This window comes from Streptomyces sp. NPDC001401, from assembly GCF_042895385.1.
GTDB lineage: Bacteria > Actinomycetota > Actinomycetes > Streptomycetales > Streptomycetaceae > Streptomyces.
The window spans coordinates 1-55,963 of the sequence record NZ_JBIAWI010000016.1 but is presented as its reverse complement, the minus strand read 5'-3'; the positions used below and the strand labels follow the sequence as shown (position 1 = coordinate 55,963).

The window sequence follows — 55,963 nt, the reverse complement described above, 5'->3', positions numbered from 1 at the left end:
CCGCTTCGTGAGATCCGCCTGTCGCTTCATGGGCTCGATCGTAGGGACGGACAGCCTGACGTGTCACCGGCGTGTCGTATCTTGAGACGCGATCGTCCGGGATGTGGGAAACGATCAGTGCCCGTGCCGTGCTCGCACGGCTTCCGGGCACTTGCATCCGTCGTCACAGCTGCGGTGCGGACGATGTCGTCTCACCTTTCGGACTCCGTCGTTCCATCGAACGCCGAACGCCGTACTACCCCGCGAGCTTGACGTTCGAACCCTTCACCGTGATCTCAACACCGTTCTGCGCAGCCTGCACACTGTCCAGCTTCACGCCGCCCGGGAGCTGGTCGATGGTCTGCTGGAAATCGGTGATCGACCGGATGCGGGAGTCGGCGAGATCGACGACCAGCTTGGGCAGGTTGTCCGCGTGCACCTTCACGGTGTCGCCGTCGACGGTGACGGTGCTGAGCACCGGGTACGTCTGTGAGGCGCCGGCGGCCGTGACCTTGATGTCGACCTTGATCTTGCCGTTGCCGCCGTCGGAGAGGCCGACGACCTGGGCCTTGACGCCGGGGAACAGGTCCGTCGGCTGGGACTTGGCCGCCTTGAGCAGCTCGTCGTAGGCGATGGTGGCGCTGCCCGTCGCGGTGGCCGCGGTGGCGGAGCTGTAGTCGCCGGAGAACTCGACGCCCTTCATGTCGGCCTTCAGGTCGTCGATACGGATCGTCTTCGGGCCGCCCTTGCCGCTGGTACCGGTGCCGGTACCCGTGTCGGCCTCGTAGTCCTTGATGCCGATCTGGACGTCGTCCAGCTCGCCGGAGGCGACTTGGGTGAGGAAGGGGAAGCCCTTGATGGACACGTCCGGGGTGGCGGCCAGGTTCTCGGTGGTCTTCACCTTGTCCGCCGCCTCGTTCTCGGCGAAGTAGACCGCGACGCGGTCCGCGATCACGAAGAGGCCGCCCAGGATCACGACGACAATCAGAAGTATTCGCAGGGCGCGCATACGGTGTTTCCCCCACCTGGCCGGTCGACGACGGTTACGACGACCGGGTGGCCGCCCAGCGCGAGCGTAACCCTGCGGTGGCTTTGACCGGGGAATTGTCGATCACCTGTGACAGGGGTTGCCGGAGGTGGTGCGGCCGTGCCCTGGGGGCTGCCGCCCCCAGACCCCCGCTTCGGCCTGAACGGCCTCGTCCTCAAACGCCGGACGGGCTGAAAATCACGCCAGCGCCCGCCCCAGCACGAACACCACCGGTGCCGCCGCCGTCAGAGGCAGGGCGACGCCCGCCGTGAAGTGCACGAACCTCGACGGGTAGTCGTAGCTCGCCACCCGGTGGCCGATCAGGGCGCAGGCCGCCGCGCCCGCGCCGAGCAGTGCACCCTTTGCGCCGAAGCCGGTCATTCCGCCGACCGCGATGCCCGCTCCCGCCGCGGCGAGCAGCGAGACCACGATCGACGCCGGGGTGGGCAGGGGCAGGGCGCGGGCAAGAACGGTCACCGCCACCGCGGCCGCGCCGACGGTCACCGCGTCCGGCTCGGCCGCCAGGTATCCGGCCGCGACGATGGCCAGCGCCGCCGAGGCGACGCTCGCCATCAGGCCGTACATCCGCTCGTCCGGGTCCGCGTGCGAGCGCAGCTGGAGAACCAGGGAGAGCAGGACCCAGACGCCGAGGGTGCCCAGGATCGCCGCAGGGGCGTTCTCCCGGCCCGCTACGAGCAGCGCAACGTCCGCGGCCAGCGCGCCCAGGAACGCCAGCGCGATGCCCTGCCGGGCGGGCCACATGCCGTTCAGCCGGAACCAGCCCGCCGCGGTGACCGCCTGCAGGGCGACCAGCGGGACGACGAGCGCGTACGAGCCGATCGCCGCCGCGCCGGACAGGAGCAGGCCCAGCAGCGCCGTGAGCCCGGCCGGCTGCATGCCCGGCTCGATGATCGGGGAACGACCCTCCAGGCGGGCCCGCTGGGCGTCCGTGATGCGGGGGTTGCCGGCGACGGTGGCGGGGCCGTAGTCGGCCTCGGTCTCAGGGCCCGCACCGCCTTGGGCAGTCGTCCCTCCCCCAGTGCCTGAAGGGCCTGGGGGGACCCCCAGGCGGGACGGGTGGGCAAGGCCTGCAGCGCCGGGTGCGTCGTACCCGGGCTCAGCTGCAGGAGCTGCAGCGCCGGGTTCGGCGTACCCCTGCTGCGACAGGTACGCCGTCTCCGCGGCCGACATCGGCACCTGCGCCTGTGCCTCCCAGGTCTGCCCCTGCCACTGCTGCGTGTACTGCTGATGCTGCTGGTACTGCTGAGCCTGGGCTGCTTGCGGGTCGTCGTACCCCTGATAGCCCTGATAGCCCTGCTGCCCCTGCTCGCCGGGCCACGCCTGCTGCTGGTGCTGCTGCTGATACGGGTCGTACCCGTCGTACGAGCCCTCGTACGGCTGGTTGGTCATCGTCACCCTCCTGCGAACGGCGGGAGCACCTCGACCGTGCCGCCGTCGGCCAGCCGTACCGTCTCATGCCCGCGGGTGCCCACGGGGTCACCGTCGATGAGGAACGAGCATCGCTGCAGGACGCGCGTGAGTTCTCCGGGGTGTCGCGCGCGCACGGCGTCGAGCGCCTCGGCGAGGGTGGCCGCGTCGTACGGCTCCTCGGCGATCCCGGCCGCGGCCTTCGCGGCCGCCCAGTAGCGCACCGTGACCTTTGACATCCGGTTCCTCGAATAGTGGGAGTAGTGGGGGCAGTGGGAGTGGTGGATCGGCGGTGTACACCGTCAGGCTAGCCCGCCTGCGCGGCGCCCCAGTCTCCGATACGGGCCAGCAGGTCGTCGGTGGCCGCGTGTTCCGCGTGGCCCATGCCGGGCTCCAGCCAGAGTTCGCCTTGGTCACCGGCGGCATCGGCCAGCATGCGCGGGTGGTCGAGCGGGAAGTAGCCGTCCCGGTCGCCGTGCACGATCAGCAGCGGCGTGGGGGCGATCCGCGGTACGGCCTCCACGGGAGACAGCGGCACCGGGTCCCACTCCCGGTGGTGGATCCGGGTACGGAATCCGTAGCGGCCCACCAGCCGGCCCTCGGGCCGCGTTACCAGCCAGTGGAGCTTCCGCATAGGGGCGGTGCCCCGGTAGTACCAGCGGGCGGGTGCACTCACCGAAACGACGGCGTCCGTCGCCGCTTCCGTGCGCCCCTCGCGCCCCTGTCCGTACAGCGCCGCGTGGCGCAGCACCACGGAACCGCCCATCGAGAAGCCGACGGTCACCACGCGCGCGTGCCCGAGCCCCCGCGCCCACTCCACCGCGGCCGCCAGGTCGAGGACCTCCCGGTCGCCGACGGTCGAGTAGCCACCGGAGGCGCCATGGCCGCGGAAGGAGAACGTGACCACGGCCCCGTACTGCGCGAACGCCTCCGCCACCCGCCGAACATGCGGCCGGTCCACATCGCCCGTGAACCCGTGGGCGACGACGAATACGGGGACAACGGAAGGTGGCGTCGAGGTGTCGTATACGACCGCACCCGGCTCGTATACGGAATCGATCGCAACCCCGTCGTCCGTGCGCAGAAACGTACGGAAAGGCCCCCGTCTGCCCGTCTCAAGATTCGGACGAACGGTGGATCGCGCCACATGACCTGCCGGACCAGTGCTCATGTGGGCTATTCTGCTGGGCAGAGGACTCGGGCAGCGTAGCCCCCGGGTCCTTTTGTGCTTTCGGAAGCGTTGTATACGAAGCGGGAAACTCAAGGTGACCGCAGGTATACGGGGCCCCGGGAACGCAGAGCAGTGCCGCACCGCACCACGTCCTCGCAGGGACCGAGGAGGAACCAGACATATGAGTTCTCTGCTGCTCCTGACCAACGCCCTCCAGCCGTCGACGGAGGTGCTCCCCGCCCTCGGCCTGCTCCTGCACAACGTGCGAGTGGCTCCGGCGGAGGGCCCCGCCCTCGTCGACACCCCCGGTGCCGACGTCATCCTCGTCGACGGGCGCCGTGACCTGCCCCAGGTCCGCAGCCTCTGCCAGCTGCTGCGCTCCACGGGCCCCGGCTGTCCACTCGTCCTCGTCGTCACCGAGGGCGGCCTCGCGGCCGTCACCGCCGACTGGGGCATCGACGACGTGCTCCTCGACACCGCCGGTCCGGCGGAGGTCGAGGCGCGACTGCGGCTGGCCATGGGCCGGCAGCAGATCGTCAACGACGACTCCCCCATGGAGATCCGCAACGGCGACCTGTCGGTCGACGAGGCGACGTACTCCGCGAAGCTCAAGGGGCGGGTCCTCGACCTCACCTTCAAGGAATTCGAGCTCCTCAAGTACCTCGCACAGCACCCGGGCCGCGTCTTCACGCGTGCGCAGCTGCTGCAGGAGGTCTGGGGCTACGACTACTTCGGCGGCACCCGCACGGTCGACGTCCACGTACGACGCCTGCGCGCCAAGCTCGGCCCCGAGCACGAGTCCTTGATCGGGACCGTCCGGAACGTCGGTTATCGATTCGTTACCCCCGAGAAGGCCGATCGGGTCACCGACGAAGCCAAGGCCAAGGCAGACCGGGCAAAGCCGGAGGATGCGGACGAGACCGCCGCCCTGGATGCCGCCGAGGTGACGGCGGAGGCATAGCGGGCCCCGTGGCAGGGCATTGCTTCCGCACAGGGGGCGGGGAGGCAAGCTCCTTCTCGCCCTGCCCAGGGCCGGTATATCCGCGTAGACTCCGCGCGTGGCCAAGGTGACTCGGGATGATGTGGCGCGGCTGGCGGGGACTTCGACCGCCGTCGTCAGTTACGTCATCAACAACGGACCCCGGCCGGTCGCCCCGGCCACGCGCGAGCGTGTCCTCGCCGCCATCAAGGAGCTGGGGTATCGACCGGACCGGGTCGCCCAGGCGATGGCGTCCCGCCGTACGGACCTCATAGGCCTGATCATCCCGGACGCGCGCCAGCCCTTCTTCGGGGAGATGGCGCACGCGGTCGAGCAGGCCGCCTCCGAGCGCGGAAAAATGGTGCTCGTCGGCAACACCGACTACGTCAGCGAGCGCGAGGTCCACTACCTGCGCGCCTTCCTCGGGATGCGGGTCTCGGGGCTCATCCTCGTCAGCCACGCGCTCAACGACCAGGCCGCCGCGGAGATCGAGGCCTGGGACGCCCGGGTGGTCCTGCTGCACGAGCGGCCCGAGGCCATCGACGACGTCGCCGTCGTCACCGACGACCTGGGCGGCGCCGAGCTCGCCGTACGCCACCTGATCGAGCACGGCTACGAGTACGTCGCCTGTATGGGCGGCACCGCCGAGACCCCGGCGGTCGGCGACCCGGTCTCCGACCACGTCGAGGGCTGGCGGCGCGCGATGGACGAGGCCGGGATCTCCACGGAGGGGCGGCTCTTCGAGGCGCCGTACAACCGCTACGACGCGTACCGCATAGCTCTGGAGCTCCTCTCCGGGCCGCAGCGTCCGCCCGCGATCTTCTGCTCCACCGACGACCAGGCGATCGGCCTGCTGCGGGCTGCGCGCGAGCTGCGGATCGATGTGCCGGGGGAGCTGGCGGTGGCCGGGTTCGACGACATCAAGGAAGCGGCCCTGACCGACCCGCCGCTGACCACGATCGCCTCGGACCGGTCCGCGATGGCCCGGGCGGCCGTGGACCTCGTACTCGACGACGGGCTGCGGGTCGCCGGCGCTCGGCGGGAGCGGTTGAAGACGTTTCCGTCGCGGCTGGTCGCACGGACGTCGTGCGGTTGCGTATGAAGGTTGCCTGAGCGACCCCGCCGAGCTGCGAGAAGCCTCTTTATATCGGGCAAACGAGGTTCTGCCGGGCTTCTCAGCCAGCACTCAGGAAGCTCTCATGGTCGCGGTTCAAGCTCAGTGTCATGACCGAGAGCTTCCGCCGCAGCGGCGAGTACGAGAGCTTTGACAGCTATGCGAACCCGTACCAGGGCGCCCAGCAGCACGCCTCCTCCCCTGTGAACCCCGAGTGGCCGCCCCCGCCGGTGCAGCCGCCCGTGCCGCCGGTCACGGTCGAGCCCGCGGCTGCCGCTCCGGCGCCGAAGAAGCGGGCCCGGGGTCCCTTCGCCCTGCTGGCCGCCGTGGCGATCGTCGCCGCGGCCATCGGCGGCGGCACCGCGTACGCCTTCCAGGAGCTGACCGGCAACGACACCGCCGCCACCAGCAGCACCAGCACCAATGTGGTGCCGTCCAGCAAGAAGGGCGACGTCGCCACCATCGCCGCAGCCGTCAGCCCGAGCGTGGTCGAGATCAGCGCCACCCTGAGCAACGGTTCGTCGACCGGCTCCGGCGTGATCATCACCAGCAATGGCGAGATCGTCACCAACAACCACGTCATCTCCGGCGCCTCGTCGATCAAGGTGACGACCAGCAGCGGGAAGTCGTACACCGCGAAGGTGGTCGGCACCGACAGCAAGAAGGACCTCGCCCTGATCAAGCTGGAGGGCGCGTCCGGGCTGAAGGCGGCGACCCTCGGCAACTCCTCCGGCGTGCAGGTCGGCGACACGGTCGTGGCGATCGGCTCCCCCGAGGGCCTGAGCGGCACCGTCACCAGCGGCATCGTCTCCGCCCTCAACCGTGACGTGACCGTCTCGACGGACGAGAGCCAGGACCAGGGTCAGCAGGGCGGCCAGGGCGGCGGCAACGGCCAGTGGCCGTTCTCCTTCGGCGGGCAGCAGTTCAACGGCGACACCGGTTCGTCGACGACGACGTACAAGGCGATCCAGACCGACGCGTCCCTCAACCCGGGCAACTCCGGCGGCGCGCTGATCGATGCCGCCGGCAACATCATCGGCATCAACTCCGCGATGTACTCGGCCAGTTCGTCCTCGTCCTCGGGCTCGTCGGACGCCGGCAGTGTCGGCCTCGGCTTCGCCATCCCGATCAACACCGTCAAGTCCGACCTGGCCAGCCTCCGGTCCGGCGGCTCCGACAGCTGAATCCCCCCTTCACGAGCAGGGAGTACGTCATGATCAAGCAGGTTTCCCACACCGGCGCCGGCACCGACCCGGCCGGCCTCGCCCTGGCCCTCGATGTGGCGTACGAACTGCACGCGCCGACGACGCGGGCCCCTGAGGTGGCCCCGCAGCTGATGGGCCTGCACACCACTGCCGCCCGCCCGCACCGCCGCAAGGTGCCGCTGAAGCGGCTCACGGCGATGCGCGGCTGATCGCACCGGCCCTTCACTCTTTACCCGCCCGCAGGGAAACATGCGAGGCTGAAGGCGTTCAGCACCTTCTGCACATTCCGCAGGTTCAGCCCCTTGCCCGTCCCACCGCACCGAGGAACCCGAAGCCCATGAGTCCCGCCGATGGCGACCGTGACCCGCAGCGCATCCTGATCGTCGACGACGAGCCGGCCGTGCGCGAAGCACTCCAGCGCAGCCTCGCCTTCGAGGGCTACGACACGGAGGTCGCGTTCGACGGTGCCGACGCCCTGGAGAAGGCGACGGCCTACCAGCCCGACCTGGTCGTCCTCGACATCCAGATGCCGCGCATGGACGGCCTGACCGCGGCCCGTCGTATGCGGGGTGCGGGCACGACGACGCCGATCCTGATGCTGACGGCACGGGACACGGTCGGCGACCGCGTGACGGGCCTCGACGCGGGCGCCGACGACTACCTGGTCAAGCCCTTCGAGCTGGACGAACTCTTCGCCCGCGTCCGCGCCCTGCTGCGGCGCAGCTCGTACGCGGCGGCCGCCATCGCCGGTACGGCCCAGGACGACGAGGCGCTGACCTTCGCGGACCTGCGGATGGATCTGGCGACGCGGGAGGTGACGCGGGGCGGGCGCCCGGTGGAGCTGACCCGTACGGAGTTCACCCTCCTGGAGATGTTCATGGCACACCCGCGCCAGGTGCTCACGCGTGAGCAGATCCTGAAGGCGGTGTGGGGCTTCGACTTCGAGCCGAGCTCCAACTCCCTGGACGTGTACGTCATGTACCTGCGCCGGAAGACGGAGGCGGGTGGGGAGCCGCGGCTTGTGCACACGGTGCGGGGTGTGGGGTATGTGCTGCGGCAGGGTGGCGCGGAGTGAAGAGGTTTCTGCGCCGCTTCCGCACGCTGCCGATTCGCTCACGGCTGGCGATGTTGGTGGCTGCGGCGGTGGCGTTCGGGGTGGCGGCGGTTTCGGTCACGTGTTGGTTCATTGTGCAGGGGAAGCTGTACGAGCAGGTCAACGACGACCTGGACCAAATGGCGCGGAGGCCCGGCACGGTCAACGCGCTCCTGCAGAGGTGCACGCAGACCCCGCAGGAGAACCCCCAGAACTGGCCCGGCCGGAACGACTATGTCCAGGCGATCAAGGAGAAGGGCGCGCCTTGCGTCGACCCGAACTCCCCGGGAACGGTCAACGTCACCAGCTCCGACAAGAACGTGATCAAGGCCGCGAAGAGCGGCGGCATCTACCGTAACGGCACCGACGAAGACGGCAACGCTGTACGTGTGCTGACCCTGTACCTGGGCGTGGACCAGAGCGACTCTCAGGGGGTCGCCCTGCAACTCGCGGTCCCCCTCAAGGGCACGCAGTCCACACTCAACGAACTGGCCCTGATCCTCCTCCTCGTCTCAGGCGTCGGAGTCATCGGCGCCGGAGCCGCGGGCCTCGCAGTCGCCCGCGCGGGCCTCCGCCCCGTCGACAAGCTCACAGAAGCCGTCGAACACGTCGCCCGCACCGAGGACTTGAGCATCCGCATCCCGGTGGAGGAGGACGCCGAAGACGAGGTGGCCCGGCTCTCCCGGTCCTTCAACTCGATGACGTCGTCCCTGGCCAGCTCCCGGGAGCTGCAGCAGCAGCTCATCGCGGACGCCGGGCACGAACTCCGCACCCCCCTCACCTCCCTCCGCACGAACATCGAACTCCTCACCCGCAGCGAGGAAACCGGCCGCCCGATCCCGCCGGAGGACCGCAAGGCGCTCCTCGCCTCCGTGAAAGCGCAGATGACCGAACTGGCCGCGCTGATCGGCGACTTGCAGGAGCTGTCGCGGTCGGAGGGGCAGCGGGGCGAGCGCGTCCAGGTGATCTCGTTGGAGGACACGGTGGAAGCGGCGCTGCGCCGGGCACGGCTGCGCGGACCGGAGCTGACGATCACGGCGGACCTGCAGCCCTGGTACGTACGGGCGGAGCCGTCCGCGCTGGAGCGTGCTTTCGTCAACATCCTGGACAACGCGGTGAAGTTCAGCCCCGAGGGCGGCACGATCGAGGTGGAGCTCGGCAGCGGCATCCTGACCGTCCGCGACCACGGCCCCGGCATCCCCGCCGAGGAACTCCCCCACGTCTTCGACCGCTTCTGGCGCTCGCCGAGCGCACGGGCGCTGCCGGGCTCGGGCCTGGGTCTGTCGATAGTCGCGCGGACCGTGGAGCAGGCGGGCGGCGACGTCACCCTGACCCGCGCGGACGGCGGCGGCACGGTGGCGACGGTACGGCTGCCGGGGGCGCCGATGCCGCCGCCGGAGGGGCCGTAGTCCTTACCGTCGGCCGCGCCTGTCCGTGCTCCGGTCGCGGGCGTCCTCAATGGTGGTGCGGCGCAGCTGGGAGATGAGGGGCTTGATGTCATCGACGTGGGCGCCGGCCTTCAGCTCCTGGTAGATCCGGTCCGCGATCTCCTTCTGCCGCCAGGTCTGCCCTGCCACCAACTCCTCGCCGAGCTCGTCGAGTTGGGCTGCGCGTCGCTGTGCGGCGGGGTCGTCCTCGCCGCGCCCAGGACCGTGGGCGTCGTAAGAAGGCATGGTCATTCTCCGGTTCCTTCCGCTCAGTTCTGCCCGGTCTGCCTGCGCTTCTTGGCCCGGCGTGCTGCACCCAAGTCGCGGAACGGGTTGGTGGTCAGGTCGACCGCGGTCTTGCGCGGATCCACGGCGTAGTGCTCGTTGAAGTGCACGACCCAGGCCAGGATCAGCAACCGGTCCACTCGAGGGGTACGGACCGTGACTTCGTATTCCGCCCTGATGCCCGCGCGCCGGGCGAAGTCGAAGCCCTCGGACTGGGGTCCGGAGAACTGCACTTTTGCGGAGAGGAGGGCGTCGAGGCTCTCGTGGCCCAGGAAGTTCTCGATGACCGGGGCGCGGCGCAACCGGGTGTTCAGGCCCTTCCACTTCCCGGTCAGTTCGCCGAGGTCGTGCTGTACCAGGGCCCATCCATGGTCCAGCCGGTCCCACGGCCGGGTGCGCACCTCACCGATCCGGCTGCGGTCGGCCGCGAACGCCATCCCCGTCGAGAGGACGAAGCCCAGGACCTCGTCGGGGCGTTCCGCGGCGTACACCCGGTATTCGGGCAGGGAGTGATGCGGGGAATCCTTGTGCATCAGGACCACCGGCGTGCGCTGCCCGGCTGCCCGCACCTCCCAGGTGGTGTGCGTGCGGCCGTAGTCGGCCGAGACCGTGAACTCCTGGAGGGACTGGAGCTGCTGGTTCATTGGATTCCTTACGGGCGTCGGCACGGGTGCTTCTGGTCGTTCAGGCCGCGGGGAGCAGGGCGATGCGGGACGCACCCATGGTCGGGGACCAGCCGCCGCCCTTCTCGAACTCGAAGCCGCGCTGCTCCACGTCGTCGATGAGACTGCCGATGGTCGGGGGCGGCGAATCCAGGAACTCCATGGCCGCATGAACGGCCTTCTTGATGCCGTCCACCGCGTCGGAGATCTTCTCGAAGATCGTCTGGATGATGCCGATCACGTTGATGATGAGCCTGACGGTCTTGTACATCTCGTAGATCCTGTCGGCGGTCCAGATGCCCGCGACGACGTCCGCGACCGGGTCTTCGGGCCCGAGGCCGACCACTTCGATGGCGGCGTCGCCGGCCATCATCTCCGCGAACTGCTCGGCCAGTTTCCTGATCCCGTCCTCCATCAGCTTCCCGATCTCGCTGAGCGCCTCCCAGACGAGTCCGACGACGACGTGGTAGCCGTCCTTGAACGCCTTCGCCGCGAGCTTGGCCGCGTCACCGACGCCGCCGATGCCCATGGTCCAGCGGAACAGGTACGAGTCGAAGTTGGTGGCGGCCTCCCCGGACCATTCGCCGCCGAGCTTCCAGGACCCCTTGCGCAGCGTTCCGGCCACCGTGTACGCCGCGTCGCCCAACTCGTCGTAGGCGTCGCCCAGATAACTCAGCCGGCCGTACTCGCCGAAGAGGGGCTTCAGCATCAACTCGACCAGGCTCTGGCCGGTGCACCACTGGAAGGCGTGCTCCGCGGCCTTGAGGTCGGTGCTGTTCCGGGCCACCAGGAGCGCGGTGTGGATGCTCTTCGACGTGGTGTCGTCGGCGCTGTCCAGTTTCTTGAGGTCGACGTCCTCGTCGGTGAAGTTGCCGAGGCTGGAGGCGCCGGGGAGTGTCGAAATGTCCGGGAAGGAGAAGGAGGACTGCGGGTATATGTTGCGCAGTTCCGTCGCGGTGTTCTGGTCGACGTGGGTGTAGGCGGCGCTCGTGCGCTGGATCTTGTCGTCGATGACGCCCATGCCCCGCTGGCACTGGGCGAGCTTGTCGCTGAAGAAGGTCGAGATGTCCGGGACGAACTCGCGCGCCAGAACAAGCAGCCCGTCCAGGCCGTCGACCTGCGCACACTCGTGGCCGCTCCACTGCGCGAGCCTGACCAGATGGTCGCCCTGCTTCTTCGTGAGGTCTGCGTATGCGTGAAAGTCGCTCTGCGCGGGCGTGCGGAAGCCTGTCACGGCCACTCCCCTGTTGACGTCATGTCAGTGTCCGGCGCTGCGGGGGGACCCTACATGCGGTAGGGGCGGATTTGGCGGGCCGTTGGCATGTTCATTAGCAAAGATTGGGCGCGGCGGCGTCTGTACGGGCTCACGCGGCAACCTTCCCGCCCGGGGTGACGACCCATCACCGGTCCCTGTCCCCCCGCACGGAACGGATTCCCCCATGGCTCAGCACCGCCGACGCCGAACCGCCCTCGCCATCGCCGTCCCGCTCGTCCTCGCGGCCACCGGAGCCGTCGGCTACGGCCTGCTCCCCGGCGCCCAGCCCAAGGCCTCCGCCGCCACCCTCCCCTCCTGGGCCACCACCACCGCCGACGGCTTCGCCTCGGTCAACGCCCTTGGCCAGAACGGCACTTACGGAGGGAGGGACGGACAGCTGGTCACCGTGAGGACCGCCGCCGACCTCGAGAAGTACGCCACGTCCACCGACCCGTACGTCATCGTCGTCGCCGCGGCCATCAACATCGATCCCGTCGGAAAAGAGATCAAGGTCCAGAGCAACAAGACCATCGTCGGGTCGGGAACGGCCGGGCAGATCGTCGGCGGTGGTTTCTTCCTCGGCCAGGGCGTCCACAACGTGATCATCCGGAACCTCACCATCCGGGACACGTACCAGGGCACCTGGAACGACAAGGACCACGACTTCGACGGCATCCAGATGGACGGGGCCCATCATGTCTGGATCGACCACAACGACATCCGGCACATGGCCGACGGGCTCATCGACAGCCGCAAGGACACCAGCTACCTGACCATCTCCTGGAACAGACTCAGCCAGGACAACAAGGCCTTCGGCATCGGCTGGACCACCAACGTCACCGCGGACATCACGGTCCACCACAACTGGATCCGCGAGACCGAGCAGCGCAACCCGTCGACCGACAACGTCGCCCACGCGCACCTCTACAACAACTTCCTGGAGGACGTGGCCGGGACGGACATCAAGTCCTTCTACGGCAACTACTCGCGCGGCAAAACCAACATGCTGCTGGAGAACTCCTACTTCCAGGGCATCAACAACCCCGTGATCAGGGACAGTACGGCCACTCTCGTCCAGCGCGGCAATGCCTTCTCCGGCACCAGCGGCCGTAACGAGAGCGGTGGTTCGGGCGCTTCCTGGGACCCGAAGAGTTACTACGACTACACGCTCGACAAGGCCGCCGACGTGCCCGCACTCCTCAAGTCCGGTGCCGGGCCACGCAGTTCCATCGGTACGACCGCCACGACCACGGACACGAACGCTGCCGCCACCACCCTCACCGTCGCGCAGGACGGCAGCGGCCAGTACAGGACGGTCCAGGCCGCCGTGAACGCCGTACCCGCGAACAACGCCTCCCGGGTGGTGATCGCGGTCAAGCCGGGGACGTATCGCGAGCTGGTCAAGGTCCCGGCCAACAAGCCGCACGTCACCATCCAGGGCACGGGCGGCAGCCGTAAGGACACGGTGATCGTCTACAACAACGCCGCGGGGACGCAGAAGCCGGACGGGTCGGGGACGTACGGCACCGGCGGCAGCGCCACCGTCGCCGTCGACGCCGACGACTTCCAGGCCCGCAACCTGACCATCTCCAACGACTTCGACGAGGCCGCCCACACGGACATCGCCCAGCAGGCCGTCGCCCTGCGCACCGGCTCCGACAAGGTGTTCCTCGACGGGGTCATCGTGAGCGGCGATCAGGACACGTTGCTGGTCGACACGGCCGCCAAGGACAAGCTCGGCCGCGTCTACATGTCCAACTCGTACGTCATCGGCAACGTCGACTTCGTCTTCGGGCGGGCCACGGCCGTGATCGACAAGTCGGTCATCACACTGAAGAAGCGGTACGACGGGACGTCGGCCGGTTTTGTCACAGCCCCGTCCACCGCCGCCAACCGCAAGGGCATCCTGATCGCCAACTCCACGGTGAGCGGGGATGTTTCGAACCGGTCCTTCTATCTCGGGCGGCCCTGGCACGCCGGTGGTGACGCCACCCTCGATCCGCAGACCACCGTCCGGAACACCTCCCTCAGCGCCGCGATCAAGACCACACCCTGGACCGACATGAGCGGCTTCTCCTGGAAGGACGACCGGTTCGCCGAGTACAAGAACACCGGAGCGGGGTCGGGCGCGGCGAGCAGCGACCGGCCGCAGCTGACCGACGCCCAGGCCGCGAACCAGGAGGTCGCGGACTGGCTGGGCGGCTGGACGCCTTCCGCCTCCTGATGCCTTCCTGACGCCGACCCCGTCCTGACGCGCACAGCTCCCCGCCCTACGATCACCTCGGACACGGATGCCGGGGAGGGCATATGGGCGGGGACACGGGCGGGATCGACCGGGTGTACCGAAGACGGCGCAAGCCGCCGTTGCAGCAACTCGGTCTGTTGGGGCTGCTCGGCGCGAACGCCTTCTTCCAGGCCGGCCGCTTCAGCGATCCGTACACCCATGGCGACGGACCGCCCGGCTGGCCGCCGTTGGCGTTCGGGCTGCTCGTGGCGACGACCTTCGTCCGGGTCGCCCTGGAACAACTGCGGGCGCACACCCGCGTCACGACCGCGGGCATCACCGTCCAGGGGCGCCTGCGGTCGCGCTCCTGGACCTGGGGCGAGGTGTACGACATCCGGGTCGAGCGCGCCCCGCGCGGTTGGGGCCCGCAGGGTGGCCCCCAGTGGCTCACCTATCTCTACGACTTCGAGGGCCGCCGGCGCCTGCTCTGGCATCTCGACGACTGGCAGCTGGCCGACCCGTACGCCGAGGTCTCGGAGCTGTGCCTGTCGGCAGCCCCTTACCGCAGTCTGGCCTGGGAGCCGCGTCTCCAGGTCGAGGCGCTGATCCTGCGGGGGGCGGCTCGGCGCAAGGCGTGGAGGTGGGCCGTCTACGGTGCGATCGCGGTGCTTGTCGCCATGTTCGTGGTCGACTTCTGGGAGATCGTCAACGGCGGGCCGGACCACCCGTTCCTGCTGCTCGTCTGCGTGCCGCTGGCCTCCTTCGCCGTCCTGGGCGCCGTACTCGACCGGTACTGGACCAGCCGCCCTCCGGGCTCCCTCGCACAGCAGCCGTAGCAGGGTGCCCAGGCTGCCGGTCCGGCCGTTCGCCTTCCGATCGCCGGATCGAGTGATCCCACGACAACGCCCAAGGTCATCCCCATCGCCGTAGTTACGGTGATCGCGTTGCTTGTGCCGCAGGCACACCCAGCCCAGCCTTGAGGAGGAGGCGCCACCTTGACCGCTCTCGCACATGAGAGGCCCGAGACCATGTCCCACGCTCCCGCTGAATCCTTGAACGGACCCGACCTGGACGAGGTCCTGTGGCAGGCCTGGAAGGCCATGGAACTCCCTGAGGGCTACCGCGCTGAGATCATCGAGGGAGCCATCGAGGTGTCGCCCACCGGGCGCCGTTCGCACATGCTGATCGCCAATAGCGTGCGAAGGGCACTGGACAAGTTCCTGGACGAAGGGGAGTACGCCTGCTACCAGGACGGGAACGTGATCCACAAACGCAAGGCGTGGATCCCGGACGCCTTCGTCGCCCCGGAGGACACGGAACCGTGCAGCGACGAGGACGACATGGGGGTCAGGGCCGACTCCGTGCAGCTCATCGTCGAAGTCGTCTCCCCGGGCAAGCGCAACCAGGACCGCGACCGTATCCGCAAGCGCCGTGAGTACGCACGCGCCGGCATCCCCGTGTACGTGATCATCGACGACTACGACGGTGCGGGCGCCGTCACGGTCTTCACGGGTCCTCGCCCTGACAAGGCCGACTGGGAAGACATCCACCGCGTCCCCTACGGCACCGAGGTCACCATCCCCGAAGGCCCCGCCAAGGGCTTCGTGATCGGCGAGGCGATCACCGGCCCCAAGCGGGGGTGAACCGGGCGGCGGCCAGGCCTACCACCTGAGGATCATCGTCTCGTCGTGCGCCGGCGGTACGTCGGCCACCGCGTCCGGGAGCGGCTCGGCGAGCCGCGCGTAGGCGCCCGAGCGGGCGAGGAGTTCCTCGTGGGTGCCCGTTTCCACCAGCCGGCCCCGGTCGACGACCAGGATCCTGTCCGCGTCCGGCGCGAGGCTCAGATCGTGCGTGATCATGATCGTCGTACGGCCCGCCATCAGCTTGCGCAGCGGTGCCACGACCTGCCGGGCGGCCACCGCGTCCAGGCCGGCCGTCGGCTCGTCCAGGACGAGGACCGGCGCGGAGCGCAGCATCGCTCGGGCGATCGCGACGCGCTGCAGCTGGCCGCCGGAGAGGGCGGCCGTGCCGGGCGCGATGTGGGTGTCGTATCCCTCGGGCAGGGCGGTGATGAAGTTGTGGGCCGCCGCTTCCCTGGCCGCCTGCTCGATCTCCTCGACGCTCGCGCCCGGCCGCCCGCACGCGATGTTCTCGCGGATGGTGCCGTTCAGGATCAGGGTTTCCTGGGGCAGCAGCGCCACGTTCTCGCGCAGGAACTCCAGCCGTACGTCGGTGAGCGGGACGCCGTCCAGGGTGATCGTGCCCTGGGCCGGGTCGTAGAAGCGGGTCAGGAGTTTCGACAGGGTCGACTTGCCGGCGCCGCTCGGGCCGGTGACGATCACGAGTTCGCCGGGGCCCGCGATGAAGGACACGTCGCGCAGGGAGGCGCGGCGGGACTCCGGGTAGCGGAAGGACACGTTGTGCAGGCCGAGCCAGCCGCGCACGGGCCACTCGGCGACCGGTGAGGCGGGGTCGGTGACCGCGGGCCGGGTGTCCAGGATCTCGTTCAGGCGCTGGGCTCCCGCCGTGGCGGCGGTGAGGGTGAGCCCGAGCTGGCCGAGGTTGCGGACCGGCGGGTAGAGGTAGCCGATGAAGGCGGCGAAGGCGAGGAGTTGGCCCAGGGTCATGCGGTCGGCCGAGATCTCCCAGACGCCCAGGCCGATGACCGCCAGCACACACAGCGTCTCGACGACCTCGACGAACTGCTCGTACATCTCGCTGAGCCGGGCACCGCGCACGCTCGCCCGCATCCAGGCACGCGCCTCGACATCGAGCCGCTTCTCCTCGTCGGCGCGGCGGTTGTACGCCTGGGTCAGCACCACGTTGCCCAGCGACTCCTCGACCACCGAGGTGATCGCGCCGTCGGCGACCCGCTCGTCCTGCGAGGCGGTCCTGATACGGCCGGAGAAGCGGCGGGCGGCGAGCAGGAACAGGGGCGCGAGGACGAAGGTGGCCAGGGCCAGGTCCCAGCGCAGGTAGAGGGCGGCACAGGAGTAGAAGACCGCCGAGAAGGCGGCCGACACCGTGCCGACGACACCCGACACCACCATCTGCTCGATGGCCTCGACGTCACCGGTGAGGCGTTCGACCAGGTCACCCTGGCGGTGCTTCTGGAAGAAGTGCGGCGGCAGGTCCTGGACGTGCCGGAAGACCTTCGCCCGCAGTCTGAGTACGAATCTCTCGGCAGTCCAGGTGGCCAGCGAGTTGCCGAGGTAGCCGACCAGCGCGCCGAGCGCGGCGACGGCCAGCCAGGCGGCGGCCGGGCCCCAGAAGGCGGAGAGCGAGCCGGCCTTCAGGGCGTTGTCGGTCAACTGCGCAAACAGCAGGATCGAGGCGGTCTCCGCGAGCGCGGACACCACCACGCACGCGACGATCGCCGCGAGCCACCTGCGGTCGCCGCGGGTCAGCGGCCAGAAACGGCGGAAGGCCTCGCGGACCTCTCTCATGGTCGACAACTCCCTTCAGGTTGCGCTGGACATGGCCGAGGCGGGGCCACCGGCGCGAGCGCGCACGCTCGCACTGACCGGTGACCCCGCCTCGCGGGATGCCTCAGCCCTGGTGGCCGACGGGGCGGCGCTTCGGGGCGGGCTTCTTCGGGGCCTTCTTCTTGGGGGCCGGTGCGCCCTTCTTGCAGTCGTTCTTCCTGACCGGGGCAATCTTGTGGAAGCTCATGTCTGTGTCCCTCTCCGCTGCAGTTCTGCAACAGTCCTTCTACCGATCTGCTGCAATTGCCTGTGATTTAGGTGAGTGAATTCTTCGTCAGTGCTTGTGAGCAATGGGCTTGCGCCGCGGAGCAGGCTTCTTCGGGGCCTTCTTCTTGGGGGCCGGGGCCGGCTTGTGGTGCTTCTTGACCGGGGCGATCTTGTGGAAGCTCATCGTGTTCTCCTCAGCTTTCGCTTTATTGGCTGCCGTTCGCGTCGTTCGCTTTCGACATGGAAAACACTACGGCCTTTCCGCAGCCAAAAAAGCCTTTTCGCCTTAGACCTCAATAAGAAGCGATGTGAGTTGCCTCTGAAAATAAATTCTCAGACAGACCCCGGAACCGAACCCGTACTTACACAGGTTTTAACGACCGACGGCCAGCCCCGCCCCCTCGATCCGCACCCTGATCCCGTCCTTCTCCACCCGCACGTCCCGCAGCCGAAGCTCACCGCGGTGCGGCGTGGGCAGGCGGAAACCCAGGGACAGGCGGTCGGCCAGGACCGGGCGGGTGAGCCGGGGCAGGGCGTCCAGGAGGGCCGGGTCGAAGCCGAGGCGCTTGAGCAGCTCGGGGTGGTCCAGGGCCAGGTCGATCAGGTTGAGGCGCATGGCCTGGTGAATGAAGCGCGGTGTGCCGGTCACGCGCGCCAGTTCGGAGTCGGAACGCAGGGCCGCGCGTACGGCCCAGTCGGGTACGCCGAGCCGCCGTACCACCGCCGGAACCGCGAACATCGCCTTCACCTTGTTCGTCTCGTGCGTGAGGCGTGCAGCGGAGTCGCGGGTGAGGTGCAGGCCCTCGGAGGCGCGGGTGCCGGGCCGGTAGGTCGCCAGGTCCCCGAGGTCCAGCCGCATTCCGCCGATCTGTGTGGCGATGCCGTGGTCGCCGTCCCGGCCGATGCGCGCGTCGGCTCGCAGCCGGAGGTCGTGTCCGGCCACCGGGAGCGTGCCGCGCGCCAGCACCCGGTCGTGGCCGCGTCCCGTGAACGTCACCTGGGACGCGCCGAGTTCGCGGTTCAGGTCGTCGAAGGAGAGCAGTACGTCGCCGTCGAGCCGGGGAATCCCCGCACCTCGTACGGAAGTCGGTCCGTCGGGGGCGTTCAGCCGTACGTCGTGCGCGGTCGCCGTCACCCTGGCCAGCGTGACCCGGGAGGCCGCGACGTCCGGCACGGTCACCTTCACCGACTTCAGCCGTCCGTCGGCGAGTTGGGTGAGGAAAGGGAAGCCGTCGATGTCCACTTCGGGCGCCGCGCTCAGGTGCATCCGGTCCTTGAGCGTGTCGGCCGCCCGGCGCTCGGCGTACAGCAGCGCCCAGCGGTCGGCGAGGGTCAGGAAGGAGGTGAGGACGACGACGCCCGCCACCATCTTCAGCGCGAGCGGGAGGCCGGCGAAGCGGCTTCTCCTACGGCGGCGGCCGCCGCGGCGGTGGTTGGGCGGGGCCCAGGGCTCGTCTTCCTCCTCGTCCTCGCTTGCGACAAAGACACTCGCAACAAAGTCGTTTATGTTTGTACCAGAATGCGTCGTAATGTGGTGGGGGGCACGCATCGAGCCATCCGACCATGCGAACGCCCCCCACCCGCAACCTCTTCTTCGGGTATGCGATCTAGCTCACGATCGTGATCCGGCCAGCTGCCGGCGGTGAAATCGGGCCGGTCACCAGGCGGACGCGGCCGAAGCGGCGATACGGTCACTTTGCCCCGTTCCTCACCCCTCACATTGCAGCCCCCTCCGCTTACCCTCGTACGCATGACCAGCGACGACACCGCCCGGCCCGGCCGGACCCGCTCCATCGAGACCTACTCCGTGCTCTCCCCGGAGCAGACCGAGGCCGTGCTCTCGCTGCTCGCCGAGGCCGCCGAGGACGACGGCCAGCAGGCGGTCTCCGAGCAGGGGCGTCTGCAACTGCGCGGCGGGGCGCGCGAGGGCGTGTCCCATCTGCTGCTCAGCGTCGACGACGAACTCGTGGGTTACGCGCAGTTGGAGGACACCGACCCGGTGGAGGCGCCGGCCGCCGAGCTGGTCGTCCACCCGGCGCACCGCGGGCACGGGCACGGGCGGGCGCTCGGCTCGGCGCTGCTCGCCGCCTCCGGCAAGCGGCTGCGGGTGTGGGCGCACGGCGGGCACTCCGCGGCGCGGCATCTCGCCCAGGTGCTGGGGCTCACGCTCTTCCGCGAACTGCGGCAGATGCGGCGGCCGTTGACGGGCCTGAACCTTCCGGAGCCGGTGCTGCCGCTGGACGTGACCGTCCGTACCTTCGTCTCCGGCCAGGACGATGCGGCCTGGCTCGCGGTGAACGCCGCCGCCTTCGCCCACCACCCCGAGCAGGGCTCCCTAACCCAGCGCGACCTCGACGACCGCAAGGCCGAGCCGTGGTTCGACCCCGCGGGCTTCTTCCTCGCCTTCCGCGGGGACGAACTCATCGGCTTCCACTGGACGAAGGTGCACGCGGCGGAGCGGCTGGGCGAGGTGTACGTCCTCGGCGTACGGCCGGGTGCGCAGGGCGGGGGGCTGGGCAAGGCCCTCACGACGATCGGGCTGCGCCATCTGGAGGCGCAGGGGCTGCCGACCGCGATGCTGTACGTGGACGGGGACAACAAGGCGGCGGTGTCGGTGTACGAGCGCCTTGGCTTCACCACGTACGAGACGGATCTTATGTACCGCACGGAAACGTGACCCCCTGGGGGCAGCGCCCCCGGACCCCCGTCGGCCTGAACGGCCTCGTCCTCAGACGCCGGACGGGCTGAAAGTGCCTGACCGGCGTCCGAAGCGCAGCGCCCGCCGTCGTACCGGCTCCGGCAGGCAGACTCCCCAAGCCACCACCCCGACCGCCAGCAGCACCCCCCACCGCTCGTGCGCGGCCTCCCAGCGGGGATCGCCGAGCGCGGCGGTCAGGGTCCAGCGGGCGGGGATCAGCAGGACACCCAGGGTCGCCGTGGTCAGGACGGCAGCGGCCACGGACGGGCCCGGCTCGGGCTCGTCGGTGAGGCGTACGGCCGTCGCCGCGGCGGCCAGGGCCAGGGCGGCGATCGCGCCGGCCTCCAGGGTGACGGCGCCGACCGGGGGACGTACGCCGTGCGGGACGAGGGCCAGTGCGGCCGTCCACCACAGCACGGCCACCGGCGCGACCAGCAGCACCCGCAGACCGGCGCGCACCCAGCGCCGGGTGGTGACGGGTGTGGTGATGTGCCGGGCCGGGTCGTCCAGCACGAACGTCAGCCCCAGTGCGAAGGTGAGGGCGGCGGCCCGCAGCAGGGTGAGCGCCAGCCAGGCACTCGGCGGGCCGTCGGACAGCCGCGGCAGGGCGACCAGCAGCAGTCCCATGCCCGCGCCCGCCCCGAGCGCCCGCCACGGCACCGTACGCGCCACCGCCGACACCAAAGCCCCGCTCACCGGCACGACGACGCTCCGCTCACTTCCCACACTCGTCCGCCCCCTTCGGCACCTCGGTCCCCAGCACCCGCGCCACCTCGGCCGTCGTCACGCCGGGAGCCGTCAGCTGCGCCCAGTGGGACTTGACGGCGGACGTGACCTCGGCGCGCGGCTTGGAGAGCAACTCCCGTACGACGTCGGTCTGTCCGGCCGACATCGACAGCGGGTTCGTCGGCGCCAGCGCGATCGCCGGGCCGCTCAGGCTGTCGTCGAGGCGGACGTTCCTGAGATCGGCGACCGGGTCGGGATCGCGGCCCAGCGCCAGCCACATCACCGTCACCACGCGGCCGTCGCACAGTTCGCCGCCCTTCTTCTCGTCGCCCCCGACCAGCACGGAGGCGACGCCGACCGCGAACTCCGGAACCCGGTTGCCGCCCCAGCGCGTGCCGACGGTCACCTGGCCGGCTGTGGTGGACGGCTCGATCGCCGCGTCGCCGTCGAGCCCGTAGCGGGCCTCGATCCGCTGCCGTACGAGCAGGGGCCGGCCGGCGGCCGTACCGCCCGCGAGGGCCTGAACCCGGTCGACGACCCCGGCCCAGGTACCCGCACGGCCGGTCCACTCGTCAAAGGCGCAGTACTGCGAGGCACCGTGCCGAACGCACGACTGCTCCTTCTCCGGGCTGACCGAGGCCCGCTCCCGAGCCGCCGCCAGTTCCGGCGAAACCCCACCGGACTGCCCGACCGCACCGGTCACTGCCAGGACCAGGGCACCCCCGAGCCCCACCAGCGCCCCAAAGGGGCGCGGGGCTCTATCGATATGCGGCTCCGCCGCGGGGCGCGACCAGCCACGATGCTCCTGCAGACGACCGACGGCATCTCGCGGAGCGACAAGTACCGCGGCCAAGGCCGCCACCAGCACCAGCCCGCCCAGATACAGCGCATGCCAGCCCGCAGGCCGACCGATCAAGTCGGACGGCAAGGTCGACGTGCTGTTCTCGCTCACCACCGGCGACAGCCAGCGGCTCCACTCCGCACCTCCCGTGCCCGTGGAGACGAAGAGCAGGGAGGTGAAGAGCCCGATCACCGCGAGCGGGGCGGCGAACGCGGACGGGATCAGCCGCGCGATCAGCAGGCCGAGGGCTCCGAACAGCAGCACATACAGGGGAGCCACGGCCAGCTCGGACACCGACCCGTGGCCCACCGCACCCGGCCGCAGCGCCTGCCAGGTGAACTGGGCCAGCACGACCAGCGCGGTGAGCACGCCGAACGGCACCACGGACAGGGCGTGCCCGGCCGTCCGCCGCCACGGCTCCATGACCAGCACGTCGAATTGGCGGTCGGTACCGCGCCGCCGGGAGCGCAGCGCGGCCCGGTTGACGCAGACGAACAGGGCGATGCCGAGCAGCAGGGGCGCTGTCTGGGTCGCGCGGTCGGTGTCCTGGAGCGCCGGGTAGACGTCCATGCCGTCCCGGGGGGACAGCAGCCTCCAGCCGGTGTAGGCGACGTAGAACAGCAGGGTCGCCGCCACCGGGATCTGCAGCAGCAGTTCGCGCGCCTCGAAGCGGGCGAGGGCGAACACGGCCGCCCAGGTGCGGCGCGGTTCGCCGCGTACGACGGGCGGGACCGTCGCCTCCATGACCGTGCTCATGCCGCCGCCACCTCCGCGCCCGCGTCGTCCAGGGTGAGCAAGTAGCCGTCCTCCAGGGTGGGTTCGAGCAGGTCGGCGCCAGCGGGCGGGCTGCCGACGTTGCGGAAGGAGCCGGTGCCGGTGCGCCAGCCCGCCTTCGCGCCGGGGTCGCGTTCCGTGCTGCTCCACACCCGTCCGGCCGCCCGTGCGGTCAGCTCGGCCGGGGTGCCGTCGAAGCGGATACGGCCGCCCGCCATCACCAGCACGCGGTGGCAGAGCATCGCCACGTCCTCGGTCTGGTGGGTGGAGAGGAGGACCGTGCGGCTCTCTCCCGCGTGGGCGATCAACTCCCTGAAGCGCATGCGCTGTTCGGGGTCGACTCCGACGGTCGGCTCGTCCAGGACGAGGAACCCCGGGTCGCCGACCAGCGCGGCGGCCAGCGCGACCCGCTGGCGCATACCGCCGGACAGCTTCTTGATGCGCTTGCTGCGCACATCGGCGAGGTCGACCTCGTCCAGGACGCGCCGCACCTCCCGGTGCCGGGTGCCCCGGTCCGTCAGCTCCTTGAGGATCGCCACGTAGTCGACGAACTCGAAGGCCGTGAAGTCCGGGTGGAGGCCGGGCGTCTGCGGCAGATAGCCGAGCCTGCGCCGCACCTCCTGCCGGCCGGCCACCGTCGCCGGGTCTTGCCCGAGCACGGTGAAGGCACCCCGGTCCGCGGGCACGGCGGTGGCCAGCACCCTGAGCAGGGTGGTCTTCCCGGCCCCGTTGGGCCCGAGCAGCCCCGTGACGCCCGAGGTCAGCCGCAGCGACACGTCGTCGAGGGCACGGGTCCCGCCGAAGCGGAGGCTGAGCCCGGAGGCGGAAACGGTCGGTGTCATACGGCATCCCCCTGGAAGCGGTCGAAACGGTCACGTACGAGGAAGAGCAGCCAACCGGCGAGCGCGGCGACCGCCGCCGCCACCCCCTGGCCGGCCGCGGTGAACGGCACGGGCGTGTCGGCTGCGTCGTACGCGTGGGCCGCCAGCAGCAGCGCCACCCAGGCCCCGCCGACCAGCGACGGCGCGAGCACCGGGCCGAGCCGGGCGGAAAGGACCAGGCCGGTCGAGGTCAGGGCCAGCGCGGGCAGCAGCCAGGCGAGGGCGCCCAGCCCGTACCCGGGCAGCGCGAGGGTCGCAAGGCCGCTGAGGCCGAGCACGGCGGCGAGCACCGCGACCGTCCGCACCATCAGCAGCTTGAACCCGTGCATCGGCGCGACCACCGCCATCTCGTACGTCGGGTCCAGCGCGGGCCCGAACGACAGCGCGACCCCGGCGAGCGGCAGCAGCGGCGCGAGGGCGAGGAAGAGGGTGGGCGAGGCGGCCGCCGCGGTCGCGTGCGCCGCCGCGACGCTCATCAGCAGCACGGCGACGACCGCACCCAGCCAGGAACGGCGCAGCACGGGCGTGGCCGCGAGCAGCCGCGCGGTGTGGTCGGCGACCCCCAGCCGCATCAGCAGCCCCTCGAACAGCCCGGGCCGGGGCGCGTCGAGCTCCGCGTCCAGCCGCTCCCAGCCGGCGTCGACCCCGGCCGGGTCACCGACCTCGGCGAGGACGCCCCGGCACCGCGCGCACGCGACGAGGTGCGTGTCGGCGGACCAGAGCGCGGGCGGCGCCAGCTCGCCCTGGGCGTACGCCCGTAGATCCTCCGCATCCACATGCCAGGTCATTCCGCCACCTCCCGCACCTGCTCGTGGCCCCGCAGACCCCGATCACACATGTGCCTGCTCATGCCAGCGCCTCCCGCAGTTGCTTACGGGCCCGCATCGCCCGTGTCTTGACCGTCCCCGGCGGTATCCCGAGCAGGACGGCCGCCTCGCGGGTGGTCAGGCCGTCGATGACCGTGGCCTGGAGCACCGCGCGCAGTTCGGGCGAGAGCCGGACGAGGGCGCCCGCGAGGTCCCCGTGCTCGACCCCCGCGAGCACGCGCTCCTCCGCGGACGCCTCGTCCCGGTGCCGCAGACGGGCCAGCGCCTGCCGCAGCCGCCCCCGTGCCCCGTCGCCCCGCAGCGCGTCGATCAGCCGCCGCGAGCCGATCCGCCACAGCCACCCGGCGACATCGCCGTCCTCGCGATAGCGGGCCTTGCCCCGCCAGATCGCGAGGAACGTCTCCTGTACGACGTCGTCGACCACGCCGGCGTCGGCGCAGCGGCCGCGCAGGCGCGCGGTCAGCCACGGCGCGTACCTCCGGTACAGCTCCTCGAAGGCGCGCCGGTCCCCGTCCGCGGCGGCCCGCAGCAGCTCACCGTCGCTTCTCGTTTCGCTCACGTCTCCTCATCGGACCGGCACCACGGATCGGTTCACACGACCCCGCTCGACTTTTCTTCAGACCATTCGACCTTCCCAGACCCACCGCACGCGAGGTGGTCGAGGCCACCGCGATCAACCCCACCTGGCCGCGCTCGCCGTCGCCGCCGCCTTCCTCGTCCTGCGCCGCCGCACCGTGTGACGCAACCGATCCACGTACGTCCTTCCGCCGGGGAGAGGGCGTACGTATTCTCGGGGCGGCTCCCAGCAGGCTGTTACGTCGGCCCCGCCCACGTAGACGCCCGGGAGCCGCCCCCAGATATCCCGCACGCCATGTCGCCGTAACCAACGGTTCAGACAGGCTTGCGACGCTCAGCCAATGACGCCCTCCGTGCCACATCCTTCGCCGCCCCACGAGGGGCCCGCGGAGAACGGGGACGCCCTCCGCTCCGTAAGCGCATTCCCGGATCCACTCCCACCCGCGCTTTCCGACGCGCCCGTTTCGCTCGGAACGCGGAAGAATGGGTTCATGAGTCAGCCAGACACCGCCCAGGCACAGGTCCAGCACGCGCAGCCCTCCGTGGGCTCCATAGCCGCGCACCGCCCGCACACGGTGGCCGCCGCGGTTTCCGACCTGGAACCCGACATCGATGCCGATCTCGATGCCTACGAGGAGTCGCCGTACGACGGCCCTCAGTTGCCGCAGGGCCGTTTCCTCGACCGGGAGCGCAGCTGGCTGGCGTTCAACGAGCGGGTTCTCGAACTCGCCGAGGACCCGAACACACCCCTGCTGGAGCGCGCCAACTTCCTCGCGATCTTCGCCAGCAACCTGGACGAGTTCTTCATGGTCCGGGTGGCCGGTCTGAAGCGCCGTATCGCGACGGGTGTCGCCACCCGCTCCGCCTCCGGCCTCCAGCCCCGCGAGGTGCTGGAGATGATCTGGGCCCGCTCCCGCGAGCTCATGGCCCGGCACGCCGCCTGCTACCACGAGGACGTCGCCCCCGCCCTCGCGGAGGAGGGCATCCATCTGGTCCGCTGGAGCGAGCTGACGGAGAAGGAGCAGGCCCGCCTGTTCACCCTGTTCCGCCACCAGATCTTCCCGGTGCTCACCCCCCTCGCGGTCGACCCGGCGCACCCCTTCCCCTATATCTCGGGCCTCTCCCTGAACCTGGCCGTGGTCGTACGCAACCCGGTCACCGGCCACAAGCACTTCGCCCGCGTCAAGGTCCCGCCGCTGCTGTCCCGCTTCCTGGAGAGCTCCCCCGGCCGCTACGTCCCCATAGAGGACGTCATCGCCGCCCACCTGGAGGAGCTGTTCCCGGGCATGGAGGTCCTGGAGCACCACGCCTTCCGGCTCACCCGCAACGAGGACCTCGAGGTCGAGGAGGACGACGCCGAGAACCTCCTGCAGGCCCTGGAGAAGGAGCTCATGCGGCGCCGCTTCGGGCCGCCGGTGCGCCTGGAGGTCGAGGAGTCCATCGACCGCGAGGTCCTGGACCTGCTGGTGCGCGAGCTGAAGATCTCCGAGGCCGAGGTGTATCCCCTCCCCGGCCCCCTGGACCTCACGGGCCTCTTCCGTGTCGCCGGCCTCGACCGTCCCGAGCTGAAGTACCGCAAGTTCGTCGCCGGCGTCCACCGCGACCTCGCGGAGGTCGAGTCGGCCTCCGCGCCCGACATCTTCGCCGCCCTGCGCAGCCGGGACGTGCTGCTGCACCACCCGTACGACTCGTTCTCCACGTCGGTGCAGGCATTCCTGGAGCAGGCGGCCGAGGACGACGACGTCCTCGCGATCAAGCAGACCCTGTACCGCACCTCCGGCGACTCCCCCATAGTCAACGCGCTCATCGACGCGGCCGAGGCCGGCAAGCAGGTCCTCGTCCTGGTCGAGATCAAGGCCCGCTTCGACGAGCACGCCAACATCAAGTGGGCGCGCAAGCTGGAGGAGGCCGGCTGCCATGTCGTCTACGGCCTGGTCGGCCTGAAGACCCACTGCAAGCTGTCCCTGGTGGTCCGTCAGGAAGGCGACACCCTACGGCGTTACAGCCACGTGGGCACGGGCAACTACCACCCCAAGACGGCCCGTCTCTACGAGGACCTCGGCCTGCTCACCGCCGACCCGCAGGTGGGCGCAGACCTCTCGGACCTCTTCAACCGCCTGTCCGGCTACTCGCGCCGCGAGACGTACCGCCGTCTCCTCGTCGCCCCCAAGTCCCTGCGCGACGGCCTGATCGCGCGGATCAACAAGGAGGCCCAGCACCACCGTGCGGGCCGTCCGGCCTTCATCCGCATCAAGGTCAACTCGATGGTGGACGAGGCCCTCATCGACGCGCTGTACCGCGCGTCCCAGGCCGGCGTGCCGGTCGACGTCTGGGTGCGCGGCATCTGCGCGATCCGCCCGGGCGTCACGGGCCTGTCGGAGAACATCCGTGTCCGCTCGATCCTCGGCCGCTTCCTCGAACACTCCCGGGTCTTCGCCTTCGGCAACGGCGGCGAACCCGAAGTGTGGCTCGGCAGCGCCGACATGATGCACCGCAACCTCGACCGCCGTATCGAGGCCCTGGTCAGGGTCACCGACCCGGCCCACCGCGCAGCCCTGAACCGGCTGTTGGAGACCGGCATGTCCGACACCACCTCCTCCTGGCACCTCGGCCCGGACGGCGAGTGGATCCGGCACGCCACCGACGCGGACGGCCAACCCCTGCGAAACATCCAGGAGATGCTCATAGACGCCCGGAGGCGCCGGCGTGGCACAGCAACACCTTGACCCGACGGACCCCACGGCCGGGCCCGTGGCAGGCGAAGCCCTCGCGGGCTACCTGCGGGCCCAGGCCACGGAGTTCCTCCGCGCCCTGCGGCTGCACCGCGAGTCCGGCGGTGCGACCGCGAACGGCACGGAGGATTCCGTCGACGCGGCCCGCGCCCTGCGTCGCTCGGTCCGCCGCATCAGCGGCAGCCTGCACACCTTCCGCCCCCTCCTGGAAACGGAGTGGTCGGAGGGCCTGCAGCCCGAACTGGCCTGGCTGTCAGGCACATTGACAATGGAGCACGCGTACGCGGCACGGCTGGAACGACTGGTACTGGCACTGCAGAGGCTGTCGGGGGCGACGATCTTCCCTGCCCAGGCCGCTACTGCCTCTACATCACCGGCCGCCGTTGTGGGCAGTCGTTCCGCTGGGGCGGAACGGGTGGGCACAACGGCACAAGGCACCCCCGGGCCCCCTGCCTCGCCCCCAACAGACCGCGGAAACCTGACAGTTGGCGCCGCCAAAGCAGGCGCCCTGCTCGAACGGCAGCTGACCCTGGCCCGCACCCGAGCCCACAGCACCGCCCTCCAGGCACTGGGTTCCTCCCGCTTCCACGCCGTAGCAGACAAAGTCGCCGTACTGGCCAGCGAAGTCCCCCTCACCCCCACCGCCCCCACCACCGACCTCCGCCCCCTCGCCGCCGCAGCCGAGGGGCGCCTGACCGACGCCGTATCGGCGCTCCCCCTCGTCACCGCGGGCAGCCCGTACAACGCGGAGGCCCTGATCCACGGGCTCTCCCCGGACCCGGCCCCGCACCCCCAGGACGCCCCCTGGCACCAGGTCCGCCTGCTGCTCCGCCTGCACCGCTACGCCCGCGAGGCGCTGTACGGCACGGGCGGCCCGATCGACGTCCGCCTGCTGACCGCGGGCCAGGCCCTCGACCGCCACCGCGACGCCTCGGAGGCGGCGGCGGCCGCGGCCTCGGCGGCTCGTACCCCCCGGATCGCCCCGGCGACGGCGTACGCGCTCGGAGTGCTCCACGCGGACCAGCGGCACGAGGTGGAGGCGGCCCGCTTCGCCTTCCAGCAGTGCTGGCAGAAGCAGGCGGTGAGCACGTCCTGAGCCAGTGACCCTGGCGCCCCCAACCCCTGTCGAAGGAGGCGGTGACCCACCCGTGACCCACACCAACGACACCCTCATCCAGGCAGCCGGCTGCGTCCTGTGGCGACGCTCCCCGGTCGACGGCGAGCTGGAGATCTGCCTCGTCCATCGACCGAAATATGATGACTGGTCCCATCCCAAGGGCAAGCTGAAGCGGGGCGAGGACCACATGACCGGCGCCCTGCGCGAGGTCGCCGAGGAGTCGGGCTACACGGCGGAACCGGGCGCCGAGCTGTCCACCCTGCACTATTTCGCCAACGGCCGCCCCAAACAGGTCCGTTACTGGGCGGCCGAGGCGGGCTCGGGCAGCTTCACCCCCACCACCGAGGTGGACCGCATCCTTTGGCTCTCCCCCGCCGCGGCCCGCAGCCGGCTGACCCAGTACCGGGACCGCGCCCTGGTCGACGAACTGCTCACGACGCTGCGTCACGCCTGAAGCATCAGGTGCCCCTCGGCGTCCGCACGGGCCTGGCTGCGCGCTCTGCGGGCCGGCCCGCGCCAGCCGCAGCTGCACCGGGCCAGGCAGAACCGCCCCTGTTCGACGGTCGTCGTGCGATGTTCCTGCTGCGCCACACTGACAACGTTACCCAGCCCACGTGCTGCATACATCGGCTGCCTCCGGCATCGGGGGCTGGTATGCGCGTGACGGCCCCCCGCACCCGTCGTTATCCGGAACGACAGGGGGCCCGTGACGGACGTACCGGCTGGGGGTAGGCAGGCGATGGCGGAGCGGCAGCGCAGGGGGACGGTCGTCACGGCAGGACTCATGGTCTGTGTCTGCATGGGGGCCGGCGGATGCTCCGGCACCGGGTCCGCCGCCGAGGACCCCCGCGCCTCCGACCCCGTCGAGACCCTGCACCACGTCGCGGAAACGCTGGTGGACGCGGGCAGTTCAAGGGCGACCACGTCGATGGAGATGGCCATCGGCGGCACCCGCGTCACCATCCGCGGCGAGGGCGACTACGACTACCGCCGGCAGCTCGGCCGGCTGAAGGTGCAGCTCCCGCAGAACCCGGCCGGCACCGCCGACCACCGCCCGATCACCGAACTCCTCGCGCCCGGCGCCCTGTTCATGAAGAACCGGGGCGCGGGGGTGCCCGCCGACAAGTGGGTACGGGTCGACACGGCCACCCTCTCCGACGGCAACCTGGTGACCGGCGGCGCCACCGACCCGTATGCCGCGGCCGAGTTGCTGCGCGGGACGCGCACGGCCACGTATGTCGGCCGGACCGAGTTCGCCGGGGTCGAGGTGCGGCACTACCGCGGCACCGCCGACCTCACCGTGGCGGCGCGGCACGCCTCGAGGGGCGTCCGGGAGGCTCTCGCCGCGGCGGCGAAAGGGTTCGCCACGGCCGAGGTCCCGTTCGACGTCTACCTCGACGACCAGGGCCGCATCCGCAAGATCCGGCACCGGTTCAGCTTCGTCAACGGCCTCCAGAAGGGCACCGTCGCGGTCGCCTCGACGACGCTGCTGTACGACTTCGGGGCCCCCGTCGACGTACGCCTGCCGGCCTCGAAGGACATCTACGCAGGGAAGATCGCCGAGCAGTAGACCGTGCTCGAGGATGACCGACGAGCGTCAAGAACTAGCCCGTCCGTGCCATGCGCGGTGTGTAGGCCGCTCCCTACTCTAGGAAGTCGGTAACGGCAGAGATGAGGTGATGCACGTGGCTCCGGTCGGCGGTACGGCAGTTCAGGACCACGTGGCCCTCGCCGAGATCGAGCTGTGCGGAGAGCTGATCATCGCGGCCTCGGCCGCGGAGGACCGGCTCAGCCTTGAGAGCATCGACGAGGTGCTGAAAGTGGCCGAAGAGCGCGACGCCTCCGGCGACTAGCCGGAGGCCCCGCACTGGCAGGTTCAGGTGCGCAGCAGCCGGGCGATCGCCTTCGTCGCCTCGTCCACCTTGGCGTCGATCTCGTCACCGCCCCTGACAGCGGCATCGGCGACGCAGTGCCGCAGGTGTTCCTCCAGGAGCTGCAGCGCGAAGGACTGCAGGGCCTTGGTGGAGGCGGACACCTGGGTGAGTATGTCGATGCAGTAGACGTCCTCGTCGACCATCCGCTGCAGTCCGCGGATCTGGCCCTCGATCCGGCGCAGGCGCTTGAGGTGCTCGTCCTTCTGCTTGTGGTAGCCGTGCGTCGTGTTCTGCGTGCTGTCGTCGGAGGGCGCCGTCGCGCCGGCCTCGGTGGTCGTCATCGCGTCCTCCCGTAAGACATGCGGACATATACCCCTGGTGGGTATATGGTATCGAACTTTGCTGGGTATACGGCCCTTGGCCCATGCCCGGACCGGGTCTCCGTACCGCCCCCGTGCCGACCACGCTGCCCGATGGGCGACACTGGGGGACGGCCCATTAGCCGTGGCCGGATGATGCGCCTAGCATCACCCTGACCGAAACCGAAGCACCCCGAGGACCCCACGTGCGCTTTCGTCTGACCCCCAGGGAGACGAGCTTCTACGACATGTTCGCCGCATCCGCGGACAACATCGTCACGGGCTCGAAGCTCCTCATGGAACTGCTCGGGGCGGACGCACCTGCCCGGGCCGAGATCGCAGAGCGTATGCGGGCCGCGGAACACGCGGGTGACGACGCCACGCATGCGATCTTCCACCAGCTGAACTCCTCCTTCATCACGCCCTTCGACCGCGAGGACATCTACTCCCTCGCATCGTCCCTCGACGACATCATGGACTTCATGGAGGAGGCCGTCGACCTGGTCGTCCTCTACAACGTCGAGGAACTCCCCAAGGGCGTCGAGCAGCAGATCGAGGTCCTTGCGCGGGCTGCCGAGCTGACGGCGGAGGCCATGCCGAACCTCCGCACGCTGGACAACCTGACCGAGTACTGGATCGAGGTCAACCGCCTCGAGAACCAGGCCGACCAGATCCACCGCAAGCTCCTCGCCCATCTCTTCAACGGCAAGTACGACGCCATCGAGGTGCTCAAGCTCAAGCAGATCGTGGACGTGCTGGAAGAGGCAGCCGACGCCTTCGAGCACGTGGCGAACACGGTGGAGACCATCGCCGTCAAGGAGTCCTGACCCCTTCATGGACACCTTCGCTCTGGTCGTGACCATCGCGGTCGCGCTCTTCTTCACGTACACGAACGGCTTCCACGACTCGGCGAACGCGATCGCGACGTCCGTGTCCACGCGGGCGCTGACCCCGCGAGCGGCTCTGGCGATGGCCGCGGTGATGAACCTCGCGGGCGCCTTCCTCGGCTCCGGGATCGCCAAGACCGTCAGCGAGGGCCTGATCTCGACGCCGGAGGGCGCGAAGGGGATGGGCATCCTCTTCGCGGCGCTGGCGGGCGCGATCACCTGGAACCTGATCACCTGGTACTTCGGCCTCCCGTCCTCCTCCTCCCACGCCCTCTTCGGCGGCCTGGTGGGCGCGGCGCTCGCGGGCGGCACGACGGTCTACTGGAACGGCGTCCTGGACAAGGTCGTCATCCCGATGTTCCTGTCGCCGGTGGTCGGCCTGCTCGTCGGCTACCTCGTCATGACGACGATCCTCTGGCTCTTCCGCAAGGCCAACCCGCACAAGACCAAGCGCGGTTTCCGCATCGCGCAGACCGTCTCGGCGGCGGGCATGGCCCTGGGTCATGGCCTTCAGGACGCGCAGAAGACGATGGGCGTGGTCGTGATGGCACTGGTGATTTCCGGCCACCAGACCTTCGCCGACCCGATCCCGGTGTGGGTGAAGATCGTCTGCGCCCTGATGCTGTCGCTCGGCACCTACGCAGGCGGCTGGCGCATCATGCGCACGCTGGGCCGCAAGATCATCGAACTGGATCCCCCGCAGGGCTTCGCCGCCGAGACGACCGGCGCGTCGATCATGTTCACCACGGCCTATCTCTTCAAGGCCCCCATCTCGACGACCCACGTCATCACCTCGGCCATCATGGGCGTCGGCGCGACGAAGCGGGTGAACGCCGTCCGCTGGGGCGTCGCCAAGAACATCGTCCTGGGCTGGTTCATCACGATGCCGGCGGCGGCGCTGGTGGCGGCGGGGGCGTTCGGGGTCGTGAACCTGGCGTTCCTGTAGGGGCAAACGCCGGAGGGGCTGTTTTACCCGCACCTCTCAGCGCCGGTCAGGCATTCTCAGCCCGTCCGGCGTTTGAGGACGAGGCCGTTCAGGCCGAAGCGGGGGTCTGGGGGCGGCAGCCCCCAGATACGACGACGGGCCCGCCCCCGGGAGCCAGGGGCGGGCCCTTTATCGTCCCCGCGGTGGCACCGCCATGCAGCACCGCGAGGGGTCTCGAAGACGACGTCGGCTCAGCCGAAGCGGCCGGAGATGTAGTCCTCCGTCGCCTGGACCGACGGGTTGGAGAAGATCCGCTCCGTGTCGTCGATCTCGATCAGCTTGCCGGGCTGCCCGACCGCCGCGAGGTTGAAGAAGGCCGTGCGGTCCGAGACACGCGCCGCCTGCTGCATGTTGTGCGTCACGATGACGATCGTGAACCGCTCCTTGAGCTCACCGATCAGATCCTCGATGGCGAGGGTCGAGATCGGGTCGAGCGCCGAGCAGGGCTCGTCCATGAGCAGGACCTTCGGCTCGACCGCGATCGCGCGCGCGATGCACAAACGCTGCTGCTGACCACCGGACAGACCCGAACCGGGCTTGTTCAGACGGTCCTTGACCTCGTTCCAGAGGTTCGCGCCCTTGAGCGACTTCTCGACGACGTCCGCGAGCTCGGACTTCTTGTACGAGCCGTTCAGCCGCAGGCCCGCCGCCACGTTGTCGAAGATCGACATCGTCGGGAACGGGTTCGGCCGCTGGAACACCATGCCGACCTCGCGGCGCACGGACACCGGGTCTATGCCCTGCCCGTACAGGTCCTCGTCGTCCAGCAGCACCTTGCCCTCGACCCGGCCGCCGGGGGTGACCTCGTGCATACGGTTGAGCGTGCGCAGGAACGTCGACTTGCCGCAGCCGGAGGGGCCGATGAAGGCCGTCACCGAGCGGGGCTCGACGGTCATCGAGATGTCTTCGATCGCCTTGTGGGCGCTGTAGTAGGCGGTGAGTCCGCTTACGTCGATTCGCTTGGCCATGATTACGTCACTTCCAGAATTATCCGTCGCTGTGGCCGCGTCAGCGACCGGTCTTCGGGGCCTTCCAGCGGGCGATGCCGCGGGCCACCAGGTTCAGGATCATCACGAAGGCGATCAGGGTGAGCGAGGCCGCCCACGCCCTGTCGTACGACGCGTCCGCGCCTGCCGCGTACTGCTGGTAGATGTACAGCGGCAGCGACTGCTGCGCACCCTCGAAGGGGTTGTTGTTGATGAACCGGTTGCCGAACACCAGCAGCAGCACGGGAGCCGTCTCGCCGGTGATACGGGCGATCGCCAGCATGATGCCGGTCGTGATGCCGCCGATCGAGGTCGGCAGGACCACCTTCAGGATGGTGCGCCACTTCGGGACACCGAGCGCCAGGGAGGCTTCGCGCAGCTCGTTCGGGACGAGCTTGAGCATCTCCTCCGTGGAGCGCACGACCACCGGCATCATCAGGATGGCCAGGGCCAGCGAACCGGCGAAGCCGAAGGGCTCCAACTTGAAGATCAGCATGAGGCTGAGGATGAACAGACCCGCGACGATCGACGGGACACCCGTCATCACGTCGACGAAGAAGGTGACGGCGCGGGCGAGCTTGCCGCGGCCGTACTCGACCAGGTAGATCGCGGTGAGGATGCCGACCGGCGCGGCGATCAGCGTGGCGAGTGCGACCTGCTCCAGGCTGCCGATGATGGCGTGGTAGATGCCACCGCCCGGCTGGGAGTCGGCGACGATGCCCATCGAGTGGGTCAGGAAGTAGACGTTGAGGACCTTCACGCCGCGCGAGATGGTCACCCACACCAGGGAGACCAGCGGGACGACGGCGATCAGGAAGGCCGTCCAGACCAGGCCGGTCGCGATACGGTCCTTGGCCTGACGGCGGCCCTCGACGCGCGCGGCGATGCCGTACGTACCGACGAGGAAGAGGATCCCGGCGATCAGGCCCCACTGGACCTTGCTGTCGAGGCCCGCGCCCAGGCCGATGGCGACCGCGAGGGCGAGGGAGCCGGCGGCGATCGCCCAGGGCGACCACTTGGGCAGACGGGCGCCGCGCAGGGTGCTGGCGGGCTTTTCGGCGATGGCGGCGTGGCTCATGCGTTGGCCCCCGAGTACTCCTTGCGGCGGGCGATGATCATGCGGGCCGCGCCGTTGACCAGCAGGGTGATGACGAACAGGACCAGACCGGAGGCGATGAGCGCGTCCCGGCCCTGCTCCGTGGCCTCACCGAACTTGGAGGCGATGTTCTGGGCGAAGGTGCCGCCGCCCGGGTTGAGCAGGCTGCCGTGGATGAGGAAGTCCGGGGAGAGCACGGTGGCGACGGCCATCGTCTCGCCGAGCGCACGGCCGAGACCGAGCATCGAGGCGGAGATCACACCGGAGCGGCCGAAGGGGATCACCGCCATGCGGATGACCTCCCAGCGCGTGGCACCGAGGGCGAGGGCCGCCTCCTCGTGCATCTGCGGGACCTGGCGGAAGACCTCGCGGCTCACGTTGGTGATGATCGGCAGGATCATGATCGCGAGCAGGATGCCGACGGTGAGCATCGAGCGCGGTGCGCCGCCGTCCCAGGAGAAGATGCCGGTCCAGCCGAAGTAGCTGTCCAGCCAGCCGTACAGGCCGTTCATGTGCGGTACGAGGATCAGCGCGCCCCACAGGCCGTACACGATGGACGGCACGGCGGCGAGCAGGTCGATCACGTACGCGATGGGACCGCTCAGCTTGCGCGGTGCGTAGTGCGTGAGGAACAGCGCGATCGCGACGGCGATCGGCACGGCCAGGACCATGGCGATGATCGAGGAGATCACCGTGCCGAAGGCCAGGACCGCGATACCGAAGACCGGCGGGATGGACGTGGCGTTCCACTCGAAGGTCGTGAGGAAGTTGCCGTGGTCCTTGCTGATCGCGAGGGAGGCGCGGTAGGTGAGGAAGACCGCGATCGCGGCCATGATCACCAACAGGAAGATGCCCGACCCACGGGAGAGACCGAGGAAGATCCGGTCACCGGGTCGGGTGGCACCGCGAGCTGCGCGCTTCTGCTCGGCGGAAGGCTGGGGGGAGGGGGGTGGTGTGTCAGTTATCTCTGTAGATGTGTCCATCGGGTTCTCCGGTCTGCGGAACCACACGCGGAGTGCGGCTCTGCGAAGCCGTACGCGACGTACGGCTCGTGGCGGCGGTGCACCGGACGGTGCGGTCCGGTCCCGGGTTTTGAGGCCCGGGACCGGACCGCACTCGGATCAGCTCAGGCCCTCGATGGTGGTGCGGACCTTGGCGATGATGTCGGCGGGGACGGGGGCGTACTTCAGGTTGGGCAGCAGGCCCTGGCCGTCCTCGGAGGCGATGTAGCGCAGGAACGCCTTGGTGGCGGGCAGGGTGTCCGCCTTGTTGCCCTTGTCGCAGACGATCTCGTACGTGACCAGGGTGATCGGGTAGGCGCCGTCGGCCTTGGTCGCGTAGTTCAGCTGGAGCGACAGGTCCTTGCCCGTGCCCACGACCTTGGCGTCGGCGATGGCCTTGGTGGCGCTGTCACTGCTGGGCGCGACCGGGGCGCTGGCACCGGTGTTGATGCTGACGGCCTTGACGCCGTCGGTGACGTACGACAGCTCGAAGTAACCGATGGCGCCGTTGGTCTGCTTGACCTGCGCGGCCACACCGGAGGACTGCGCGGCGGACTGGCCGCCCTTGGCCTGCCAGGCCTTGCCGCCGGAGTACTTCCAGTTGTCGGGCGTCGAGGCCTTGAGGTACTTGGTGAAGTTGTCCGTGGAGCCGGACTCGTCCGAGCGGTGGAACGCCTGGATCTTGAGGTCGGGCAGCTTCACGCCCTTGTTCAGCGCGGCGATCGCCGGGTCGTTCCAATTGGTGATCTTGCTGTCGAAGATCTTCGCAATGGTCTGGGCGTCCAGGACCAGGTTGTCCACGCCGGACAGGTTGTAGCCGAGCGCGATCGGGCCGCCGACCATCGGAAGGTCGATGCCCTGGCCGCCGGAGCAGACCTTCTTGGAGGCGGTGACGTCTTCGGGCTTCAGCGCCGAGTCGGAACCCGCGAAAGCGAGCTGGCCCTGGGTGAAGGAGGTGACACCCGCGCCGGAGCCGCCGGCCTTGTAGTTGATCTGCACGCCGCAGGCCTTGGAGAACTGCGCCACCCACGCGTCGATCGCGTTCTTCTGCGCGGACGAGCCGTCGGAGAGCAGCTGGCCCTTGGCGTTGTCGCACTTGATCGAGCTGGCGTTGGTGGCGGACGCGCTGGCGCCGCCGCTGCTGCTGGTGTCGTCCGAGCCGCACGCCGTGAGGACCAGGGCGCCCGACGCGGCGATGGCACCGAGGGCGATGGCCCGCCGATTCATGCGCTGAAGCTTCACTTGAAAGAGTTCCTTCCAGGAGCCGCCGTCCTGAATTCCGGCGGCGTGCGGAGTCGAAGTCCCGGCAACGGAGGTCGCGCCCCTCCCGAGGGACGGCCCGCGTCGCGTAAGGCTGAAATTAGGCAGATCAAGTGAAGCCGCCCCTGGCCGCAAATGAACGGAAGGTGAACCCCTGCGGACGGTGTGGTTAGGTCACGGAATGCTCACGGGGAGGGCACATGAAGGTTCCGCCCCACGGTGACACAGGAGTGACACTTCTGCCGGAACCCGTGTGGTCGGCGAGCCGTCTCGTTCCCCGAGAGCAATCGGGAGGCGCAACATGGAACGTCGTACGTTCATAGGAGGCGGCGCGGCCGCGATAGCGGCCGTTGCCACGGCCGCGTGCAGGGGCGGCTCTGCCGATGCGGACACCACCACCTCATCATCGTCCTCTTCCTCCAGTACGGCGATCGGAGCGAAGTCCGCAGCGGCCGCCCCCGCCAACTGGACCGCGCTCTCCCACGACCTCGACGGCACCCTGATGCGCCCGGGCGAGGCCAACTGGACCACGGCCCACCAGCTGTACAACACCCGCTTCGACGGCCTGAAGCCGGCGGCTGTCGCCTACGTCGCGCACGCCGACGACATACGTACGACCCTCGCCTACGCCCGCGCCCACAACATCCAGGTCGCGATACGCAACGGCGGCCACTCCTACGCGGGCTGGTCCTCCGGCAACGGCAAGCTGATCGTCGACGTCTCGAAGCTGAAGCAGATCCGGGTGGGCGGCGGCCAGGCGGTCGTCGGCGCCGGCTCCAAGCTGATCGACGTCTACCGCGGGCTGACCGCGAAGGGCGTGACGATACCCGCGGGTTCCTGCCCCTCGGTCGGCGTCTCCGGACTGGTCCTGGGCGGCGGTCACGGCGTGGTCTCCCGGGCGTACGGCCTGACCTGCGACAGCCTCACGCAGGCAACCCTGATCACGGCGGACGGCAAAACACTTACCGCCAACGCAACCGAGAACAAAGACCTCTTCTGGGCCCTGCGCGGCGCGGGCAACGGCAACTTCGGCGTCGTCACGGAACTGCACTTCAAGACCCACCCGGCGCCGCAGGCCGTCTCCGCCTACCTGACCTGGCCCTGGTCGAAGGCCGCCGCCGTGGTGAAGGCCTGGCAGGAGTGGGGCCCCGACCAGCCCGACGAGATCTGGTCCTCCTGCCACCTGGAGAACGGCGGCTCGCCGACCGTCTCGGTCGCGGCGTTCTCGCTCGGCACGTACGGAGAGCTGCAGAACGCGCTCGACCGCCTGGTCTCGGCGGTCGGCTCGCCGGCCCGCAGCGAAACGCTCAAGCGGCACACGTACGAGGGGGCGATGGAGGCGTACGCGGGCTGCTCGTCCTTCCGCACCGAGCCCCAGTGCCACCTCCCCGGCTCCACCCCGAACCGCAACCCGCAGGGCTCCCTGGGCCGGGAGACCTACTCGGCCCGTTCGGACTTCTTCGACCGCTCGATCTCCTCGGCGGGCATCCAGACCCTGCTGAGGAACATCAGCTCGGTCCCGGGCGGCGCGGGCAGCATCGCGCTGACCGCCCTGGGCGGCGCGGTCAACCGCGTCTCCCCCACCGCGACGGCCTTCGTCCACCGCCGCTCCCGGATGCTGGCCCAGTACCTCGCATCCTGGCGCGCCGGCACCTCGGGCACCACGCCCCAGTCCTGGCTGACGACGACCCACAACGCCATGAAGCCGTACGCCTCCGGCGCGGCCTACCAGAACTACACGGACCCGACCCTGCCGAACTGGCGCAAGGCGTACTACGGCGACGCGGCAGCCCGCCTGTCCCAACTGAAGAACCAGTACGACCCAAACCACTTCTTCACGTACCCACAGGCCCTGTAGCTGCATCCGCCATAACTGCCGCATCCGCCATAGCTGCCGTAGCCGCCATAGCTGCGGGCAGTCGTGCCGCTAAGGGCGGCACGGGTGGGCGCAGCGGCACCCCGCAAGCGCGGGCAAGCAAAACCCCCGTACGTCGGCCCCACCCCGGGGCACTTATGCAGCCAGGTCCCGCTCCTCCGCCCCCGCCCCTTCCTTCCTGGCCCCCGGAATCAACGCACCCCGCCCCACAGCCGCCCGCCCAGGGCCCCGCACAAGCCACCCACCCCAAACCGACCCCTCAACGGCCTTCACCACAGGCGTCAACAGCAGCATGGCAACAGGCGACAACAGCAACGCCACAGCAGTACCGAGCGCAAACCCCCCGACCACATCCGTCGGATAGTGCACACCCATATAAACCCGGCAGAACCCTTCGAGCAGCGCCAGCCCGATCCCGGCAACCCCGAACTTCCGGTTGGCCACGAACAACCCGACCGCCATGGCCATGGTGATCGTCGCGTGATCGCTCACGAACGAGTAGTCGGTCTTCCCGGACACCAGGACATCAAGCCCCTCGTGCGTACGGAAAGGCCGGGGCCGCTCGACGAACCCCCGTATCGGCACATTCACCAGCACCGCCAGCGCGGCAGCGAGCGGCGCCCACACCAGCGCGGCCACGGACGACACGGCGTCCTCGGCACCCCGCCGCCGCACGGACCACCAGCACCACACCACGAGCAGCACCATGGCCAGCAGCAGCCCGTACTCCCCGACAAAAGAGACGGCCCGGTCGAGCCAGTGCGGCGCGTCCTTGGCCAGGCCATTGATGTCGTAGAGCAGGTCGACGTCGGGGTCCGACCCGGATTCGGCGAGTCCAGCCATCGTGCTGTGGCCCCTTCGTCGTCTGCTGCCGGACGCACTCGCGCACGCCCGCTTACCCACCCCCGTGGTTGTAGATCACGTCGTACACGTCGTGGACAGCTATCCGGATGCCTGACGGATGACTACGAGAACAGGAACGCACGGTCCCAGTTACTACGTTCCACACTCCACCGAATGATCACGCAGACGTTATCGAAGAGAGACTCATCTCTGCAGCTCAGGGGGTGGGTTCACGCTCGGTTCACACCGTGGTGGGCAGCGCTTTCGCGCCATCTTCGGTGACTCGCGTTGCCCCGAAGTACTCGGAGGTGTCGATGGGGTCGAACCGGATCACCGCACCGGTCCTGGGCGCGTCGATCATGTATCCGCCGCCGACGTAGATCCCCACATGGTGGATGGCCCGGGAGTCGGTGGGGTCCGTGGAGAAGAACACGAGGTCGCCGGGGAGCAGTTCCTCCCGCTTGGGATGCGGCCCGGCGTTGTACTGGTCGTTGGCGACCCGCGGCAGCGTGATCCCGACACTCTCGTAGGCGGCCTTTGTCAGCCCCGAGCAGTCAAAACGCCCGTTGTCGTCGGCGGTCCCGTTCCCGCCCCACAGATAAGGCGTCCCCAGCTTCTTCTGCGCGTAGTAGATGGCCCCCGCGGCCTGCTTGCTGGGATCCACCCGGCTGACGGGCGCGGCGAAGCTGTCCTCGAGCGTGGTGATCGTCTTGACGTAGTTCTGGGTCTCCTTGTACGGCGGCACGCCCCCGTACTTGATCACCGCGTAGGACCCCGCGTTGTACGAGGCGAGCATGTTTTCGGTCAGATTCCCGGGTACGTCCTTCACATACGAGGCCAGCTGGCAGTCGTACGAGGCGGCGGACGGAATCGCGTCCGCCGGGTCCCAGACGTTCTTGACACCGTCTCCGTTGCCGTCAACCCCGTGCGTGGCCCAGGTGCCCGGAATGAACTGCGCTATCCCTTCCGCGGCCGCCGCACTCTTGGCGTTCGGATTGAATCCGCTCTCCTGGTAGAGCTGGGCGGCGAGCAGGGCGGGGTTGATGGCGGGGCACATATTGCCCCACTTCTGCACGATGGCCGAGTACGCGGCGGGCACGGCCCCCTTGGCCAACGCCTTGGCCCCGCCGCCCACCCCGTTGATGAGGTTCCCGGCGACGACGTACACCCCGACGACGAGCAGCATCACGAAGGCCAGGGCCGAGCCGACGACAACGGTCGCCACGATCCATGCCTTACGCACCGTCAACCGCCCCTCGCCGACCGGGAGTCCGATAGCCCACGTCAGTCTAGGGGCGCGTCCTGCGTTCCGGGACGTCAGAGATCAGCCGGTCGCATCCCGATACAACTCGGCCGCTTCCGCTCCGAACACCACGCTGTACGAGATGTCGTCCGTGAGCCCGCCCTTCTCGTGTCCGCCCAGGATCCCGACGACCGCCTTGTCCCCGTTGACCCAAGGGCTGCCGCTGGTCCCTCCGGAAAGGCCTGGGCAGTCGATCCGCTGCTGGGTACGGCTGTGCACGGTCGGCCTGTTGGTACAGCTGACGGGCACTTCACGGGTGTTGGGATACCCGGTGACGGTGACGGCGGTGGCCCCGGTCGCCATACCCGTCACGAACGGATTCCCGCCGACGGCGTCCTCGACGCTCTTCCCGTCCTTGTTGGTGACGACGGCGAAGGCGACGTCACTGTTCTCGTGCTGCCCCTTGGCCCATCCGTCGGGCAGGAACACCTTCCGCACCGTCCACACCCCGTACGGCGCCCGGCCGCCCCGGTACCCGGGCACGAAGACGAGGTCCCCGTCCTTGCTCCCGTTGAGGCAGTGGGCCGCGGTGACGATGAGATTGCGGTGCGGGCTGTACACGACGGAGGCGGTGCAGAAGTGCCCGCCGGCGAGCGACGACTTCCGGTCGGCGTCGAAGAGCGCGCCGACCTTTCTGGCCTGCGCGGTGTCCGCCGCGACGGCGGTCACACCGAGCGGCCCCGGCCCGTCGTCCGCGTTGGCGAGGGAGGCGGAGGTCAGCGCCGGCACAAGGAGCACGACGGCCGCGCACAGGGGACTGGTGGCACGCCTGCTGATGCGTGAGATGCGCTTCATCGGCACCCACTGTGACCGATGAAGGTGAGAAAACGGTCTGCCGTTCACTTGGATCTCTCCGTGAACGGTCCCTCCTGTGGCGGCAGCACGTCTTGGCAGGCCCCGTCGTCGGGGCGGGCCCAGGTCCCCTTGCCGGGGACGAGCACGAGACGGGGCCGCGGATGCATCGAGGCCTGGGGCGACACGGACATGGCTCGCTGCCTCCGTCCCTCCACCTCGGCGTCGAATCCACCGTACTGTGCGCCCTGCTCCCCCGCCTCCGCGTCCCGCTCCACACTCGCCTGTGCGGCCCTCCTGTGCCGCTGCTCCACCTTCGCCACAACATCCTCCCTTCACTCTCCGAACCCACACCATCACGTTAGGCCACCGGACTGACATTCGGCCCGAGGCTGGAAGGCGGGCGATGAGTTTTCGTCGGCGGCCCGGTCTGTTCTCGTACGAGTGAGTCGAGACGGACGAGGAGTACCGCCATGGTGCAGATCGGTGCCGCCCTTCCCAGTTCCGGTGCCGGTGCGTCGGCCGACGCCCTGGTCGCTGTCGCCCAGGCCGCCGAGCGGATGGGGCTCGGCAGCGTGTGGACGTACGAGCGCCTGCTGCGGCCGACGCAGCCGATCCCGATGGGCGGTGCGGGCGGGCCGGTGATGGAGGGCCCGCCGGCGTGGGCCGACGTCTACGACCCGATCGAGACCTTGGCGTACGTCGCCGCGAAGACGGAAGGCATCCGGCTCGGCACCAGCGTGGTCGCCGCACTGCTGCACAACCCCGTCGTACTGGCGCGGCGGCTGGCCACCCTCGACCGGCTCAGCGGCGGCCGGCTCCTCGCCGGGCTCGGGCAGGGCTGGATGGAGCAGGAGTTCACCGCGGCAGGCGTACCGATGGCCAGGCGCGGAGCCGGGTTCGAGGAGCACCTCGGCGTGATGCGCGCCGTCTGGGGCCCCAACCCGGTGCGCCACGAGGGCCGGTTCTATCAGGTCCCCGAGAGCGAGATCGGCCCGAAGCCGGTACAGCCTGGCGGGCCGTCCGTCCTCGTGGGCGCCGCCACCCCACCGGCGGTCGACCGCGCAGCCCGGCTCGGCCTCGGTCTCTCCCTCGTCGTCTTCGACTGGGATGCCCTGCGCAACACCGTCGCGACGTATCGCCGTACGGCCGAGGCGGCCGGCCACGACGTCGCATCGCTGCCGCTCTTGGTGCAGGTCAACGGCACCGTGACCGACGGCGACGCCGTCGACGAGCGAGCGCCCCTCACCGGCTCGGTCGAACAGGTCGCCGACGACCTCACCGAACTCGACCGCCTGGGCGCGGACCACGTCTACTGGTCGATGATCGACCAGAGCGAACAGCTCGACATCCTGGCCCGGCTCAGCGAGGCATACGCCGAACGCACCAAGAGCTCCTGAGTGTTCGCCCCTGTGGCTCTCGGGCAAGTCGCCCGTCTCAGCCGGTCCCGGTGGCCTTGTCGCCGGACGGAGTGACGGCGTACCACTGCCCGTCCTTGCCCTGGCCGTTCAGCTGCCCGGCCGCGGTGTCGCCCGCGTACCGGTACAACGGCCAGCCGCCGAGGGTGAGTTGCTTCTGGCCGTCGCGGTGGACCGTGCCGAGAAGTGTCTTCCGGACGCCCGCGGTCCGCACGGAGTCCGGCACGATGACCGGTATCCACGTCTTGACGCAGTCACCGGTACACGTCCACCTGGACGGATTCGGCCGGTCCTTGTCGTAGCGGTAGAGGGCCCTCCCCTTCTCGTCGGTGACCACGTCGCCCACGCCCGTCATCGCCTTGGCCGTCACCAGCGTGGTCGTGGCCGACTGTCCGCTCCCGGAGTTCCCGCCGTCGGCAGGGGCGGAGGCGGCCGGCGCGGAGGTCGTGGGATCCGCCGCGGCCGTGGTCGCCGGAGCGGAGGCGACGGGGCTCGTACCGGAGGCGTTGTCGTTCGAGGAGCCGCACGCCGCCAGCAGAAACACGGAGGCGAGACCTGCGGCCGAGGCGAGGAGAACGCGGTGCGGGGTCACGGAGCTGCCCTTCTTCGGGGTCGCCATCACTTGCCCTCCTGGTACGTCCGTCAACTCCCGCCCTCTCAGCCCCTGTTGTGACATGACGCAGTCTTTGCGCGGGAAAGGCGCGAGAGACACGCGAGTGACGCGCGTAAATCTGTCCACCGCCTGTCCATTTTCTGTGGGCGAAGTCAAGCCACTCCCATCCCCCCTCCATCCGCCCGCCATCGAGCGGCAATCCCCCAGCCCCCTTCAGTAATGCGGAAGTCAGAATTCCGAAACGGTCTTGTTTGTCGCGTACTCAACAAGCGATGGTCTACGCGGGTCGCCGCCCCTGCCGGGAACCCCCCGGCAGTCCCCCCACCGCAGGCCTCTGCAACCCACTTCCAGGAGGCTGTACGTTGAGTACGTCCACCCCCAACTCCCCCCACATATCCGGTAGATGGCGTCGCATCGGCTCGGCAGCTGCCGCCACCGCGGCCCTCGTGTTCGCCGGCGTCGGCACCGCGGTCCACGCCGATGCGGCAACCACCGCCACCCACAAGGTGAGCGCCAAGACCATCGCCGCGCAGGTCGCCAAGGCCCACGTGCAGTACACGAAGGCCTGTGGCGCGACCCCGAAGAAGGGCTACGCCGCGTGCAACGCCCTGCGCGTCACCGGCGGCACCACCGCCTTCATGGAGAAGCAGGCAGCCCTCAAGGGCAGCACGCCCAAGACCATCAAGCCGCACGCCGCTCAGGACGACCCGACCGGTTACGGCCCGAGCGACATCCAGTCGGCGTACGGCCTGGCCGACGCCGCCTCCTCGAACGGCTCCGGCCAGACGGTCGCGATCGTCGACGCCTACGACGACCCGAACGCCGAGGCGGACCTGGCCACTTACCGCTCGTACTACGGCCTGTCGGACTGCACGACCGACAACGGCTGCTTCAGCAAGGTCTCCCAGACCGGCTCCACGACCTCCCTCCCCACCGCCGACAGCGGCTGGGCCGGCGAGATCTCCCTCGACCTCGACATGGTCAGCGCGACCTGCCCGAACTGCAACATCCTCCTCGTCGAGGCGAAGTCGGCGTCCGACGCCAACCTGGGCACCGCGGTGAACGAGGCCGTCAAGCTGGGCGCGAAGTTCGTCTCCAACTCCTACGGCGGCGGCGAGTCCTCCTCGGACACGACGTACGACTCCTCGTACTACAACCACCCGGGCGTCGCCATCACCGCGAGCGCGGGCGACAGCGGCTACGGCGCCGAGTACCCGGCCGCCTCCAAGTACGTGACCGCGGTCGGCGGCACCAAGCTGTCCACGTCCTCCAACAGTCGCGGCTGGACCGAGAGCGTCTGGAACACCAGCAGCACGGAAGGCACCGGCTCCGGCTGCTCCTCGTACGACGCCAAGCCCTCCTGGCAGACCGACACGGGCTGCACCAAGCGCATGATCGGTGACGTCTCCGCCGTCGCCGACCCCGCCACCGGCGTCTCGGTCTACGACACCTACGGCTCCGACGGCACCGGCTGGAACACCTACGGCGGCACCAGCGCCTCGTCCCCGATCATCGCGTCGGTCTACGCCCTCGCCGGCACCCCGGGCAGCAGCGACTACCCGGCCGAGTACCCGTACAACGCGGCCGGCACCTCCGCCCTCAACGACGTGACCAGCGGCAGCAACGGCTCCTGCTCCACCAGCTACTTCTGCACCGCGAAGTCGGGCTACGACGGCCCGACCGGCTGGGGCACCCCGGAGGGCCTGGACGCCTTCACGGCGAGCTGACGGCACACGGCACCACGGCAATACGCAGCACGACCTCCCCGTCGGGTCACGGGGAGCCGCCCTGAATGAGGAGTACGTGGGGTCTCCTCGGCGGCATGGAAAGGAAAACGGGTCACGGCAGCCGGCCGCGGCCCGTTTTCCCGTGCGCCCCGCCGTTCGGACGTGGCAGTGCATCGGGCACCATCGTCCGGAGAAAGTCGCCGTCCGATCCACGACGCCCCGGGGGAAACCACATGAAGCGCACGCTCGCAGTCCTGCTCACCGTCGCCGCACTCACCGCGCCACTGGCCGGTTGCAGCAGCAAGTCGAAGAACGTCACCGGCACTGTCGTCAGCAAGGACACGGACCACGAGTGCAAGACGAAGAAGAAGGGCACGAAGAGGACCCGCAGCTGCCACACCGAGTACGAGCTGACGATCCGCACCAAGGGCGGCGACGAGGAAGAGGTCGACGTCAGCTACAGCGCCTACAGCAACTGCGCCGAGGGGGCCGTCTACCCCAAGTGCACCTCCCGCTAGCGGAGCAGGCACAGGCCCCGATCGGGCCCCGATCAATGCAAGTCCCGTGAACTGTCTGTGAGTTGAGTAAAGGCTCAGACCAGGTTCAGTAAGCCGGAAGTCAGGATTCCGGGACTCCCTTGTTGTCGCGTACTCAACAAGAGATGGTCGGCAACGCACGCGCACTCGCACCCGCACCGCCCCTGTTCCACCCCCATCAGGACCACCGGAACATCAGGAGGCTGCACGATGCGTTCCACTCCCCCCAACAGACCCTCCGGCCGCCGCGGCCTGCGCCGTACAGTCACCGCAGCGGCCGCCACGGCTGCCCTGCTCCTCACCGGCTTCGGCACCGCCGTCCAGGCCGACGCGGCGGGGCAGACCGCCTCCACCAAGGCGACCTGGACCGCGACCCCCTGCGCCACCCCGCAGCACAAGGGCGAACTGGCCTGCAACTCCTACCGCGTCACGGGCAGCCTCACCGCCTTCCAGAAGCAGCAGGCGGCAAAGACGGGCGTCACTCCCAAGGCCGCCGACGCCACCACCCCCTCCGGCTACGGCCCCACCGACCTCCAGGCCGCCTACGGCCTCACCTCCGCCGCCTCCGCAAACGGCTCCGGCGAGACCATCGCCATCGTCGACGCGTACAACGACCCCAACGCGGAGTCCGACCTCGCCACGTACCGCTCGTACTACGGCCTGAGCGCCTGTACGACGGCCAACGGCTGCTTCAAGAAGGTCAGCCAGACGGGCTCCACCACCTCCCTGCCGTCCAGTGACGCGGGCTGGTCCGAGGAGATCTCCCTCGACCTCGACATGGCCTCCGCCATCTGCCCGAACTGCAACATCCTGCTCGTCGAGGCAACCTCCGCAACGATGGCCAACCTGGGCACGGCGGTGAACCGCGCGGTCACCCTGGGCGCGAAGTACGTCTCGAACAGCTACGGCGGCTCGGAGTCCTCGTCGGACACGAGCTACGACTCCTCCTACTTCAACCACGCGGGCGTAGCCATCACCGTCAGCGCGGGCGACAGCGGCTACGGCGCCGAATACCCGGCCGCCTCCCGGTACGTGACCTCGGTCGGCGGCACGGCCCTCTCCAAGGCCACCTCCACCACCCGCGGCTGGACGGAAACCGTCTGGAAGACATCGAGCACCGAGGCCACCGGCTCCGGCTGCTCCTCCTACGACGCCAAGCCGACCTGGCAGACCGACACCGGCTGCACCAAGCGCACGATCTCGGACGTCTCGGCCGTCGCCGACCCCGCCACCGGCGTCTCCGTCTACGACTCCTACGGCATCACGGCCGGCTGGTACACCTTCGGCGGCACCAGCGCCTCGTCCCCGATCATCGCGGGCGTCTACGCCCTCGCCGGCACCCCCTCGTCCTCCTCCTACCCGGCCTCCTTCCCGTACGCGGCGGCCGGCACCTCCGCCCTCAACGACGTCACCAGCGGCAACAACGGCAGCTGCTCCACGACCTATCTGTGCACCGCCCGGTCGGGGTACGACGGCCCGACCGGCTGGGGCACCCCGGAGGGGGTCTCGGCCTTCACGGGCTGACCGACTGACCCTCCGTCACCGAGCGGGCCGCGGGCACCAGCCGCGGCCCGTTCGCCGTACCGGATACTCTTCATCCGTTCGTCCGTCACCCGGAGAACATCGGCACGACCCCTCACCCGACCCACCGTCAGGAACGATTCAGGTCGTAAGAGGGGTCAACGACGGAACCCCACCACAGGTTCCGCTCAGGCCTCATTGCCCGGCGTGACCTGCCGTGATACACAGAGTGACCTAACAGCTATTCGTACGAAACCCGCCACGCAATGACGCCAAGTCGACATACGAAGGCAGCATTGTCGGCGAGAATGAGCCTGACCTCTGCACCCCCGCAGGGGACTGCGGAACTACCCACCAGGGGCGGTGACTTACATGCTCTTTGCGGCCGACAAGGGAGACATCAACACCATCATCGGCGGGATCGCTCCGGACTGGGGCCCCTTCGGCAGCCTGGGCAACGAGGCGAAGGTCATGATCGAGGTGGTGATGGCGGTCGCCATTCTCCTCTGCCTCGGCATCGCCGTGTGGGGCGCCGCGAAGCAGCGCATCGGCGCGACCGCGCTCCGCGACACCTTCAGCGCGGAACAAGGCAAAGGCCTCATCATCGCCGGTCTCACCGGGGTATTCATCATCGGCTCGCTGGGCACGCTCTTCACCATCGTGTACGGCATGGCCGTCTAGCCCTTCCCCTTCACCCCACCCGCCCGTCGTGCCCACCGGCTGAGGTTGCGTTTCCCTGATGTCGAGTCACCACACCGCGCCCATGCGGGAACCAGCACGGCTACCGTCGTATCTCTACGAGGTGGAGAGGGCGTACGCGGCATGAGTCTCGGAGACGAGCACGAGGCCTCCGGCGGTTACGGCGGCACGGGCCAGACCCGGACCCGGCTGCCCGACGGGGGCGGCGATGTGTACGGAGGCGCACGGCGCGGCGGCAGATCGTCGTCCCGGAGCCTGATCACGGTGGTCGGCGTGGTGGTGCTCCTCATCGCCGCCATCGCCTTCGCGAACCGCGGAGGAGGCGATTCCTCTTCGGACAGCGGAAGCGGGAACAAGCCGGACGCTGCGTCTACGGCTGCGAGCGGGACGAAGCCGGTGCAGGCCGGCTTCGCCCATGACCAGCAGGGGGCGCAGAGCGCGGCGGCGAACTACTCGGTCGCGCTGGGCTCGGCGGACATGTTCAACACCGCCGGTCGGCACGCGATCGTCAATACCGTCTACGCCCCGGATGTCGCCGCCGCTCGGCAGTCCGACCTGGACAGCGCGTACTCCAGCGAGAAGTTCCTGACCAACATCGGCCTCGACAAGGACGGCAGGGCGCCGAGCGGACAGACCTTCGTCTCCCGGGTCGTTCCTGTGGGCACCAAGGTCACCTCCTCCACCGCGAACGCTGCCACCGTCGAGGTCTGGTACACGTCGCTCTTCGGCCTGTCCGGTGAGAGCTCGACCAACCCGGTGTCCGAGAGCTGGTACACCACGACGTACCAGCTGAAGTGGATCGACAACGACTGGAAGGTCACCGACTTCCAGCAGAAGGACGGACCCGTGCCGGTCGGGCGCGATCAGAAGGCTTCCACCGCCGACGACATGACGAAGGCTGTCGAGGAGTTCGGAGGCTTCACCTATGCGCGCTAACCACCGCTTCCTCAAGGTCACGACCGCTGTCGCCACCGTGCAGGCCACCGCCGTTCTGCTGGCCACCCGCGCCTTCGCCGCACCAACGCCCAACCCGACGAAGAGCAACGACCCCTGCGACCTCATCCGAGGCCCCGCCAAGGACTACTGCGAACGCGGCAACGGCGACAAAGGCACAACCGGCACCGGTGGCTCCATCGACCCCACCTCCACCCTCGACCCCCTCTCCTCCCTCGCCAAGGGCTGCGCGGACGCCGCCTCCTGGACCATCGACAAGCTCAGCAAGGCGGTAACAGAAACCGCGAACGTCGACTTCACCAACGCCAAGTTCCTGCAGCAGTACGCGGTCGTCTTCGCGGCGTCGACGATCCTGACCCTCCTGCTCTGGCTGCTGGCGGTGGCCAAGCGGGCCGTACGAGGTGTCCCCCTCACCACGGCCATCGGCGAAGCGGTCGGCTTCCTCTGGCTCACCGTCCTGGCCTCGGCGTTCACGCCCCTGATCCTCTACACCGTCGTATCCGCGACCGACGGCGTGACCGACGTCCTCGCCAAGACGACCGGCGATCAGACGAACACCTTCTTCGGCACGTTCTCCGGCGCCCTCAACAAGGGCGAGAACATCGGCGGCGGCCCCATCATGCTGATCGTCGTGTCCCTGGTCAGCATTCTCGCCGCGGGAGTGCTCTGGCTGGAGCTCGTGATCCGCGCCGCCCTCCTCTACGTCGGCGCCCTCCTCGGCACGGTCGTCTACGCGGGCCTCGTCGACAAGAACCTGTGGAGCCACGTCCGCCGCTGGGCCGGCATCATGATCGCGGTCATTCTCGTGAAACCGATCATTGTCATCGTCCTGGGCCTCGCGGGCGCGCTCTCCTCCGCAAACGGCCCGGACTCCTTCTCCGCCGTCGTCTCCGGCCTCGCGATCATCCTGCTGGCCATCTTCGCCAGCGCGATGATCTACAGGTTCGTACCCGGCTTCGGCGACGAGATCGCGAGCGGCCGCAACAACCGCATCATGCAGGGCGCCGAGGGCAAGGCCGCCGCAGTCATCAGCTCCCCGGCGACCATGGTCGCGCAGGGCATCAAGACACACAGCGCCCGCGCCAACGACAACGGAGGCGGCGGCCAGTCGTCCTCCAACGGCGGCCCCCGCCCGGCCAACCCGGCCTCCGGCGGCGTCGCCGCCCACAGCACCCGCCCCTCGAACGGTGGCGGCGGCGGAAGTGTCCCCTCCGCCGCACCCGCACCCCGTTCGTCGAGCCCGGTGAACACCCCGCACGCCAGCAACACCCGCAACAGCAGTACCAACCGCACGGGAGGTGAAGGGCGTTGACGACCGAGTCCCACCTGTCCCATCCGGTCACGCCCCGCCGTACATATCTCATCGGCCGCGCCCGGCCGAACGCGATCGTCGGCCGGAACCGCGAGTCCGGCGAGATCGCGCTCATCATCGGCGGCGCGTTCCTCGGCATGATGTGCGGGCTCCTGGTCCCCGTCCTCTCCCTGCGCATCGTGCTGCTGATGGGCTTCCCGCTGATCGCCCTGATGGCGGTCTACGTGCCGTACAAGCACCGCACCTTCTACAAGTGGTTCGAGATCAACCGCAGTTACAAGCGCACCCTGAAGCAGGGCACCCTCTACCGCAGCGGCGTCATCGAGGCCGGTACGCGGCTGGACGGACGCGAGGTCGAGATCGGCCCGCCGCCCGGCATCGGCCGCATCACCTGGCTGGCCGCCCCCTTCGGGCCCGACGAGATCGCCGTACTCCTGCACGCGGACCGCAGGACGGTGACGGCCGCCATCGAGATCGAGGGCCCCGGCGTCGGCCTGCGCGACTCCGAGGACCAGGAAGCCCTGGTCGACCGCTTCGGCACCCTGCTCAAGCACGTGGCCAACGGCGACGGCTTCGTCACCCGCCTGCAGATGCTCGCCCGCACCCTCCCCGCCGACCCGGACGCCCACGCCAAGGACGTCGCCATCCGCGGGGACGAGAAGTCGCTGGGCTGGCTGCAGCAGTCGTACGACCAACTGCAGTCGATGGTGTCGACGAGCAGCGAGCAGCACCGCGCCTACCTCGTCGCCTGCATGCACTTCACCCGCGACCTCGCAGCCGAGGCCCACGCGATGGCCCGCGCGGCCCGCCCCCAGAACGGCCGCAAGGTGGACCGGGACGCCGGACTCGCGGTCGTCATGGCCCGCGAACTCACCGACATCTGCTCGCGCCTCCAGGAGGCCGACATCCGGGTGCGCCAGCCGCTGGGTCAGGGGCGGCTGGCGTCCCTCATCCACTCCATGTACGACCCCGACCACCCGATCGACCACATCCAGGCGATGACGAAGCGCAACGCCTGGCCGGCCGAACTGGACGCCATGGAGCCGACGTTCCTGCAGGCCAAGACCCGGGAGTCGTCCACCCGAGCGCCCTGGTGCCACGCCACCGCCTGGGTGAAGGAGTGGCCGATGACCCCGGTGGGCGTCAACTTCCTGGCGCCGCTGCTGGTCCACACCCCGGACGTCATCCGAACGGTCGCCGTGACGATGGATCTCGAGCCCACCGAGGTAGCCATCGAACGCATGCTGACCGAGAAGACCAACGACGAGGCCGAGGCCTCCCGAGCCGCCAAGATGAACCGCACGGTCGACCCCCGTGACGTCGCCGCCCACAACCGCCTGGACCAGCGCGGCGAGGACCTGGCCAGCGGCGCGGCCGGCGTGAACCTGGTCGGCTACATCACCGTCTCCTCCCGCTCCCCCGAGGCCCTCGCCCGCGACAAGCGGACCATCCGCGCCTCGGCCGGAAAGTCGTACCTGAAGCTGGAGTGGTGCGACAGAGAACACCATCGCGCCTTCGTGAACACGCTCCCGTTCGCCACCGGCATCCGAAGGTAGGGGCTGAGCTCTGATGCGGGATCCGCTGTCCGTCCTGACCGACGCCTTCACGTCCTTCCTCTTCGGGAAGGTCGAGACGACCCGCCTGCCGGTGCGCACGTCGACAGGCCAGGCCCAGGCGGTCTACCTCCCGACCGCCGCCCCCGGCCTCGGCGACTCGGGCGTGATCATCGGCCGCGAGGTCTACTCCGGCAAGGGCTACATCTACGACCCCTTCCAGCTCTACGGCCAGCAGCTGCCGGCCCCCCACTGGCTGGTCCTCGGCGAGTCCGGCAACGGCAAGTCGGCCCTGGAGAAGACGTACGTCCTACGACAGCTGCGCTTCCGCGACCGCCAGGTCGTCGTCCTCGACGCACAGGGCGAGGACGGCGTCGGCGAATGGAACCTGATCGCGCAGGAGCTGGGGATAACCCCCATCCGCCTGGACCCGACGGCCGCCCTGGACATGGGTATCCGCCTCAACCCCCTCGACCCGGCGATCACCACGACGGGCCAGCTCGCCCTGCTCCGGACGATCATCGAGGTCGCCATGGGGCACGGACTGGACGAGCGCTCGGGCTTCGCCCTCAAGGTCGCGCACGCCTACGTCAACGAGACGATCCTCGACCGCCAGCCGGTCCTCACCGACATCGTCGAGCAGCTACGGCACCCCGAACCGGAGTCGGCCGAGGCGATGAACGTCGCCATAGACGACGTACGGGCATGGGGCCTGGACGTGGCGCTGGTCCTGGACCGGCTGGTCGACGGTGACCTGCGCGGCATGTTCGACGGCCCGACGACGGTCGGCATCGACCTCGACGCACCCCTCATTGTGTTCGATTTGTCCCACATCGACCGCAACTCCATCGCCATGCCGATCCTGATGGCGATCGTCGGCGTATGGCTGGAACACACCTGGATCCGCCCCGACCGGAAGAAGCGCATCTTCCTGGTCGAGGAGGCCTGGCACATCATCAACAGCCCCTTCGTGGCGCAGCTGTTCCAGCGGCTGCTGAAGTTCGGCCGACGGCTCGGCCTGTCCTTCGTGGCGGTGGTCCACCACCTTTCGGACGTCGTCGACGGCGCGGCGGCGAAAGAAGCGGCGGCCATCCTGAAGATGGCGTCGACGAGGACGATCTACGCCCAGAAAGCCGACGAAGCACGGGCGACGGGCCGCGTCCTGGGCCTCCCCCGCTGGGCGGTGGAGATCATCCCCACCCTCACCCCGGGCATCGCCGTGTGGGACGTCAACGGCAATGTCCAGGTCGTCAAACACCTGATCACCGAAACGGAACGCCCGCTGGTCTTCACCGACCGCGCCATGACGGAGTCGTCCGCCGAGCGCGACCTGAACGACGACGCCCTGCGCGCCGCCGAGCTGGAAGCGGAAGAGCGCGCGGCCGCCTTCGTGGAACAGCACCTGAGCGACTTCGACGGCCCGTCCGAATCGACGGTGGCGTAGCGGAAGGCGGGACATGGTGAGACCGGACGACCGGCGAAGGGAAGCACGGGACGGGCAGGGCGGCATCCCGGACGGGCTCCTGCTCGGCATACTCGCCTTCCTCCTCGGCATGACCATGCTGGTGTGGTCGGCCACCGGCCTCGCCGGCTGGTTCGCCAAGGGCAGCTGGCCGGACCGCGTGACCTTCACCCGCACCCCGCTCGCCATGCGCCACCTCATCGGCCAACCGCACGACATCCCGGGCGCCTGGCCCGAGACACCGGACACCCAGCTTTCCGGCTACGGCCTGTTCTGGGGCTTGTTCATCGGCCAGCTGATGGTGCTGTTCGTACTGACGGTGTTCGTGATGGGGACGTTCGCGCGCTGGCGCGCAGGCCGCCTGAACCGACGGACGAAGCAGCCGACGGCCCTCGAGGGACCCACACCCGAGCCGACACCGATGCCCACGCACTACGAGGTCCCGACCCCGAGGACGGCACCACCCGAACCACAGCCGACGGAACTCCCCCAGGAAGCACCACCCACACCCGAGCCCTCCTCGCCGGTCGCCGATGAACGCACGACGGTGGGCGGAGTGGCCGGCGGACGGGAAACACTCGTCGTAGCCCCAAGGGAAAGCCGCCAGGCCACCGCAACCCAGGCCGTACGCGACGCGGAAGGCGCGGCCCTCGTCATCACCTCCAACCCGGCGGTCTGGTCGGACACCAAGGACGCCCGGGCAAAACTGGGCCCCGTCCTCCTCTACGACCCCGCCCACCTCTGCGACACCCCGGCCCGCCTCCACTGGTCCCCCACCACGGGCTGCGAGGACAAGCAGACAGCAGCGGCCAGAGCCGCCGCCCTCCTCGCCCCGATCCGCCCCACCGCCAAACTCGACCAGGCCCTGTCGGCAACAGCCGAAACGCTCCTGCGCAGTTACGTGCACGCCGCCGCCGTCGACGGCCGCACCATCCGCCACGTCCACCGCTGGTCCCAGGGCAGCCAGGTCCAGGACGCGGTCCGCATCCTCCGTACGAATCCCAAGGCGGCCCCCGGCTCCGCCGGCGAACTCGAGGCAGCGCTCACCGCGCACCCCGAACGTCGCGACATGGCCCAGGAGTTGACCAGCCGAGCCCTCTCCGCCCTCTTCACGGTCAACATCCGCGAGGCCTGCACTCCAAACCGAACAGATGCCCTTGCCTTGGATTCCTTCGTCCACGAAGGGGGCACGCTTTATGTGGTGGGGGAATCCATCGAGGACCCCAGAACCAACCCGGGCGCGATGCCCCTTCTGACGGCCCTCGTCTCAAGCGTGGTCGAGCGCGGCCGGCGCATGGCCGAACGGTCATCCTCCGGTCGCCTCGACCCACCACTGACGCTCGTCCTCGACGACGTCGCAGCAGTGGCTCCGCTTCCCCAGCTCCCCGAGCTACTCGCCACAGGAGCGGACCGGGGCCTGCCGACCCTGGCCCTGCTCCGCTCCCGCGAACAGGGCCGCGCCCGCTGGCCGCACGACGAGCTACCGGTATAGCGGCTCAGCTTGCGTCCCGCTCCAGGACGAACTCCAGCTCGGTGTCCTCCGGGCTGTTCGCGAGCGGTACGACCCTTCCCGTGGGCATGAACCCCGCCCTGCGGTAGAAGGCCTGGGCCCGCCCGTTGCCCTCATGCACGATGAGCCGCACCCGCTCGACACCCCGCCCCCACGCCCACTCCAGGCCGGCGTCGAAGAGTACTTCCGTGAGACCTATCCCGCGGTGCTCGGGCGTTACGAACACCCCGACGACATGCCCCTGCTTCCACTCGATCGGAAACCCGGCCCAGTCGGTCTCCCCCGGCTCCTCGATGAGCACGGTCAGCGTCCCGACCCACTCCCCGTCCGGCCCCTCGGCGACGAACTGCTGCGCACCGAGCGCTCCTTCGGCACCGCCGGCGGTGCGTTCCTGCCAGAACGAGTCCGGATGGGCCAAGGCCTCCTCGTAGGTCTCCAGGAAGGCAAGGTGCGCCACGGGGTCCTGCAGGGACACAAGCCGCAACGCCTTTGCCTCGGCCCATTCGTCGGCGCGTATGGCACGGATTTTGTAGCTCATGTCGGCCACCGTACCGGAAACGCAGAAAACCCCCGGACCGGTTCCCCGGCCGGGGGTTTTCTCACAATTTGTTCGGCGGCGTCCTACTCTCCCACAGGGTCCCCCCTGCAGTACCATCGGCGCTGTAAGGCTTAGCTTCCGGGTT

56 protein-coding genes and 1 rRNA gene (1 of these 57 cut by a window edge) are annotated in these 55,963 nt (G+C 69.4%); 28 read left to right on the top strand and 29 right to left on the bottom strand.

All coding sequences use genetic code 11. The features are described from left to right. The 5 genes from ACFY10_RS39355 to ACFY10_RS39335 form a co-directional block, all read right to left on the bottom strand. Nucleotides 1–30 carry the start of a putative leader peptide gene (locus ACFY10_RS39355; protein ID WP_350310325.1) on the bottom strand. Its footprint begins 51 nt before the window's first position, so 30 of the gene's 81 nt are visible here — the first part of the coding sequence; the start codon lies at nt 28–30; its stop codon lies beyond the left edge, outside the window. A 205-nt stretch (nt 31–235) separates the two neighbouring features. Then, complete coding sequence (locus tag ACFY10_RS39350) at nt 236–988, bottom strand: DUF2993 domain-containing protein (RefSeq protein WP_390670088.1); 753 nt, start codon at nt 986–988, stop codon at nt 236–238. Between the two features lie 216 nt (nt 989–1,204). Continuing rightward, entirely contained in the window at nt 1,205–2,416 is a 1,212-nt protein-coding gene (locus tag ACFY10_RS39345) for a hypothetical protein (RefSeq protein WP_390670087.1), read from the bottom strand. A gap of 2 nt (nt 2,417–2,418) precedes the next feature. Then, complete coding sequence (locus tag ACFY10_RS39340) at nt 2,419–2,673, bottom strand: MoaD/ThiS family protein (protein WP_390670086.1); 255 nt, start codon at nt 2,671–2,673, stop codon at nt 2,419–2,421. Between the two features lie 68 nt (nt 2,674–2,741). Then, entirely contained in the window at nt 2,742–3,605 is an 864-nt protein-coding gene (locus ACFY10_RS39335) for an alpha/beta hydrolase (protein WP_390670085.1), read from the bottom strand. Nucleotides 3,606–3,786: 181 nt separating this feature from the next. Here ACFY10_RS39335 and ACFY10_RS39330 point away from each other — a divergent pair, with 181 nt between their 5' ends. The 6 genes from ACFY10_RS39330 (at nt 3,787) to ACFY10_RS39305 (ending at nt 9,405) form a co-directional block, all read left to right on the top strand. Continuing rightward, nucleotides 3,787–4,566: a winged-helix domain-containing protein gene (locus tag ACFY10_RS39330; protein WP_390670084.1), complete on the top strand. Its 780-nt coding sequence runs from the start codon at nt 3,787–3,789 to the stop codon at nt 4,564–4,566. A gap of 97 nt (nt 4,567–4,663) precedes the next feature. Then, a complete protein-coding gene (locus tag ACFY10_RS39325) occupies nt 4,664–5,686 on the top strand; it encodes a LacI family DNA-binding transcriptional regulator (protein WP_390670083.1) in 1,023 nt (340 codons plus the stop codon). 122 nt (nt 5,687–5,808) lie between these two features. After that, nucleotides 5,809–6,882 (top strand): S1C family serine protease, encoded by a 1,074-nt coding sequence (locus tag ACFY10_RS39320; RefSeq protein WP_390670082.1) that lies wholly within the window; start codon nt 5,809–5,811, stop codon nt 6,880–6,882. A gap of 29 nt (nt 6,883–6,911) precedes the next feature. Then, the gene (locus tag ACFY10_RS39315; protein ID WP_390670081.1) at nt 6,912–7,112 is read left to right on the top strand and encodes a hypothetical protein; all 201 of its coding nucleotides are present in this window, start codon (nt 6,912–6,914) and stop codon (nt 7,110–7,112) included. Between the two features lie 128 nt (nt 7,113–7,240). Then, the gene (locus ACFY10_RS39310; protein ID WP_390670080.1) at nt 7,241–7,978 is read left to right on the top strand and encodes a response regulator transcription factor; all 738 of its coding nucleotides are present in this window, start codon (nt 7,241–7,243) and stop codon (nt 7,976–7,978) included. Then, nucleotides 7,975–9,405: an ATP-binding protein gene (locus tag ACFY10_RS39305; protein ID WP_390670079.1), complete on the top strand. Its 1,431-nt coding sequence runs from the start codon at nt 7,975–7,977 to the stop codon at nt 9,403–9,405. The genes ACFY10_RS39310 and ACFY10_RS39305 overlap by 4 nt, the downstream gene beginning before the upstream one ends. Nucleotides 9,406–9,408: 3 nt before the next feature. Here the strand turns inward: ACFY10_RS39305 and ACFY10_RS39300 are convergent, their stop codons facing one another. Genes ACFY10_RS39300 through ACFY10_RS39290 form a run of 3 tightly spaced genes read right to left on the bottom strand, consistent with a single transcriptional unit; the run spans nt 9,409 to nt 11,604 of the window. Next, nucleotides 9,409–9,675, bottom strand: coding sequence for a hypothetical protein (locus ACFY10_RS39300; RefSeq protein WP_390670078.1), 267 nt, complete (start codon nt 9,673–9,675; stop codon nt 9,409–9,411). A 17-nt stretch (nt 9,676–9,692) separates the two neighbouring features. Beyond that, nucleotides 9,693–10,352, bottom strand: a complete 660-nt coding sequence (locus ACFY10_RS39295; RefSeq protein ID WP_390670077.1) for a hypothetical protein — start codon at nt 10,350–10,352, stop codon at nt 9,693–9,695. 40 nt (nt 10,353–10,392) lie between these two features. Beyond that, nucleotides 10,393–11,604, bottom strand: coding sequence for a hypothetical protein (locus ACFY10_RS39290; protein WP_390670076.1), 1,212 nt, complete (start codon nt 11,602–11,604; stop codon nt 10,393–10,395). A gap of 205 nt (nt 11,605–11,809) precedes the next feature. Here ACFY10_RS39290 and ACFY10_RS39285 point away from each other — a divergent pair, with 205 nt between their 5' ends. The 3 genes from ACFY10_RS39285 to ACFY10_RS39275 all read left to right on the top strand — a co-directional run bounded on the left by ACFY10_RS39285 (nt 11,810) and on the right by ACFY10_RS39275 (nt 15,492). Then, the gene (locus tag ACFY10_RS39285) at nt 11,810–13,849 is read left to right on the top strand and encodes a pectinesterase family protein (RefSeq protein WP_390670075.1); all 2,040 of its coding nucleotides are present in this window, start codon (nt 11,810–11,812) and stop codon (nt 13,847–13,849) included. A gap of 83 nt (nt 13,850–13,932) precedes the next feature. Beyond that, nucleotides 13,933–14,685 carry a PH domain-containing protein gene (locus ACFY10_RS39280; RefSeq protein WP_390670074.1) on the top strand — a complete coding sequence of 251 codons (753 nt, stop codon included), beginning with the start codon at nt 13,933–13,935 and terminating at the stop codon, nt 14,683–14,685. Between the two features lie 159 nt (nt 14,686–14,844). After that, the gene (locus tag ACFY10_RS39275; protein ID WP_390670073.1) at nt 14,845–15,492 is read left to right on the top strand and encodes a Uma2 family endonuclease; all 648 of its coding nucleotides are present in this window, start codon (nt 14,845–14,847) and stop codon (nt 15,490–15,492) included. A gap of 18 nt (nt 15,493–15,510) precedes the next feature. On the opposite strand, the gene ACFY10_RS39270 is transcribed toward ACFY10_RS39275, so the two are convergent. The 3 genes from ACFY10_RS39270 to ACFY10_RS39260 all read right to left on the bottom strand — a co-directional run bounded on the left by ACFY10_RS39270 (nt 15,511) and on the right by ACFY10_RS39260 (nt 19,090). Continuing rightward, nucleotides 15,511–17,295 carry an ABC transporter ATP-binding protein gene (locus tag ACFY10_RS39270; protein WP_390670072.1) on the bottom strand — a complete coding sequence of 595 codons (1,785 nt, stop codon included), beginning with the start codon at nt 17,293–17,295 and terminating at the stop codon, nt 15,511–15,513. A gap of 103 nt (nt 17,296–17,398) precedes the next feature. Further along, entirely contained in the window at nt 17,399–17,521 is a 123-nt protein-coding gene (locus ACFY10_RS39265) for a hypothetical protein (RefSeq protein ID WP_390670071.1), read from the bottom strand. Nucleotides 17,522–17,914: 393 nt separating this feature from the next. After that, entirely contained in the window at nt 17,915–19,090 is a 1,176-nt protein-coding gene (locus ACFY10_RS39260; protein ID WP_390670070.1) for a DUF2993 domain-containing protein, read from the bottom strand. Between the two features lie 201 nt (nt 19,091–19,291). On the opposite strand from ACFY10_RS39260, the gene mshD reads away from it, so the two are divergent. Beyond that, entirely contained in the window at nt 19,292–20,218 is a 927-nt protein-coding gene (mshD, locus tag ACFY10_RS39255) for a mycothiol synthase (RefSeq protein WP_390670069.1), read from the top strand. Nucleotides 20,219–20,269: 51 nt separating this feature from the next. On the opposite strand, the gene ACFY10_RS39250 is transcribed toward mshD, so the two are convergent. The 5 genes from ACFY10_RS39250 to ACFY10_RS39230 are packed head-to-tail and all read right to left on the bottom strand — an operon-like array spanning nt 20,270 to nt 24,847. Further along, nucleotides 20,270–20,965, bottom strand: a complete 696-nt coding sequence (locus ACFY10_RS39250; RefSeq protein ID WP_390670068.1) for an ABC transporter — start codon at nt 20,963–20,965, stop codon at nt 20,270–20,272. Continuing rightward, nucleotides 20,955–22,562, bottom strand: a complete 1,608-nt coding sequence (locus ACFY10_RS39245; protein ID WP_390670066.1) for an ABC transporter permease — start codon at nt 22,560–22,562, stop codon at nt 20,955–20,957. The genes ACFY10_RS39250 and ACFY10_RS39245 overlap by 11 nt, the downstream gene beginning before the upstream one ends. Beyond that, entirely contained in the window at nt 22,559–23,422 is an 864-nt protein-coding gene (locus ACFY10_RS39240) for an ABC transporter ATP-binding protein (protein ID WP_390670065.1), read from the bottom strand. The genes ACFY10_RS39245 and ACFY10_RS39240 overlap by 4 nt, the downstream gene beginning before the upstream one ends. After that, complete coding sequence (locus tag ACFY10_RS39235; RefSeq protein WP_390670064.1) at nt 23,419–24,249, bottom strand: zf-HC2 domain-containing protein; 831 nt, start codon at nt 24,247–24,249, stop codon at nt 23,419–23,421. The genes ACFY10_RS39240 and ACFY10_RS39235 overlap by 4 nt, the downstream gene beginning before the upstream one ends. 58 nt (nt 24,250–24,307) lie before the next feature. Beyond that, nucleotides 24,308–24,847, bottom strand: a complete 540-nt coding sequence (locus ACFY10_RS39230) for an RNA polymerase sigma factor (protein WP_390670063.1) — start codon at nt 24,845–24,847, stop codon at nt 24,308–24,310. 508 nt (nt 24,848–25,355) lie between these two features. Here ACFY10_RS39230 and ACFY10_RS39225 point away from each other — a divergent pair. The 3 genes from ACFY10_RS39225 to ACFY10_RS39215 are packed head-to-tail and all read left to right on the top strand — an operon-like array spanning nt 25,356 to nt 29,167. Next, the gene (locus ACFY10_RS39225) at nt 25,356–27,590 is read left to right on the top strand and encodes an RNA degradosome polyphosphate kinase (RefSeq protein ID WP_390670062.1); all 2,235 of its coding nucleotides are present in this window, start codon (nt 25,356–25,358) and stop codon (nt 27,588–27,590) included. Continuing rightward, the gene (locus tag ACFY10_RS39220; RefSeq protein WP_390670061.1) at nt 27,571–28,692 is read left to right on the top strand and encodes a CHAD domain-containing protein; all 1,122 of its coding nucleotides are present in this window, start codon (nt 27,571–27,573) and stop codon (nt 28,690–28,692) included. The genes ACFY10_RS39225 and ACFY10_RS39220 overlap by 20 nt, the downstream gene beginning before the upstream one ends. A gap of 52 nt (nt 28,693–28,744) precedes the next feature. Further along, nucleotides 28,745–29,167 (top strand): NUDIX hydrolase, encoded by a 423-nt coding sequence (locus ACFY10_RS39215; RefSeq protein WP_390670060.1) that lies wholly within the window; start codon nt 28,745–28,747, stop codon nt 29,165–29,167. On the opposite strand, the gene ACFY10_RS39210 is transcribed toward ACFY10_RS39215, so the two are convergent. Further along, nucleotides 29,158–29,340 (bottom strand): hypothetical protein, encoded by a 183-nt coding sequence (locus tag ACFY10_RS39210; protein WP_390670059.1) that lies wholly within the window; start codon nt 29,338–29,340, stop codon nt 29,158–29,160. The genes ACFY10_RS39215 and ACFY10_RS39210 overlap by 10 nt on opposite strands. A 112-nt stretch (nt 29,341–29,452) precedes the next feature. On the opposite strand from ACFY10_RS39210, the gene ACFY10_RS39205 reads away from it, so the two are divergent. Further along, on the top strand, nt 29,453–30,283 hold the full coding sequence (locus ACFY10_RS39205; RefSeq protein ID WP_390670058.1) for a hypothetical protein: 831 nt from the start codon (nt 29,453–29,455) through the stop codon (nt 30,281–30,283). Between the two features lie 115 nt (nt 30,284–30,398). Next, entirely contained in the window at nt 30,399–30,566 is a 168-nt protein-coding gene (locus tag ACFY10_RS39200) for a hypothetical protein (protein ID WP_199931950.1), read from the top strand. Between the two features lie 23 nt (nt 30,567–30,589). Here the strand turns inward: ACFY10_RS39200 and ACFY10_RS39195 are convergent, their stop codons facing one another. Continuing rightward, nucleotides 30,590–30,928: a metal-sensitive transcriptional regulator gene (locus tag ACFY10_RS39195; RefSeq protein ID WP_390670057.1), complete on the bottom strand. Its 339-nt coding sequence runs from the start codon at nt 30,926–30,928 to the stop codon at nt 30,590–30,592. 224 nt (nt 30,929–31,152) lie between these two features. On the opposite strand from ACFY10_RS39195, the gene ACFY10_RS39190 reads away from it, so the two are divergent. Further along, on the top strand, nt 31,153–31,773 hold the full coding sequence (locus ACFY10_RS39190) for a DUF47 domain-containing protein (RefSeq protein ID WP_030941586.1): 621 nt from the start codon (nt 31,153–31,155) through the stop codon (nt 31,771–31,773). 7 nt (nt 31,774–31,780) lie between these two features. Then, the gene (locus tag ACFY10_RS39185; protein ID WP_390670056.1) at nt 31,781–32,779 is read left to right on the top strand and encodes an anion permease; all 999 of its coding nucleotides are present in this window, start codon (nt 31,781–31,783) and stop codon (nt 32,777–32,779) included. Nucleotides 32,780–33,009: 230 nt separating this feature from the next. On the opposite strand, the gene pstB is transcribed toward ACFY10_RS39185, so the two are convergent. From pstB to pstS, 4 genes are all read right to left on the bottom strand, one after another. Beyond that, nucleotides 33,010–33,786, bottom strand: coding sequence for a phosphate ABC transporter ATP-binding protein PstB (gene pstB, locus ACFY10_RS39180; protein WP_030941589.1), 777 nt, complete (start codon nt 33,784–33,786; stop codon nt 33,010–33,012). Between the two features lie 40 nt (nt 33,787–33,826). Further along, on the bottom strand, nt 33,827–34,882 hold the full coding sequence (gene pstA, locus ACFY10_RS39175) for a phosphate ABC transporter permease PstA (protein ID WP_390670055.1): 1,056 nt from the start codon (nt 34,880–34,882) through the stop codon (nt 33,827–33,829). Then, nucleotides 34,879–35,883: a phosphate ABC transporter permease subunit PstC gene (gene pstC, locus ACFY10_RS39170; protein WP_390670054.1), complete on the bottom strand. Its 1,005-nt coding sequence runs from the start codon at nt 35,881–35,883 to the stop codon at nt 34,879–34,881. Before pstC ends, pstA begins: the two co-directional genes overlap by 4 nt. 138 nt (nt 35,884–36,021) lie before the next feature. Beyond that, nucleotides 36,022–37,143, bottom strand: coding sequence for a phosphate ABC transporter substrate-binding protein PstS (gene pstS / locus ACFY10_RS39165; RefSeq protein WP_390670053.1), 1,122 nt, complete (start codon nt 37,141–37,143; stop codon nt 36,022–36,024). A 319-nt stretch (nt 37,144–37,462) separates the two neighbouring features. Between pstS and ACFY10_RS39160 the strand changes: the two genes are divergently transcribed. Next, nucleotides 37,463–39,019 (top strand): FAD-binding oxidoreductase, encoded by a 1,557-nt coding sequence (locus tag ACFY10_RS39160; protein ID WP_390670052.1) that lies wholly within the window; start codon nt 37,463–37,465, stop codon nt 39,017–39,019. Between the two features lie 153 nt (nt 39,020–39,172). Here ACFY10_RS39160 and ACFY10_RS39155 read toward each other — a convergent pair whose 3' ends face one another. From ACFY10_RS39155 to ACFY10_RS39140, 4 genes are all read right to left on the bottom strand, one after another. Further along, nucleotides 39,173–39,880 (bottom strand): phosphatase PAP2 family protein, encoded by a 708-nt coding sequence (locus tag ACFY10_RS39155; RefSeq protein WP_390670051.1) that lies wholly within the window; start codon nt 39,878–39,880, stop codon nt 39,173–39,175. A 241-nt stretch (nt 39,881–40,121) separates the two neighbouring features. Beyond that, nucleotides 40,122–41,129 carry an NlpC/P60 family protein gene (locus ACFY10_RS39150; protein ID WP_390670050.1) on the bottom strand — a complete coding sequence of 336 codons (1,008 nt, stop codon included), beginning with the start codon at nt 41,127–41,129 and terminating at the stop codon, nt 40,122–40,124. Nucleotides 41,130–41,204: 75 nt separating this feature from the next. After that, nucleotides 41,205–41,978: a trypsin-like serine peptidase gene (locus tag ACFY10_RS39145; RefSeq protein WP_390670049.1), complete on the bottom strand. Its 774-nt coding sequence runs from the start codon at nt 41,976–41,978 to the stop codon at nt 41,205–41,207. A 44-nt stretch (nt 41,979–42,022) separates the two neighbouring features. After that, nucleotides 42,023–42,298, bottom strand: coding sequence for a hypothetical protein (locus ACFY10_RS39140; protein ID WP_390670048.1), 276 nt, complete (start codon nt 42,296–42,298; stop codon nt 42,023–42,025). Between the two features lie 150 nt (nt 42,299–42,448). Between ACFY10_RS39140 and ACFY10_RS39135 the strand changes: the two genes are divergently transcribed. Beyond that, nucleotides 42,449–43,375, top strand: a complete 927-nt coding sequence (locus tag ACFY10_RS39135; protein ID WP_390670047.1) for an LLM class flavin-dependent oxidoreductase — start codon at nt 42,449–42,451, stop codon at nt 43,373–43,375. Between the two features lie 37 nt (nt 43,376–43,412). Here ACFY10_RS39135 and ACFY10_RS39130 read toward each other — a convergent pair whose 3' ends face one another. Beyond that, nucleotides 43,413–44,012, bottom strand: a complete 600-nt coding sequence (locus ACFY10_RS39130; RefSeq protein ID WP_390670046.1) for a hypothetical protein — start codon at nt 44,010–44,012, stop codon at nt 43,413–43,415. A gap of 356 nt (nt 44,013–44,368) precedes the next feature. Here ACFY10_RS39130 and ACFY10_RS39125 point away from each other — a divergent pair, with 356 nt between their 5' ends. The 9 genes from ACFY10_RS39125 to ACFY10_RS39085 all read left to right on the top strand — a co-directional run bounded on the left by ACFY10_RS39125 (nt 44,369) and on the right by ACFY10_RS39085 (nt 55,262). Continuing rightward, the gene (locus ACFY10_RS39125; RefSeq protein ID WP_390670045.1) at nt 44,369–45,733 is read left to right on the top strand and encodes a peptidase S8; all 1,365 of its coding nucleotides are present in this window, start codon (nt 44,369–44,371) and stop codon (nt 45,731–45,733) included. A 233-nt stretch (nt 45,734–45,966) separates the two neighbouring features. Next, complete coding sequence (locus ACFY10_RS39120; protein WP_390670044.1) at nt 45,967–46,251, top strand: hypothetical protein; 285 nt, start codon at nt 45,967–45,969, stop codon at nt 46,249–46,251. A gap of 228 nt (nt 46,252–46,479) precedes the next feature. Then, the gene (locus tag ACFY10_RS39115; RefSeq protein WP_390670043.1) at nt 46,480–47,793 is read left to right on the top strand and encodes a peptidase S8; all 1,314 of its coding nucleotides are present in this window, start codon (nt 46,480–46,482) and stop codon (nt 47,791–47,793) included. A 369-nt stretch (nt 47,794–48,162) separates the two neighbouring features. Beyond that, nucleotides 48,163–48,471 carry a hypothetical protein gene (locus ACFY10_RS39110; RefSeq protein WP_014673544.1) on the top strand — a complete coding sequence of 103 codons (309 nt, stop codon included), beginning with the start codon at nt 48,163–48,165 and terminating at the stop codon, nt 48,469–48,471. 141 nt (nt 48,472–48,612) lie between these two features. Continuing rightward, the gene (locus ACFY10_RS39105) at nt 48,613–49,425 is read left to right on the top strand and encodes a hypothetical protein (protein WP_390670042.1); all 813 of its coding nucleotides are present in this window, start codon (nt 48,613–48,615) and stop codon (nt 49,423–49,425) included. Then, on the top strand, nt 49,415–50,755 hold the full coding sequence (locus ACFY10_RS39100) for a hypothetical protein (RefSeq protein ID WP_390670041.1): 1,341 nt from the start codon (nt 49,415–49,417) through the stop codon (nt 50,753–50,755). Before ACFY10_RS39105 ends, ACFY10_RS39100 begins: the two co-directional genes overlap by 11 nt. Further along, the gene (locus tag ACFY10_RS39095; RefSeq protein WP_390670040.1) at nt 50,752–52,311 is read left to right on the top strand and encodes an SCO6880 family protein; all 1,560 of its coding nucleotides are present in this window, start codon (nt 50,752–50,754) and stop codon (nt 52,309–52,311) included. The genes ACFY10_RS39100 and ACFY10_RS39095 overlap by 4 nt, the downstream gene beginning before the upstream one ends. Nucleotides 52,312–52,324: 13 nt before the next feature. Then, entirely contained in the window at nt 52,325–53,752 is a 1,428-nt protein-coding gene (locus ACFY10_RS39090; protein ID WP_390670039.1) for an ATP-binding protein, read from the top strand. A gap of 16 nt (nt 53,753–53,768) precedes the next feature. Continuing rightward, nucleotides 53,769–55,262 carry a type IV secretory system conjugative DNA transfer family protein gene (locus tag ACFY10_RS39085; RefSeq protein ID WP_390670272.1) on the top strand — a complete coding sequence of 498 codons (1,494 nt, stop codon included), beginning with the start codon at nt 53,769–53,771 and terminating at the stop codon, nt 55,260–55,262. A 4-nt stretch (nt 55,263–55,266) separates the two neighbouring features. Here the strand turns inward: ACFY10_RS39085 and ACFY10_RS39080 are convergent, their stop codons facing one another. Continuing rightward, a complete protein-coding gene (locus tag ACFY10_RS39080; RefSeq protein WP_390670038.1) occupies nt 55,267–55,818 on the bottom strand; it encodes a GNAT family N-acetyltransferase in 552 nt (183 codons plus the stop codon). A gap of 70 nt (nt 55,819–55,888) precedes the next feature. Continuing rightward, nucleotides 55,889–55,963 (bottom strand): 5S ribosomal RNA (rrf, locus tag ACFY10_RS39075); the annotation flags it as partial.

Coding starts and splice junctions, on each gene's coding strand:
- ACFY10_RS39350 (WP_390670088.1), bottom strand. CDS start 988: ATGCGCGCCCTGCGAATACTTCTGATTGTCGTCGTGATCCTGGGCGGC.
- ACFY10_RS39345 (WP_390670087.1), bottom strand. CDS start 2,416: ATGACCAACCAGCCGTACGAGGGCTCGTACGACGGGTACGACCCGTAT.
- ACFY10_RS39340 (WP_390670086.1), bottom strand. CDS start 2,673: ATGTCAAAGGTCACGGTGCGCTACTGGGCGGCCGCGAAGGCCGCGGCC.
- ACFY10_RS39335 (WP_390670085.1), bottom strand. CDS start 3,605: ATGAGCACTGGTCCGGCAGGTCATGTGGCGCGATCCACCGTTCGTCCG.
- ACFY10_RS39330 (WP_390670084.1), top strand. CDS start 3,787: ATGAGTTCTCTGCTGCTCCTGACCAACGCCCTCCAGCCGTCGACGGAG.
- ACFY10_RS39320 (WP_390670082.1), top strand. CDS start 5,809: ATGACCGAGAGCTTCCGCCGCAGCGGCGAGTACGAGAGCTTTGACAGC.
- ACFY10_RS39315 (WP_390670081.1), top strand. CDS start 6,912: ATGATCAAGCAGGTTTCCCACACCGGCGCCGGCACCGACCCGGCCGGC.
- ACFY10_RS39310 (WP_390670080.1), top strand. CDS start 7,241: ATGAGTCCCGCCGATGGCGACCGTGACCCGCAGCGCATCCTGATCGTC.
- ACFY10_RS39300 (WP_390670078.1), bottom strand. CDS start 9,675: ATGACCATGCCTTCTTACGACGCCCACGGTCCTGGGCGCGGCGAGGAC.
- ACFY10_RS39295 (WP_390670077.1), bottom strand. CDS start 10,352: ATGAACCAGCAGCTCCAGTCCCTCCAGGAGTTCACGGTCTCGGCCGAC.
- ACFY10_RS39285 (WP_390670075.1), top strand. CDS start 11,810: ATGGCTCAGCACCGCCGACGCCGAACCGCCCTCGCCATCGCCGTCCCG.
- ACFY10_RS39280 (WP_390670074.1), top strand. CDS start 13,933: ATGGGCGGGGACACGGGCGGGATCGACCGGGTGTACCGAAGACGGCGC.
- ACFY10_RS39270 (WP_390670072.1), bottom strand. CDS start 17,295: ATGAGAGAGGTCCGCGAGGCCTTCCGCCGTTTCTGGCCGCTGACCCGC.
- ACFY10_RS39265 (WP_390670071.1), bottom strand. CDS start 17,521: ATGAGCTTCCACAAGATTGCCCCGGTCAGGAAGAACGACTGCAAGAAG.
- ACFY10_RS39260 (WP_390670070.1), bottom strand. CDS start 19,090: ATGCGTGCCCCCCACCACATTACGACGCATTCTGGTACAAACATAAAC.
- mshD (WP_390670069.1), top strand. CDS start 19,292: ATGACCAGCGACGACACCGCCCGGCCCGGCCGGACCCGCTCCATCGAG.
- ACFY10_RS39245 (WP_390670066.1), bottom strand. CDS start 22,562: ATGAGCACGGTCATGGAGGCGACGGTCCCGCCCGTCGTACGCGGCGAA.
- ACFY10_RS39240 (WP_390670065.1), bottom strand. CDS start 23,422: ATGACACCGACCGTTTCCGCCTCCGGGCTCAGCCTCCGCTTCGGCGGG.
- ACFY10_RS39235 (WP_390670064.1), bottom strand. CDS start 24,249: ATGACCTGGCATGTGGATGCGGAGGATCTACGGGCGTACGCCCAGGGC.
- ACFY10_RS39225 (WP_390670062.1), top strand. CDS start 25,356: ATGAGTCAGCCAGACACCGCCCAGGCACAGGTCCAGCACGCGCAGCCC.
- ACFY10_RS39210 (WP_390670059.1), bottom strand. CDS start 29,340: ATGTATGCAGCACGTGGGCTGGGTAACGTTGTCAGTGTGGCGCAGCAG.
- ACFY10_RS39205 (WP_390670058.1), top strand. CDS start 29,453: ATGGCGGAGCGGCAGCGCAGGGGGACGGTCGTCACGGCAGGACTCATG.
- ACFY10_RS39195 (WP_390670057.1), bottom strand. CDS start 30,928: ATGACGACCACCGAGGCCGGCGCGACGGCGCCCTCCGACGACAGCACG.
- ACFY10_RS39185 (WP_390670056.1), top strand. CDS start 31,781: ATGGACACCTTCGCTCTGGTCGTGACCATCGCGGTCGCGCTCTTCTTC.
- pstB (WP_030941589.1), bottom strand. CDS start 33,786: ATGGCCAAGCGAATCGACGTAAGCGGACTCACCGCCTACTACAGCGCC.
- pstA (WP_390670055.1), bottom strand. CDS start 34,882: ATGAGCCACGCCGCCATCGCCGAAAAGCCCGCCAGCACCCTGCGCGGC.
- pstC (WP_390670054.1), bottom strand. CDS start 35,883: ATGGACACATCTACAGAGATAACTGACACACCACCCCCCTCCCCCCAG.
- ACFY10_RS39160 (WP_390670052.1), top strand. CDS start 37,463: ATGGAACGTCGTACGTTCATAGGAGGCGGCGCGGCCGCGATAGCGGCC.
- ACFY10_RS39155 (WP_390670051.1), bottom strand. CDS start 39,880: ATGGCTGGACTCGCCGAATCCGGGTCGGACCCCGACGTCGACCTGCTC.
- ACFY10_RS39145 (WP_390670049.1), bottom strand. CDS start 41,978: ATGAAGCGCATCTCACGCATCAGCAGGCGTGCCACCAGTCCCCTGTGC.
- ACFY10_RS39135 (WP_390670047.1), top strand. CDS start 42,449: ATGGTGCAGATCGGTGCCGCCCTTCCCAGTTCCGGTGCCGGTGCGTCG.
- ACFY10_RS39130 (WP_390670046.1), bottom strand. CDS start 44,012: ATGGCGACCCCGAAGAAGGGCAGCTCCGTGACCCCGCACCGCGTTCTC.
- ACFY10_RS39120 (WP_390670044.1), top strand. CDS start 45,967: ATGAAGCGCACGCTCGCAGTCCTGCTCACCGTCGCCGCACTCACCGCG.
- ACFY10_RS39115 (WP_390670043.1), top strand. CDS start 46,480: ATGCGTTCCACTCCCCCCAACAGACCCTCCGGCCGCCGCGGCCTGCGC.
- ACFY10_RS39110 (WP_014673544.1), top strand. CDS start 48,163: ATGCTCTTTGCGGCCGACAAGGGAGACATCAACACCATCATCGGCGGG.
- ACFY10_RS39105 (WP_390670042.1), top strand. CDS start 48,613: ATGAGTCTCGGAGACGAGCACGAGGCCTCCGGCGGTTACGGCGGCACG.
- ACFY10_RS39100 (WP_390670041.1), top strand. CDS start 49,415: ATGCGCGCTAACCACCGCTTCCTCAAGGTCACGACCGCTGTCGCCACC.
- ACFY10_RS39090 (WP_390670039.1), top strand. CDS start 52,325: ATGCGGGATCCGCTGTCCGTCCTGACCGACGCCTTCACGTCCTTCCTC.
- ACFY10_RS39080 (WP_390670038.1), bottom strand. CDS start 55,818: ATGAGCTACAAAATCCGTGCCATACGCGCCGACGAATGGGCCGAGGCA.